General features: G+C 40.3%; 42 protein-coding genes and 1 pseudogene (2 of these 43 only partly in view). 18 read left to right on the top strand and 25 right to left on the bottom strand.

The features are described from left to right. From WKK05_RS05695 to WKK05_RS05685, 3 genes are all read right to left on the bottom strand, one after another. Nucleotides 1-210, bottom strand: partial view of a DUF3131 domain-containing protein gene (locus WKK05_RS05695; protein WP_341528800.1) — the 5' portion only. 1311 nt of this gene lie to the left of the window's left edge; 210 of the gene's 1521 nt are visible here — the first part of the coding sequence; it begins with the start codon at nucleotides 208-210; its stop codon lies beyond the left edge, outside the window. 18 nt (nucleotides 211-228) lie between these two features. Further along, on the bottom strand, nucleotides 229-1290 hold the full coding sequence (locus tag WKK05_RS05690) for a glycosyl hydrolase (protein WP_341528799.1): 1062 nt from the start codon (nucleotides 1288-1290) through the stop codon (nucleotides 229-231). Nucleotides 1291-1501: 211 nt separating this feature from the next. Next, the gene (locus WKK05_RS05685) at nucleotides 1502-4378 is read right to left on the bottom strand and encodes a DUF3131 domain-containing protein (protein ID WP_341528798.1); all 2877 of its coding nucleotides are present in this window, start codon (nucleotides 4376-4378) and stop codon (nucleotides 1502-1504) included. A 581-nt stretch (nucleotides 4379-4959) separates the two neighbouring features. Here WKK05_RS05685 and WKK05_RS05680 point away from each other — a divergent pair. The 4 genes from WKK05_RS05680 to WKK05_RS05665 all read left to right on the top strand — a co-directional run bounded on the left by WKK05_RS05680 (nucleotide 4960) and on the right by WKK05_RS05665 (nucleotide 6586). Beyond that, nucleotides 4960-5244, top strand: coding sequence for a hypothetical protein (locus tag WKK05_RS05680; protein WP_341528797.1), 285 nt, complete (start codon nucleotides 4960-4962; stop codon nucleotides 5242-5244). A 210-nt stretch (nucleotides 5245-5454) separates the two neighbouring features. Next, on the top strand, nucleotides 5455-5655 hold the full coding sequence (locus tag WKK05_RS05675) for a hypothetical protein (protein WP_341528796.1): 201 nt from the start codon (nucleotides 5455-5457) through the stop codon (nucleotides 5653-5655). Between the two features lie 164 nt (nucleotides 5656-5819). Continuing rightward, on the top strand, nucleotides 5820-6194 hold the full coding sequence (locus WKK05_RS05670) for a DUF433 domain-containing protein (protein WP_341528795.1): 375 nt from the start codon (nucleotides 5820-5822) through the stop codon (nucleotides 6192-6194). Then, nucleotides 6191-6586 carry a DUF5615 family PIN-like protein gene (locus WKK05_RS05665; RefSeq protein ID WP_341528794.1) on the top strand — a complete coding sequence of 132 codons (396 nt, stop codon included), beginning with the start codon at nucleotides 6191-6193 and terminating at the stop codon, nucleotides 6584-6586. The genes WKK05_RS05670 and WKK05_RS05665 overlap by 4 nt, the downstream gene beginning before the upstream one ends. 56 nt (nucleotides 6587-6642) lie before the next feature. On the opposite strand, the gene WKK05_RS05660 is transcribed toward WKK05_RS05665, so the two are convergent. Further along, nucleotides 6643-8094, bottom strand: coding sequence for a DUF3131 domain-containing protein (locus tag WKK05_RS05660; protein ID WP_341528793.1), 1452 nt, complete (start codon nucleotides 8092-8094; stop codon nucleotides 6643-6645). Between the two features lie 97 nt (nucleotides 8095-8191). Continuing rightward, entirely contained in the window at nucleotides 8192-9553 is a 1362-nt protein-coding gene (locus WKK05_RS05655) for a hypothetical protein (RefSeq protein ID WP_341528792.1), read from the bottom strand. Nucleotides 9554-10196: 643 nt separating this feature from the next. Between WKK05_RS05655 and WKK05_RS05650 the strand changes: the two genes are divergently transcribed. After that, nucleotides 10197-15803 carry a translocation/assembly module TamB domain-containing protein gene (locus tag WKK05_RS05650; RefSeq protein ID WP_341528791.1) on the top strand — a complete coding sequence of 1869 codons (5607 nt, stop codon included), beginning with the start codon at nucleotides 10197-10199 and terminating at the stop codon, nucleotides 15801-15803. A 41-nt stretch (nucleotides 15804-15844) separates the two neighbouring features. On the opposite strand, the gene WKK05_RS05645 is transcribed toward WKK05_RS05650, so the two are convergent. After that, entirely contained in the window at nucleotides 15845-16126 is a 282-nt protein-coding gene (locus tag WKK05_RS05645) for a hypothetical protein (RefSeq protein ID WP_341528790.1), read from the bottom strand. A 118-nt stretch (nucleotides 16127-16244) separates the two neighbouring features. Beyond that, nucleotides 16245-16421, bottom strand: a complete 177-nt coding sequence (locus WKK05_RS05640; protein WP_341528789.1) for a hypothetical protein — start codon at nucleotides 16419-16421, stop codon at nucleotides 16245-16247. Nucleotides 16422-16631: 210 nt separating this feature from the next. Between WKK05_RS05640 and WKK05_RS05635 the strand changes: the two genes are divergently transcribed. Continuing rightward, nucleotides 16632-16925 (top strand): hypothetical protein, encoded by a 294-nt coding sequence (locus tag WKK05_RS05635; RefSeq protein ID WP_341528788.1) that lies wholly within the window; start codon nucleotides 16632-16634, stop codon nucleotides 16923-16925. 1438 nt (nucleotides 16926-18363) lie between these two features. Here the strand turns inward: WKK05_RS05635 and WKK05_RS05630 are convergent. The 7 genes from WKK05_RS05630 to WKK05_RS05600 all read right to left on the bottom strand — a co-directional run bounded on the left by WKK05_RS05630 (nucleotide 18364) and on the right by WKK05_RS05600 (nucleotide 32784). Further along, complete coding sequence (locus tag WKK05_RS05630) at nucleotides 18364-18687, bottom strand: hypothetical protein (protein WP_341528787.1); 324 nt, start codon at nucleotides 18685-18687, stop codon at nucleotides 18364-18366. A 211-nt stretch (nucleotides 18688-18898) separates the two neighbouring features. After that, nucleotides 18899-24244, bottom strand: coding sequence for an AAA family ATPase (locus WKK05_RS05625; RefSeq protein WP_341528786.1), 5346 nt, complete (start codon nucleotides 24242-24244; stop codon nucleotides 18899-18901). A 197-nt stretch (nucleotides 24245-24441) separates the two neighbouring features. Then, nucleotides 24442-26751: an NAD(P)-binding protein gene (locus tag WKK05_RS05620; RefSeq protein ID WP_341528785.1), complete on the bottom strand. Its 2310-nt coding sequence runs from the start codon at nucleotides 26749-26751 to the stop codon at nucleotides 24442-24444. An 89-nt stretch (nucleotides 26752-26840) separates the two neighbouring features. After that, on the bottom strand, nucleotides 26841-28091 hold the full coding sequence (locus WKK05_RS05615) for a hypothetical protein (RefSeq protein WP_341528784.1): 1251 nt from the start codon (nucleotides 28089-28091) through the stop codon (nucleotides 26841-26843). Between the two features lie 1069 nt (nucleotides 28092-29160). Continuing rightward, nucleotides 29161-30558, bottom strand: coding sequence for an ATP-binding protein (locus WKK05_RS05610; RefSeq protein WP_341528783.1), 1398 nt, complete (start codon nucleotides 30556-30558; stop codon nucleotides 29161-29163). Nucleotides 30559-30845: 287 nt separating this feature from the next. Next, on the bottom strand, nucleotides 30846-32510 hold the full coding sequence (locus WKK05_RS05605) for an FAD-dependent oxidoreductase (RefSeq protein ID WP_341528782.1): 1665 nt from the start codon (nucleotides 32508-32510) through the stop codon (nucleotides 30846-30848). Nucleotides 32511-32574: 64 nt separating this feature from the next. Further along, a complete protein-coding gene (locus WKK05_RS05600) occupies nucleotides 32575-32784 on the bottom strand; it encodes a hypothetical protein (protein WP_341528781.1) in 210 nt (69 codons plus the stop codon). 146 nt (nucleotides 32785-32930) lie between these two features. Here WKK05_RS05600 and WKK05_RS05595 point away from each other — a divergent pair. Then, nucleotides 32931-33041, top strand: a pseudogene (locus WKK05_RS05595) (AraC family transcriptional regulator CmrA); the annotation flags it as partial. 16 nt (nucleotides 33042-33057) lie between these two features. On the opposite strand, the gene WKK05_RS05590 reads toward WKK05_RS05595, so the two are convergent. Further along, entirely contained in the window at nucleotides 33058-33207 is a 150-nt protein-coding gene (locus WKK05_RS05590; protein ID WP_341528780.1) for a hypothetical protein, read from the bottom strand. A gap of 1800 nt (nucleotides 33208-35007) precedes the next feature. Then, complete coding sequence (locus WKK05_RS05585; protein WP_341528779.1) at nucleotides 35008-35919, bottom strand: alpha/beta fold hydrolase; 912 nt, start codon at nucleotides 35917-35919, stop codon at nucleotides 35008-35010. A 1195-nt stretch (nucleotides 35920-37114) separates the two neighbouring features. Here WKK05_RS05585 and WKK05_RS05580 point away from each other — a divergent pair. The 3 genes from WKK05_RS05580 (at nucleotide 37115) to WKK05_RS05570 (ending at nucleotide 39051) form a co-directional block, all read left to right on the top strand. After that, a complete protein-coding gene (locus tag WKK05_RS05580) occupies nucleotides 37115-37801 on the top strand; it encodes an HAD family hydrolase (RefSeq protein ID WP_341528778.1) in 687 nt (228 codons plus the stop codon). 198 nt (nucleotides 37802-37999) lie between these two features. After that, a complete protein-coding gene (locus WKK05_RS05575; protein ID WP_341528777.1) occupies nucleotides 38000-38374 on the top strand; it encodes an alcohol dehydrogenase catalytic domain-containing protein in 375 nt (124 codons plus the stop codon). A 29-nt stretch (nucleotides 38375-38403) separates the two neighbouring features. Further along, complete coding sequence (locus tag WKK05_RS05570; protein WP_341528776.1) at nucleotides 38404-39051, top strand: NAD(P)-dependent alcohol dehydrogenase; 648 nt, start codon at nucleotides 38404-38406, stop codon at nucleotides 39049-39051. A gap of 432 nt (nucleotides 39052-39483) precedes the next feature. On the opposite strand, the gene WKK05_RS05565 is transcribed toward WKK05_RS05570, so the two are convergent. Beyond that, nucleotides 39484-39732: a hypothetical protein gene (locus WKK05_RS05565; protein WP_341528775.1), complete on the bottom strand. Its 249-nt coding sequence runs from the start codon at nucleotides 39730-39732 to the stop codon at nucleotides 39484-39486. A 212-nt stretch (nucleotides 39733-39944) separates the two neighbouring features. Next, nucleotides 39945-40759 (bottom strand): IS5 family transposase gene (locus WKK05_RS05560; RefSeq protein WP_341528774.1). Its coding sequence is split into 2 segments (ribosomal slippage): nucleotides 39945-40399 and nucleotides 40399-40759, totalling 816 coding nucleotides; the frame shifts between segments, so codons are not numbered across the junction. Nucleotides 40760-40828: 69 nt separating this feature from the next. Here WKK05_RS05560 and WKK05_RS05555 point away from each other — a divergent pair. Beyond that, nucleotides 40829-41599, top strand: coding sequence for an Rpn family recombination-promoting nuclease/putative transposase (locus WKK05_RS05555; RefSeq protein ID WP_341528773.1), 771 nt, complete (start codon nucleotides 40829-40831; stop codon nucleotides 41597-41599). Between the two features lie 21 nt (nucleotides 41600-41620). Here the strand turns inward: WKK05_RS05555 and WKK05_RS05550 are convergent, their stop codons facing one another. The 5 genes from WKK05_RS05550 to selD form a co-directional block, all read right to left on the bottom strand. Further along, nucleotides 41621-42412 (bottom strand): ABC transporter ATP-binding protein, encoded by a 792-nt coding sequence (locus WKK05_RS05550; protein ID WP_341528772.1) that lies wholly within the window; start codon nucleotides 42410-42412, stop codon nucleotides 41621-41623. 220 nt (nucleotides 42413-42632) lie between these two features. Further along, on the bottom strand, nucleotides 42633-43583 hold the full coding sequence (locus WKK05_RS05545; protein WP_341528771.1) for a branched-chain amino acid ABC transporter permease: 951 nt from the start codon (nucleotides 43581-43583) through the stop codon (nucleotides 42633-42635). 47 nt (nucleotides 43584-43630) lie between these two features. Next, on the bottom strand, nucleotides 43631-44581 hold the full coding sequence (locus WKK05_RS05540) for a branched-chain amino acid ABC transporter permease (protein WP_341528770.1): 951 nt from the start codon (nucleotides 44579-44581) through the stop codon (nucleotides 43631-43633). A 6-nt stretch (nucleotides 44582-44587) separates the two neighbouring features. Beyond that, entirely contained in the window at nucleotides 44588-45832 is a 1245-nt protein-coding gene (locus WKK05_RS05535; RefSeq protein WP_341528769.1) for an ABC transporter substrate-binding protein, read from the bottom strand. A gap of 318 nt (nucleotides 45833-46150) precedes the next feature. Then, on the bottom strand, nucleotides 46151-48469 hold the full coding sequence (gene selD / locus WKK05_RS05530) for a selenide, water dikinase SelD (protein WP_341528768.1): 2319 nt from the start codon (nucleotides 48467-48469) through the stop codon (nucleotides 46151-46153). Nucleotides 48470-49024: 555 nt separating this feature from the next. Here selD and WKK05_RS05525 point away from each other — a divergent pair. The 3 genes from WKK05_RS05525 to WKK05_RS05515 all read left to right on the top strand — a co-directional run bounded on the left by WKK05_RS05525 (nucleotide 49025) and on the right by WKK05_RS05515 (nucleotide 53674). After that, complete coding sequence (locus WKK05_RS05525) at nucleotides 49025-49735, top strand: pentapeptide repeat-containing protein (RefSeq protein ID WP_341528767.1); 711 nt, start codon at nucleotides 49025-49027, stop codon at nucleotides 49733-49735. Between the two features lie 293 nt (nucleotides 49736-50028). After that, complete coding sequence (locus tag WKK05_RS05520; RefSeq protein WP_341528766.1) at nucleotides 50029-51528, top strand: pentapeptide repeat-containing protein; 1500 nt, start codon at nucleotides 50029-50031, stop codon at nucleotides 51526-51528. A gap of 829 nt (nucleotides 51529-52357) precedes the next feature. Continuing rightward, nucleotides 52358-53674, top strand: a complete 1317-nt coding sequence (locus WKK05_RS05515; RefSeq protein WP_341528765.1) for a pentapeptide repeat-containing protein — start codon at nucleotides 52358-52360, stop codon at nucleotides 53672-53674. A 539-nt stretch (nucleotides 53675-54213) separates the two neighbouring features. Here the strand turns inward: WKK05_RS05515 and WKK05_RS05510 are convergent. Further along, the gene (locus WKK05_RS05510; protein WP_341528764.1) at nucleotides 54214-54438 is read right to left on the bottom strand and encodes a hypothetical protein; all 225 of its coding nucleotides are present in this window, start codon (nucleotides 54436-54438) and stop codon (nucleotides 54214-54216) included. Between the two features lie 500 nt (nucleotides 54439-54938). After that, entirely contained in the window at nucleotides 54939-55361 is a 423-nt protein-coding gene (locus WKK05_RS05505; protein WP_341528763.1) for a hypothetical protein, read from the bottom strand. A gap of 265 nt (nucleotides 55362-55626) precedes the next feature. Here WKK05_RS05505 and WKK05_RS05500 point away from each other — a divergent pair, with 265 nt between their 5' ends. The 4 genes from WKK05_RS05500 to WKK05_RS05485 all read left to right on the top strand — a co-directional run. Beyond that, the gene (locus WKK05_RS05500) at nucleotides 55627-55818 is read left to right on the top strand and encodes a hypothetical protein (RefSeq protein WP_341528762.1); all 192 of its coding nucleotides are present in this window, start codon (nucleotides 55627-55629) and stop codon (nucleotides 55816-55818) included. A 45-nt stretch (nucleotides 55819-55863) separates the two neighbouring features. Further along, nucleotides 55864-56034: a hypothetical protein gene (locus WKK05_RS05495; protein ID WP_341528761.1), complete on the top strand. Its 171-nt coding sequence runs from the start codon at nucleotides 55864-55866 to the stop codon at nucleotides 56032-56034. A 211-nt stretch (nucleotides 56035-56245) separates the two neighbouring features. Then, on the top strand, nucleotides 56246-56908 hold the full coding sequence (locus WKK05_RS05490; protein WP_341528760.1) for a DUF1003 domain-containing protein: 663 nt from the start codon (nucleotides 56246-56248) through the stop codon (nucleotides 56906-56908). A 279-nt stretch (nucleotides 56909-57187) separates the two neighbouring features. After that, nucleotides 57188-57671, top strand: the 5' portion of a protein-coding gene (locus WKK05_RS05485; RefSeq protein ID WP_341528759.1) for a cadmium resistance transporter. The gene runs 221 nt beyond the window's last position; 484 of the gene's 705 nt are visible here — the first part of the coding sequence; its start codon is at nucleotides 57188-57190; its stop codon lies off the right edge, out of view.

Genomic DNA, 57671 nt, shown 5'->3' with positions numbered 1-57671 from the left:
AGCTTTTGGTGGTGTTGGCGGTGCGGGAGTGACTGTAGGAGCAGTAGGTTCCGGCTTAGGTCTTGGTAGTGGAAACTGTGAATCAGGATTAAAGTTATCAGGGGCAGCAATAATTAAAGAGGAGGTACATTGCCAAATCTCTTTACTAGGACAAATCAGCAACTTCTGATTTGTTGTTGCATACAAGATGGATTGCACAATCAGGCTCATTATCCCTCCTGTGGCTATCTATAACTTCTTTGCCAAATCGGCAGGGGATAAGTAACCAAAAGTTGGATTAGCTACTACGTCTTTATAGCCAGCAGATTTGCCGCCGCTTTGACTGTAAACAGACCAATCGCACTCTTTATTAATGTTGAAGTAGAGAATGGCTTGTACACCCATACCAGCTAGCTGAGTGTAGGAGTCGCGGAACCATTGGTCTTTAGCAGCCTGGTCAGAACCATTTTTTGTATTACTTGTAGTGGCTGTTTGAGCAATGAAAATCGGTTTGCTGGGAGCCATTGACCGCATCCGCTTGATATAAGGCTCAAACACTTCTTGAGAGTTACTCCAGTGTTTCCAACTGGAATTGCTACAATATCCCCAGTTATATGCACTGAAAGCAACGACGTCAACCTGCTCGTTGCCAGGATAGTAGTTTTCAAAACGGTGTTCGTCGTTTTCACTCCAACCATTCGGCGCAAACACCCAACGCACTGCTTTTGGAGACACACCTGCTTCTTTAAATATTTTGTAGATGCGTTGGTATGCCAACTTGAAGTTTTTCGGGTCTTTGCTGTACCTCTCACCGGGAATATTCATCTCTTGTAATGGCGCAATAAATGCCATACGCCCCTCTCCTCGACTTGTCCATTTGGCATAAGCTTTAGCCACTTTTTGCAGAGACTTATCTAAGTCTCCTCTGGCAATCTCAGACGCTAAGTGAGAGGATTTAAGATTGATGAAGGCAGTGTATCCGTTCTGCCGTAACTGTTCTAGAGAAACTGGGATATTGTATCCTGGATTCGAGTCTTCAATATCAAAAAAGAATCCAGCGATTGAATGGCGTTTACCAGCCCATTGATCAATTTGACGCAATTGTTTGTCAATTACACCTTGAGTCCCTAGATAGTCTGAAGCATATAGACCCAGCAGTAAAGGTGCATTGGAGGACTTCACGGCTGGTTGGTTACCAACTGCCTTGAGATTTCTACCTCCGGAAGGACAAATTAGCAAAATTAGCATTATTAATGCTAGCCGTCCCTTCCACATAAATTTGAAATGATTAGCAGGGTTATGACTTTTCATGTCTGTTGCTCTTGCGGTCAGGTGGGCAATGCCTTCATTGCCTCATACAAAGTATTCCCAACTCTGGTTCCTGATTAACAACTATGGCTTCGTAATAGATAAAAAACTTAGTGTCTTTGTGGTAAAAAATCTTAAACCACAAAGACACAGAGAGCTTTCACCTATTGTGGTGTACTTGATTTCTATCGCTACTTAAAAGTTTTGAATTCACTCAAGGGGCTAATTCCTTTCTTCTGGCTTCAGTTTCATTTAATGATGCGCGACCTTTATCGTTGCTATCTGAAATCCAGTAAGTTCCGAAACTATCAGAAGTTAACCTAGTTCTTTGTTTGGCAGTACTAGGTAGACCTCGACCAGAATCGCCCTTGCTTACAGCTTGCCACCAAAGGGAGTTCATAGCGGTGGTAGTCGGACGAATCAGAGGTTGACGATTCATTAACTTGTAGAGCAAGGATTGCAAAATTATGCTGTTGGTGCTGCTGGTAAAACCAATCGCCGTTTTACCTGTGGTTTCATAGAAGCCTTCATAATAGCCAGCTAAGGGGTTATACAAATCATTTGTTCCTTGGAGTAACTCTTGGGCATACTTCGCTTCTGGAAGCAAGGCATTGTAAGCAAAAGCTACTGCTGTACTTACTACCCGTCCCTTTGGTACTGGTTGACCATCATCTCCTAATGCAACCCAAGGTTCACCTTGCCCAATAATCGTACTGTGGACAGTGTAGGGCTTACGATCAATTAAGGTGGTAGCTGAGGCTGTCAGGGTTTTAGTACGGCGGTAACGTTCAGCTTGTGCCTGGAAAATTGGCTCAAATAGCGATCGCATTTGTGGATCTAGGCCAAACTCCAGTGCATAAAGCAAGAAAGGATTGCTCACCGTGTATTGGTTAACTTTTGATTTAGTATCTGTTCGGCGGCGCTGGATTGGGACTTTTACACCCTCCACTGAGGCAGTTTGGTATTCACCCCCAACAGCAGAACGTCCCACATCAAATCCCCATAATTGAAAAGCACGGGCTGCATATTCTTCATAACCTAAGCGGGTTTCAGGGTTAACTCTGGTAAGTACTCGCTCATCATCTTTTGTGACAGCAGCACTAGAGAGAATACCCTCACGCACCACACGCAAGTATGACCAATCCAGCGCAATTTGATCGACTGCTGCCGTGTATTCTGGATGACAGGTCTTTAGGTTGTAAAGTGCTGCCAAGAGCCGTCCGATATCAAGAACTGACCAGCCATTGCCTTCTGGAACTGGATTACCGCCGTAATCTACTGGTTGGAGCGATCGCGTATCATAACCCCGGCTTGGTAATTCACCCGCAAATAATGGTAATTTTGTCAAGGCTCCTAAAAGATGGCGGGTGCGCTGGTCAAATTCTTTAGCTGAGAGAATATCGAGCGATCGGGCTGCATGGAGTGCTGAGAGATAATCTCCTAATCCCCAGAGGGTTGCACCTTTGAAATCACTGCGATCGTCTATTAGCCCACTTTTGGAATGATAATTTGCCTGAAAGTATCGCCATGCCGCGTCTGCATAACGCCGTTCAATCAGCGTCAGCGGTCGAGCCAGCTTGAGTTTAGAAGATGTTTGCGGACTACCAACTGGTGAAATAGGTGCAACGCTCACCTCAATAACTTGATCTGTGGGGGTTTGAGTAGGAGGCTGAGGGCTAGGTTCTGTTTGATTTGAGGGGGTTTCATTAGCAGACTGAGGACTGGATTCTGTTTGATTTGAGGGGGTTGTGGCAGAAGCATTGTTAGTAGCTGGTTTGGTTGCCACATTTGCAGAACCAGAGGCAATTAAAGGGCGATTTCCTCTAGCTTTGTAGTACAAAATCTCCAAAATTAGCCCATTAGTATTACCAGTCAGAGCTTTATTAGGTTGCTTTGTTTCCTCATAAATGCCAGCATAGTAACCACCGCCATCGGGACTACGAAGATCCTTGACTGCATCAAAAACTTTTTGGGCATAGGCATTGTCTGGAAAAAGATAGCGCCAGCCAAAAGCAGCTTTTGTGCTAATGCTGCGTAACTTGGGGTAAGGCTGATTGCCATCAGTGATTGTTGCCCAGGTTTGACCGTTAGCGTAGACGGTGTTGTAGAGAAAATAAGGTTCTTGATCAATATTGTCTTCTGTGACCGCAGTTAACTGACCTGTAGTATCGTAGCGCCGTTTCTGCACATCCAATACCCTGGCGGCAAAATCAGCTAACTCACCTTGCAAGCCAAATTCAATGCCATCCAAGATATAAGACTCGCTGACAACATAATTATTTGCGTTGGTGCTTTTAAAGTCACGGGTATCAACTGGAATCTTCACACCATTGACCTCTATCAACTTAAACGGTTCTAGAGCTATGGCCTTCGGTGCTGGAAAACCCCAAAGTCCATAACCTCTAGCGCTATATTCTTCGTAGCCCAGTCGTCCTTCTTGTACCAATAATGTTGTTTTGTCTGGTAGAACTGCCGCTCCAAAAAGTTGTCCATCTTTAAGCGATCGCCCTACCTGCCACTTTGTTACAATTCCTGTCAGCCACTCATTGTATTGAGGATGACAGCTACGAATAACATCAAATGCAGCCAGCATCCGGCCAAGGTCTAAAGCAGACCAACCAATACCCTTTTCAATCGGGTTATTTCCGTAATCAACTATTTGTCCAGTGGCTGCGTTGTAAACTTTATTCGGCAAAGCGTCTTCGAATAGCTTGAGGCTGCTAAGAGTCGTCAAAAACTTATTGAGGCGGGCATCAAAATCGGCTTGGTCAATGAGATTCAACCAGCGAGCCGCATTCAATGCCATAAGGTAATTCCCCATGTCCCAGAGTGTGCCGGAAGGATAGCCCCCTGTGGAATTAGTAAATCCAGTTGCAGGCTGATAGTTTTTGACAAAATACTGCCAAGCCGCAGTAGCGTAAGTTTGTTCTTCAGGGGTGAGTGGGGCTGTAATATTGTTACAAGTTGCAAGATTACTAGGATTTTGCGAAAAAACTGGTGTAGGGATGTAAAACCAAAATTGTAGAAATGTTCCAACCAAGAACAATGCAATCCATCTCAACAGCTTTTGTTGACGGAGTTTGTATATCATAATACAAAGAAGAAGTTAGCAGTTAACAGCGTAATAGCGCATCTTTACAGTTATATTCATAAATCGAGCTTTATCAATTCAGTCGAGTAGCGTCAGCGCATAACATCAAATCGCGCACACTAATTTGGTTTTGTGCGAAATCAACATCTTTAACTCTTAAACCAATTTTTCAGTTAACCGTAACTCTGTACCATAAAGTCACTTAATCAAAAGTTGATATACGCCTGTAGCATCTTGCACCTATTACATAAGCTTTTTTAAGCGTTATTCCATAGAATAATCTCCAGAAAAAATCCGTATAATGTCCTAGTTTGAATGTTATGCAGAAAATTTCTGGATATCAGCGAGGAATATACTGAAAAGACTATGCTTACGTACAAAATCAAGTAAATATACGGAACATTTTTACCTATTATCTGAAAAAGGAGAATACACAGAAAATTTCTTGATATTAGCTCCAAACAAAATAGTTATACGGAAAATTCAGTATAGTAGTCGGATATTGACGATATATAGAAAATTTATTGATATTTGGAAAGTTTCAGTCTAATAACTAGTTAGCCCCAAAGGAGATTAGCAGCATGACTTTGTTTGTGCGCGTCGAACCCATTGGAAAAAAAATGAATCGGCTGCTGATTGAAAGCAACGGCATATTCATTGGTGAATACGAGAAATCGCAGCAAGCTGATATTGACAGAAAAATAGAAGAAATAAATGCGGCAGAAACAACGCTTCTGTCAATCTATGAGAAGTATGGAGAGTTCTGCGTTCGGTGGGATGGAAAAGCGAAATCCATTCGAGTTAAAGGCATTGAGGTTGGTAGTATCCCCAAAGCAGCATGGCGGCGTGCGTCTTGGCAGAAGTAGCAAATGCTTTGTTGAATAAATTTTTTATCATTTTTGCGGTTATGAGTTGATACCCACTTTGCACATTCTCCCGCGATCGCAAAATGGTGCGATCACAAAATAAAGATAAGACCAGCACTTGGGAACTGTAGCAGGGTCAAGAAATCTGGTCATAGAAGGCGCGATCACCCATATCTAGATGGTAGACACCTTCGACTATAGGAGCCGTCTATGTTGCTACAAGAATTGAAGGAGCAAGTCTTAAAGCTACCACCGAGCGTAGGCGTAGCCCGTCGTAGACATCGCCTTGCACTGGTGAGCGCGAACATTAACATATTAGGACTTATGCAAAAACTCTCTCAAACTCTTATTCCTCCGTGTCCTCTGCGTCCTCTGTGGTTCGATTTTCCGTTACCTGTGCGTAAGTCCTGATATATATGATTTCGTTAACCACACTATTTGCCATTTTTGCGGTTATGAGTTGATGCACACCTTGAACATTGATCCCGCGATGTCTACGACAGGCTCTGCCTACGCTTAAATTTATAACTTTTTCATAGGATAGTATAAAGTTAGTTTCAGAGGAGCATTGAGATATGACTCTGGCATCAAATGGGCAAGTAGCTATTATTCGCACAGAACGTGGACTGACGATCGCAGGCACTCGCATCACTCTGTATGACGTGATGGATTATGTGACAGAACAGTATCCACCGAAGTTTATCCGTGCCATGCTTAGTCTCACAGATGAGCAAGTGAATTCTGCACTATCTTACATTAATGCACACCGTACAGAGGTTGAAGCAGAGTATCATCTTGTCCTTAAGGAAACCGAAGAACTACGGCAGTATTACGAAAAACAAAACCAAGAGCGAACTGCCCGTATTGCTGCAAAACCTCCAAAGCCAGGTACAGAGGCTATTCGAGCAAAACTTCAAGCAGAACGAGCCAAGCTTGAATCACAAGCATGAACTTTCTGGTTGATCATAATCTACGAGGACATTCCGTTGTTCTAGCAGGTAGCCTTGCTGCAAGTGGCTGGCTTGACTTAATTTCGATTCGCTTTATCTTGTTTGAAGAAGTGGGGTTAGCAGTCACGAGCGATGATCGCGTTGTTTGGCAGTATGCTCAGGCTAATCAGATGATTTTGATAACTGCTAACCGAAGTATGAAGGGCAAAGACTCGTTGGAGCAAGTGATGCGTCAGGAAAATACTCCGACATCACTACCCGTCGTCACGATAGGTAATATTGATCGGCTACTTACTGAACCAGATTATCGGGAGCGTTGCGTTAATCGATTAGTTGATATTGTGGTTGACATTGAAGATTATCTGGGCGCAAGGCGAATTTTCATTCCATGATGCGCCTGCTCTTAGAATCTTAGCTGTAACTTATGGTGTCTGATAGCTCTCTCGGTTTACTTCTGGCTTTTCACTCCTGCCCAAACAGTTAAAGGCTTACCAACTCGTTTATATAGCAAGCTTTCTAGAATCACCCCGTTATTGTTGGCTGTAAGACTTTTGTTTGGCTGACGCAGAGATTCATAAAAGCCGTTGTACCAACCATCTTTGGACTTGAGATTAGTTTGAACGAAATCAAATAATTGCCGCGTGTAAGCAGTGTTGTATAGTACGTGCCAGCCGATCGCTGCTTTGGCACTCAAAAACCGCAAATTGTTATGTTGTTGTCGAGTATCTGTGATCGTTGCCCAAGGTTCTCCGTTGACAAATAAGCTGCCGTAAACAAAGTAAGGAGGGCGATCTAAGTTGTCTTCAGTAACAGCAGTTAATTGTTTTGTCGCTTGATAACGAGCTTCTTGAGCAGCTAAAATCCGGTCTGCATAAGCTTTAGGCAAAGCTTGAAACCCGGTTTCGATCCCGTCTAATATATAGGGTTCGCTGAGAACGTAGTTGTTAGCTCCAGAATTTTTATAGTCGCGGCGATCGTAAGGAATTCCTTGCCCGTAAAGATTGACGAAGGCAGTATGGGACTGATAATCTACGGCTTGTTTGACATCTAATCCCCATAGCTTCAAACCGTAGGCAGCATAATTCTCATAACCTAAGCGTCCTTCTTGGTTGTACTGTTCTTTGCCTTCGACAACAGCAGTACCGTACATTTGTCCGTTTTTCGTGAGACGCTTGACTTGCCAATGCTTCCACACAGCTTCTGTCTGTGGTTGTAACTGTGGGTACTTAGCCCCGACAATCTTCAGCCAGATTGCTAGGCGTCCTAAGTCAATTGCTGACCAGCCAATTTCTTCTCGTTGTTCTAGTTGACCGTAGTTAACAGGGATGAGAGTTTTTGGATTGTAAACTTTGTTGGGTAGTTCCTTTTTGTATAAAGGTAAAGAAGCTAGAGTCTTCAACATTTTGGTCATTTTGGCTTCAAATTCTGCCGCAGACACGATATTGAGTTCTCTAGCACTGACTAAGGCTGCGATCGCTGCTGCTTGATCCCACATCGTTACAGAAGCAAAGCTATCGACGGAATTGACTAAGCCTGTTTCATTGTTCCAGTTGCGCTGGAAGTACGACCAAGCTTGACGAGCTGTTGCAGTTTCCTCTGGGGTGAGTGTGCCAACTCCAGGAGCAACATAGGGTGTTGTTGCTGCTGTCAGTTGGCTGAGACTAACGGGTGTCCCCTGTAAAACTACAGATTTGGCGTCTAGACTGGCAACTGTTTGAGTTTCTTTGATCGGAGAAACTGTTTGAGATGTTGAGATTTCAGGCTTTTGTCCAGAAGAAGTTCGAGAAAGTTGCTTAGACCAAAAATTTAGAATTGCGATCGCTATTACAGCAGTAACCACTCCTCCTACAGAAGCTAGTAGGGACAAGCTTTTAGATGGCGGTTGAAAATCAGAACTCATGCTGATTAAAGCCTCATTTTATAAATCACTGTTGCTTACGGAGTTTCACCAAATACATTCTTCCCAGCTTGGGGAGCTAACTAACACACAGTGAGTTTTAAAATTTAATCCGCAACTGTCCCGTCAAGGAGTTTCCTTCATAGGCACTTCCGCTTGTATCTTGATTGCGGACATTACTCAAGTTGTAACCTATGTCTGCTTCTATATTGGGCGAAACCTTGACTGTACAGCGAGTTTGATAGGTACTAGCATTATCAAATTCTCCTTTAAGTCGCTGCCTTCCAAGGTTGGCGGCGAGGCGACAGCGCAAGAAATTAGAAATGTCTCCTTCCCAAGCTAGTTCAGCGTTGTAAACCAGAAAATCACCAGGAGAGAAATAGCCACTGCTACGCTCTAAATCGCGATCGTAACTCCAAGTGAACAAGTTAGCTGCTACGGAAAACTGCCCAAACTTCCGCTCTAGCCTGCTAAAAGTCTGTACTTCGGAATTGCCATCGTTGTAGTTACCCAGGCGTAATGACGAAAATAAGCTAGTATAGCGATCAATTTGCCAGTATAAATCCGGCCCATATCGCCAAGCAGTAATTTCATTTTCTAAAGTTCGGGCATTGGATTTGTAAGGCCCCTGTTCTAAATTTACAGATACTGTTAAAAGTGACAGTAATTTACCTGAAGCAGAAACTTGCGGTTGCAAAATTGGCGTCTCTACCTTGGCATTAAGGTTAATAGCTGTGGGTAGACGGTTGAATAAATCAACACCAGCTGCTGTTTGTAATGTTACTTCCCCAATTTTTCCCTGCCATCCAATTTGGAAGGGAATGTTAGTAACTGATTCCACACCCCGTTGCTCAAAATAGTCAAAACCTGTCTTGACCAGTATTTTATTCCCATTACTCAACCGAAACTGGGCTGTTGGTTCAATGAATAAATTGTTTTGACCAAAGTTATCCGAATCATAGCGATAGTCTGTTTGGATATTTTCCAAAACTGCAAATGGTTTAACTGGTTCGGTAGAAGTTGGTGAAGGATTGGAATTCTCTGGTGGTTGGGGGGGTTCTGGTGCTAGTGGTTTGGGTGGCGGTACTCGCAGACTAGGATTGAAGTTTTCGGGTGCTGCAATTAAAACAGGTGTTGGCTTGAATTGCTCAGGGGCTGGTTTCGAGAATGCTGACTCACCAAAATTTAAAGCGGTAGGAGTCGCCGCTTTGACTTCTGCCTGAGTCAGGAGTTCTGAGTTAACAGACAAATACTCAGGACTACTTTTGATAATTCGTTCGGTAGATTCTGTTGGTGAGTACCAGTTATTATGCGGTTCAGCAGCCTGTAACATAGTTCCCGATAAAGTCCAAATACCCACACTCCCGATTACTCCCCATTGGAGCTTTAGGTATCTTAAAATCAGGTCAGCGTACAAACTATCTCCAAAGACAGAGAGATAATCTTTAAAACTATCCGTCATCGGCTAATACTACGGTTATGTATGGGATAACAATCTGCCAAAGAACTTTCTGGCTGTAGCCCGATTTCTTTGACTTGGCATTATGATGCCCAATTTATCCGCATTAAAAGCTGTCGTAGAGTTTTTGATCTCTGAGTTCGACAATATAGATCAGTATAGATCAGTCGGCGCTTATCTTCCATGCTCTTGCGTAAGCTGAATTCTGGCTTCTTAAAGTAAGATTCTCAGAGGTTGAACTTCTAACTCTGGTTACATATACAGGCTGTCCGCCGAATGCTTTGGTAAGAAGAATAGCTAAATTAATGAGAAAATATACTTAGTTTTAATAATATCTATCTAAAGATATCAACTATATTTACAAAAGATAGTTGCAAGCAATATATATGCTGTGAGACAAGTCATATGATCATGCAATTTGCTTAATCTATTTAATAGATACAATTACCGTTGAGATTGAATAACTCTTAATTAAGTACAATACTCTAAGCGAAATTTCCCAAGTGAAAGACAAGAAACACTAATGTCGGGTAGAAAGTTATTACTCGAAAGAACTATATTGTGAAACTGTAGCTTGTGGCTTACTGATACAACTGCAAAGAGTCTGTCTTTCAGCTCACTCCATACAACAGTACTGATAACGACAATGACGCAATCTTCAAATTCAGGAAATGATCAGGAACCATCTAAACGTCGTTTGTGGCTCCTTTTAAGACGCACTAGTATAGGTGTAGGTATCGTTTTACTGGCTGGAATTGCAGTTGGTGCTTGGTGGGCTAAAAACTATGTATATAAAGATTTAGCACCGTTAGTAGAAACAAATCTTGAGCAATTACTAGGACGTCCGATAAAAATAGGGAAAGTTGAACGTTTTTCGCTGACTAGTCTGAGATTTGGCTCTCTATCGATACCAGCAACTCCAACAGACCCAGACCAAGTGACAGTAAAAGCTGTAGAGGTGCAATTCTCGCCCTTACAGCTCCTCTTTACTCGAACACTGGGATTAAATGTGACATTAGTTCAGCCTAATGTCTATATCCAGCAAGATAAGGATGGGCGCTGGGTTACGGCTGAAGTTAAGAGTGGTGAGGGAAAAGGGGCTATTAAAACTGAGTTGCAGTCACTTCGACTTGAAGATGGGGATGTGGAATTATCGCCAGCCCCCACACCAACGAAACCGAAAGGCTCAGTAGTATTAGATCAAGTTGGTGGTGTAGCCCGATTTTTAGATCAAAATCAAAGAGTTAGTTATGACATAAATGGTCAACTCACTAGAGGAGGCGCAATTAAAATTGCTGGCGAGACACAACTAAAAACTCAGCAAACTAGTCTGAAGCTGCAAACACAAAATTTACAAGCATCTGATATTAGTCGATTAATTCAGTTACCAATTGCCTTGGAAGCAGGTGGTTTAGATGCTGATTTAGGAGTTCAGATTCCACAAAATCTGTCAGAAACAGCGATTACGGGAACAGCTACTGCAAATCAAGTCACTGTTAAAATTCCAAATATTCCTCAGCAGGTTTCTAATTTTAATGGCAGATTTGCATTTGAGGGTCAGACAGTTGCTTTACAAAATCTCAGTACGAATGTTGGCAAAGTTCCCATTCTGGCAAATGGAACAATTAGTACCCAAACAGGTTTTAATGTCTCGGCTCAAATAAAACCAGTTAGTGCAAAAAATATTTTAGACACGTTGAAAGTAAATTCGCCAGTCCCAACTGCTGGCGAAGTGCGTGCAGATATTAAAGTTCAGGGTTCTCTTCAACAACCAGTTCTCAGTGGGACATTGAGCAACACTAAACCCATCCAAGTTGACCGTGTTCAATTTAAAGCTGTGAATAGTGACTTTCGTTTGAATGTATTAAAAAATGCATCGCAAGTTGCTGTTTCTAATCTGAAATTAGTCCCAGCTACAGGCGGTGAAATCACCGGAGGCGGTCAAGCTACACTAGGTGGTAATGTCAAATTTAACGTTGTAGCTGAAAACATCGCAGCAGATGTACTGGCACGTAATTACGGCTTGAGTTTACCAATTAACGCTGGGAATGTCTCCGCAAAAGCAGATGTTTCTGGCTCACTTGGCAAACAGCCTTTACAACTTAACATTGCTAGTGTACAAGTGACGCCGCCAGCCGGTGGGCAAATTGTGGCAAGTGGTAAAGTTCAACTAGCACCCCAAGGTCGGGTAGCGGTAGATATTAAAGCTCAAGGTTTACCAGGAAATGCGATCGCTCAAGGTTACAATGTTTCAACTCCAATTAATCTCGGCGGCATCAATGCCAATGCCAAAGTTACAGGTGCGGTTGGTTCACCATTAAACGTCAATGTTTCTAGCAGAGTAACTCCAGAAGTCGGCGGGCAAATCACAGCTAACGGTCAACTTCAGCTAGCACCCCAAGGCAGGGTATCATTTAACGTTAAAGCTCAAAATTTACCAGGAGATGCGATCGCTCAAGCGTACAACTCCTCACCGTCGCTTACGATTGGTAATGTCTCGGCAAATTCTCAGATTTCTGGCACTCTTGGTAACTTGCGGGCAGTTACACAGGTGAAAGCACCCGGTGCTAGCTATCCAATTACGGGTCAAGCTGTTGTTACTCAACAAGGGCAGAATATCCTCTTACCAAGTGCTGTCTTGAATGTAGCAGGCGGTACAATCAGGGCTAGGGGTCAGGTTGTACAACAACGCTGGCTAGCTTTTGTCAACGCCCAAAAACTGCAATTGAGCCGTTTTGGACAGATACCACCGCAGTTCCAAGGAGTGTTAAGCAATGCGGCGTTGAATTTGTCAGGAAGCACGGCTTCTTTTCAACCTGCAAACATTCGTGCCACAGGACAAGCAAGGCTAAATCTGGCTGGCGGTACAGTTAATTTAAGAAATGTTAGCTTTGATGCTGGACGCTGGCAAGTACTTGCTAATACATCTCAAGTTCAGGTCAACCGTTTCTCACCACAACTCCAAGGACGGCTTAATAGTAATATCCAATTTGCAGGTACAGCACCATCTTTCCAACTTGCAGATATTCGAGCCGCTGGCAGAATTCGTGTTTCCGAAGGGTTAGCGCTGCTCAAACAACCGCTGACAGCTCAACTTCAGTGGAATGGACAGCAAATTATAGTTAATAGTGCATCTACCGCAGGGTTGAGAGCTAATGGTGCGATCGCAGTTCAGTTACCTGACAGTGGCACACCGCAAATCGCTGGATTTAACTTGAATGTGCGAGCGCAAGATTTCAACCTCAAAAATACTGGCTTGAATATTCCAAGTACCCAAGCAATAGCGGGACTACTTGATTTTAATGGGCAAGTTACAGGTACTCCAGCTGTTCCTAAAGCTAACGGCAATATCCGACTGCGGAATTTTAATGTTAGTGGCTTGGCATTTGACCCACTTTTAACTGGAAACGTGAATTTTCAAGGCGGACAAGGTGCAAGTCTGCAACTTGCAGGGAGACAAGATAGGATAGCGCTGAATCTAGGTGCAAATTATCGCCCAACCTCATTTTTATTCCGGCGCGGCGAAACAGTTAGCACGGGCAGAACAGAGGGAGATAACTTAATTATCAACGCCCAACAGTTTCCCATCGCTCTGGTTAGCGGATTTGTACCTAACAATACGTTGAAACCTTTGGGAGGACAGTTATCTGGTAATTTAGTTGTTAATCTTAACAACTATGGGGTTGCAGGAGATGTTGCGATCGCTCAGCCTCGTGTAGCTAGAATCGCAGCCGATGAGTTTCGCGGTAGCATCAGTTATGCCAATGGTGCTGCCAGTTTGACTAATGGACAATTGCAGATAGCAGACAGCAATATCGCCCTCAGCGGTAATGTGCAAACTGGAAACGATCCTAAATTTCAAGTCCAAGCGAATTTTGAGCAAACCAGAATTGAGAGACTTTTACAAGCCTTCAATATATTCGACTATAAAGACCTGAGTACAGGATTAAAACCTCCAGATTTAGCTGGAGCAGAGGTACTCAATACTACACCTGTGAGTTTGCCCGATACAGATTTGCAAACACAATTAAAGTATTTCTCAAACATTCAAGCATCGGTAGCAAAACAACAGCAGCAACAAACAAAACAAACCCCATCTTTGCCCACCCTTGCCGAATTAACGGGTGCTTTGAGCGGAACAATTACAGCAAATGGCTCGTTGCGAACTGGGTTAAATGCTGGCTTTAATGTCCAAGGTGCTAACTTGCAGTGGGGTAACTATTCTATTAATCAAGTGATTGCTAAAGGCAATTTTGCAGATGGTGTCGTCACACTCTCGCCATTGAGTGTAGGTATTAATCAAGGACTAGTGGCGTTTTCAGGAGAGTTAGGAACTGAACAACTTTCTGGTCAGTTGCAGGTGGCGAGTTTACCTCTATCACTGCTAGAGCCTTTTATCGAAAAATACCCTATCGATATCACTGGAAACATAAATGCTAACGCCTCCTTAGCAGGTAGTTTCAAAGACCCGAAAGTTACAGGACAAGTGGCGCTAGCGAATGCGACTTTAAACAAGCAACCTGTGCAAACAGGACAGTTGAATTTTAATTACAACGATGCTCGTTTAAATTTTGATAGTACTTTATTGGTAACGGGAACACAGCCAGTTGCAGTTACAGGTAGTGTACCTGCTCCTTTACCTTTTGTCGCAGTCAAACCCGATAATAATCAAATCAGTATCAATGCCAATGTGAAAAATGAAGGATTGGCACTGTTAAATCTGCTTACCAACAATCAAGTCAGTTGGGTAGACGGTCAAGGGCAAGTGGATGTCAACGTTCAGGGTACTTTAAACCAGCCAATTATCAATGGTAATGCTACCCTCAACAATGCTACTTTTCGCGCTCAAGCTCTATCAGATCCGCTGACAAATGTCACAGGTACAGCGCAATTTAATGGCAATACCGTGAACGTTCGAGGTATTCAAGGTAATTATAATGAAGGGCTAGTAACTGCATCAGGAATCCTGCCAATTTTTGCCAGTCAGCAAGGACAACAGCAAGCCGCATCGAATCCTCTGACAGTATCAATAACAAAAAAACTGGATTTTACGGTTCCAGGGTTGTATGAAGGCGGTGTTAGCGGTGATGCAATAATTCGTGGCACAGCCCTAAAACCTCAAATTGGTGGAGAGATTGAACTAACTGATGGGAGGGTGATCATTGGCAAAACCAATACTGCTAGCTCAAAATCAGCAACTACAGCAAATGCTAGTACTCCAACAACAATAGAACTTAACCCTAACACCCCAGGGACAACACAAACTAGCAATAACGGCGCAGCGACAACAACAGAATCTAACACTAGCGCCGCCGCAGTGACAACACAGACTAACACTAATGCGGCAACTACACCTAAATTACCTGTAGAGTTTAATGATTTACGGCTAGCTCTCGGCAACGGTGTGAGTGTTACTACTCAGTCTCTACTTGACTCTGTGCCAGGAGGAGCCTTATTCAGTCAACCGATAGTGAGCTTTCAGGCAAAAGGTGGGCTGACCATCAATGGTACATTAGCCAAACCCCTTCCTGAAGGAGTCATTCGGTTGACAGGAGGACGAGTTAGCTTATTTTCAACTGAGTTTACTTTGGCGCGTGGCTACGAACAAACGGCGCGGTTTACTCCCAGCCAAGGACTTGACCCTACCCTAGATGTCCGGCTGGTGGCAATTGTACCTGAAGCATCGGGGACGAGCAGTCGAATTTTGGAATCACCTTTGTCTAGCGAAGTGAGCGATATTTCTGCTAGCAACTTTGGGACTTTACGTACCGTTGAAGTCCAAGCAACTGCCAACGGCCCGGCTAGCGAATTGAACAACAATCTGGAACTGACGAGTCAACCTAGTCGTAGTAGAGCAGAAATCGTGGCGTTGCTGGGTGGCTCAATTCTCGGTAATTTCGGTCAAGCAGACGCCACACAAGGGTTGACTAATTTCGCTAGCTCAACTATTTTAGGTGGTTTGCAAGGAACCATTACTGCGATTGGAAAGACTATTGGTTTCAGCGAATTTCGGATATTTCCTACGCCTACTACTTCCAATGAAACATCAAGACCTTCAGTTCTCAATTTGTCAGCAGAAGGTGTATTTGATATCAATAGAAACATATCTCTTTCTTTATCACGCCCTCTGACTAGTGATGAATCTTTCCGTTACAATTTGCTCTATCGAGTCAATGACGAAGTTCTGATGCGAGGTTCAACTAATTTAGGTGATGAAAGTCAGCTACAAGTTGAGTATGAAACCCGATTTTAGTGGAGCTATTTAACAGCTGACAGTTGACAGTTACCTTTCTCTTAAAGTGCTACGGTGTAAACATATCTCTGGAACAAAACCAAAATCGTCGTACATCCTCCTAAAATCCCCCTTTTTAAATTTAACTTGAGTTCGTCTAAGTTGAGGCGATCGCAGAGTCCATAAAAATCATTTGTTGCCCAACGCGGGATATCGGTAAAAAGCTCGAACTCTAGGCGGTGAGTGACTAAATTCTCGTACCAATCTACACTCGCCAAAATCTCATCTTGATACTCTGATAAGCCATGCTCATGAATCAGCGTTGTAAATTGCTCCAAATCCACGCTTTCCCTGCCTGTCTTTACTTTAGTTCATGACTTAGCAAAATAACATTAATTAGACAAGCAATCTCTGAGCTAAAAATCAAATCTGACTCCTGAATTCTGACTTATGACTTCTTCTTCAAGGCTCTTTAGGATTGGTATCACCACCAATAATTGCTTGAAATAGGTTTCCTATTAAAAAGAAAAACGCCGCAACTAACATCACAACCATTAAACTAGCAAGACCAGCAAAGGGAGAAAGGACGAACAAGAGTAAGAGCGCAAGAATCAAAGTTGTTAGTAGTGTCCTATTCATACTTTTTACCTTTAACAGTTACTAGTTTAACAGCTAACCAGCTAAGCCATGAATTAGACTACAGTCAACAGAAAGAATTAGTGATAGTTCTCTAGTAGGATTTTGCTAATGTAAAGATATTGTATGTATCATGCTAGTAATAGTGAAATAAACTTATTTTCTAATCAATTAAAAATTTTATATAATAAATTTATATGAATCTCAAGACTTATGAAACTCTTCCGAATTGCTTTAGTAGTATTAGTACTTTTAGTCAATTTATTAGTTGCTTTTCCATCTTGGGCAAAAACACCAAATTCCTCAATTACTAATTCTGACTACTTTGAAGTAGGACAAAAGGTTATTTGGCATTACAAAGCTCGCGCTGATTCTGACCATGTTTCTAGAATTCCTGGAGAAGTATCTAAATTAGGCTCTAGGCAAGTGCAAATCAAGGTGCATAAACACAACCAAGAATTTGTTTATCGTTGGGTAAATCGAGACAAGCTTGAAAATTCCCATTAGGTTAGACCGAAATCTATCTAAGATACATCAAATACGGACGCAGCCAAAAATATAAATAACAAGAATTACGCAAAAATTCCCAAAAAACTAGAACTTACGCACCGTGACTAAATTACATTCTTGCGTTGGCATAAGCCTCCCCGCAGGATATGCAGCGATAGCAAAGCGAAACAATCTCAAACCTTGATTTTACATTTTCAGTATGTAAGTCCTGAAAACATAACTTATCCAACCGCCAAAGCCTAGCTAAGAACGCCAATAATTTGTAGGATGTGCGTAAGTCCTAAATAATTGGCTGATTGAAAAATAGATTGTTTCGCTAATATATTAGTCACAAAAAATACTCTTCTCTAAGATATTGACATCAAGTATTTTTGCAACAGAATAATCTTCTACCATTTCTTGATGAAGATACGCCTAATTAACCTGCCTCCACAAGTTTTGTTGATGTAGCCGAGGCAGTGCGTTGCGGGGGTTGTTATAGCAGTTCCTACGCTAGGGGAAGCCTTTTGGGTTTGGGGGTAACTCCTTGTCCTGTGGGAGACTAAGGCGAACGGAGACGCTGCGCGTTAAGTGTTCGCGAAGCGTGTCGCTCTGCGACTCAGCCATGCCCAAAAGGCTTTACGCAATCGACGAGAACCGCCTTCTTTGCAAGAGGCTTCTGCCAACGTGTAGCGGACGCACTAGAAGACTGCGATCCCTTCACCGCTTTGCATCTACAAGTTAGCAAAGCTGCCTCCCCATCATCACAACTGCTGTCCAGGCATTAGCCTGAAGGTAAATAAAGCGTAGCTTCATATAAAATTGGTATCAGTGTAAGCAGAAATCTTTTAGCCAAAACCTGCCACTGCCGCGACCTTCATTATCTATACTCACACAATGCTCTCCAATAATACTTTGCGTTTCCCAATCCCATCTACAAGGATTAGAGAGTTAAAACAGGACATTCATCCAAAAAAAATAGTAAAAATATTAGTGGAAGGCGATGGTGCAGCGGACTCAGATTTGAGAATAAGCCTAAGATAGTTAATAAATTGTGTAAGTCGAAGTCAGTACAAATTTGCTTAAGCCGAAAAAGTAGTAATTGAGAGAGATTTGTAGAGAATTGAGGCTGCTATGTTTAATCTAGAAGATTCTTTAGGAGCAGCTAAAAAACATTAGTGTAATGTTTGGAATTTGGAAGGCGATCGCCTTTAGCGCTGGGTGTAGCGTGCCTGCCCCTTGGGCGATCGCGTTCGTGTAAAGCCTTTCGGACAACTGTAACTGTGACTGATCTTACGGTAAAAAAATGATAATTAAGTTAATTTATATCTAAACTCTTCTTTTGAAGAGATGGAGAATTAAGAGCCAGAATTGAGAACATTTTTTATTTTTTACTATCAAAATATTTAAATTCTGGCTTCTATCTGAAGATATAACTTTAATGCTGATTAGCTTTTTAGTTGGATAAGTCTTCAGAGCGATTGCTGGGTAAGGGGCCTTTTTTTACCCGCGGGATTAAATCAATCTTAAGAACAGGTTCAGTCGAGGAAAGTTTCCTCTGTCTGAGAATTTGAATTTCTCTTTCAATCAAATCGTTACCTTGCTTGAAAAAGTCTTGGGAGCTAGATGGAAACAAATCATGGGATAAACGTTGAGTTTGTGCTGGAGTAAGATTAGTAAACTGTTGCTGAGCATTAGCAGAAGTCTGCCCAGACAGTAAAAAAGCTGCGGATAGTATCAAGCTATTTACTGTTAAGAAGCGGGTAAATATTAGTTTCAAAATGAATACTACCTCTCTTGTATGAGCGCGGCTTCAAACCATTTTGTATTGGTTTGACTAGAACTAAAGTACACTTATTGACTTACTAACCACCTCCTGCGAATGGGTTAATTAATCAAGTTAAAATAGAATAATATTTCTGTAACAGAATCCCATCTGTAATTCAATAAATCTTGTTTAGCTACTTGGGTTAATTTACATAATGTAGCGCTCATTTCTGCCGGATGGGAATTTCAATCACAAACTCTGCCCCTTTTCCTAGTTCAGAAATACACTCAATCTTACCGTGATGTTGCTCTACAATAATTTGATAACTGATTGATAATCCTAAACCAGTACCTTGTCCCACTGGTTTAGTTGTAAAAAAGGGATCGAATAGTCTTTGTTTAACACTATTGCTTATCCCTACCCCATTATCTTTAATGGATATAGCTACCCAATCAGAATTCACTAATTTAGTGCAAATTGTAACTGTGCTTTGATAGTTGTTGCTTATTGTGATGGTTTCTTTGTTGAAATTGTTTAGGGCATCAATACCATTAATTAAGATATTCATAAATACCTGATTTAATAGTCCTGCGTAACATTCTACTTTTGGCAACTCGCCGTAATCTTTAATAATTTTAATTGCAGGTAGCCCAGACTTAGCTTGGAAATGATTCTGCAAAATTAAGAGAGTGCTATCAATTCCCTCATGAATATTGACAAGTTTTATATCAGCTTCATCTAGACGAGAGAAGTTACGTAGTGTCAGCACAATCTCACGAATACGCTGTGTACCAATTTTCATAGAAGATAAAGTTTTAGGTATGTCTTCTTTTAAAAAATTAAAGTCAATATCTGCTAAAAATTTATCAACCTCTGGCGTTGTATTAGGATAACTTTTTTGGTAAATATTAATTAAATTTAGTAACAATTTAGTGTAATCATCAATGTGAGAAAGGTTACCGTGAATAAAGTTAACAGGGTTATTAATCTCATGAGCAACACCAGCAACCATTTGCCCCAAACTAGACATTTTTTCTGTTTGAATAAGTTGTGACTGTGTAAGTTTTAGTTCATGGAGTGTTTGTTCTAACCGGAAGTTTTTCTCGTTTAATTCTTTAGTTCTTTCTGTAATTTTTTCTTCTAAATGCGTGTAAAGTCTGGCATTCTCTAGGGAAATAGCTGCTTGGGAAGACAGAATTTTTAATATTTGCAACCTATAAGGAGTGAACGCTCCTAAAATAAGATTATTTTCTAAGTAAAGTATACCAATGAGCTGGCCTTGATGAATAATAGACGTACATAACATTGACTTAAGTTGACTTTTAGCAATATAAGGATCTGTTGCAAACCTGACATCAGAAGTTGCATTTTCTAGAACTACATCTTCTCTAGTTCTTTCCACATAATTGATGACGGATATAGGCAACTGCTGACTAGTTTCAACTAGTATTGATTGACCTACTATCAACTCATCTCTATCTACAACTGCTTTAGCTTCGATGAACAGCTTACCTTCCTTTACTAGGATTAGAAAACCAGATTGAGCGCCAGCATTCTCAATCACAATTTTCATGAGTTTTTCTAATAAATTGCCAAGTAATATTTCTTCAGACAAAGCTTGTGATGCTTTAGTAACTGTGATCAAATCCAGTCCACTAACTTTAGCGCTAGTAGTAGAAGCTATATTAGTTTTTGTAAATTCTACTTGCTCTTTTGTTGATACTTTTACAATTAACTCTGGATATCTCAATTCTAAATCTTGAACCTTGGCGATCGCTCCCCAGCGAACATAACCGCCGTGCGCCTTTGTCATGTATAATGAAGCAAATTCATTTCTTCCCAAACTCAAATAAAATTCTGCTGCTCGTTCATAAGCTAGTGCCTCTTCTTGAATATAACCAGAATTAGCTGCGCCCTGAATTGCCCTATCGTAATATTCCATCGCAACTACAGTTTGCCCCAAAAACTGCGCTTTTTCTGCTTCTACAAGGTCATATTTATGCTGATAATTGACTGGAGCATGAAAAGCCCATTTCTTCAATTTTGTCTGATTTATTTCTACTTGTTCTAGCACTTCTTTGAATTCACTCTGAGTATTTGTAATTGGCTCAGAAACCCGATTTAGATAAAGTGCAAGCAGAGCCAGAGATTCATAAAAAATATATTGAGCTAAATGAACAGTTCCGGCTACTGCGGCTTCATATTTTTGAGCTGACTTAGCATTTTCAACAGATTGAATATAATTTTTTAAAAAATAGTGAACAATAGCTTTTGCTCCATATGCGAAAAAAGTTGCTGTATTATTTCCAGCAATTTTTTGCATCATTAATCCATTGAAACTTTCGCTTTCTAGATAACCATAATTTTTTAGTTCTGAACCTAGATCCAAAATCAATTGGTGCAAGATTTGCATACTGAAAATAAAATGGTCTTGTTTAATTTTATATGCTAAGTTTATGTAGGGTTGTATTCTATTCTCAAGAAGTTCTATATTTTCTCCAGCAAAGAAAGAATGCCAACAAGCTAATATCCCATTGTACCCTGCATACTCAATATCTCCGACCTCTAGAGCGTGTTGAAGACCATCTTGGAGAGGTTCTATCGTTTCTTGAATATGCTCTTTCCAGTGCCGAACAAAGATATTAAATAGCCCGTAAACTTTACACTTTAGCTCTTTAACATCGAACTGATCTAATACTTTTAAAGACAACTTACCAAATTGATATCCTGATTCAATATCCTGAAGATAACCACATAAGACTAATCCGTAAGAAGCATAAGCATGGGATGACAAAGATGAATTTCCGTATTGGAGACAAAGATTGACTAATGTAAAAGAAATTAATGGGACGAGTGTAGGTTCAGCAAAATAAGCAGGAGGTAACGCTGTTCTCAACATCTTCATGGCAGCAAGCTTATTAGCATCAGTCATTTCTGGCAAATAGGCTAACTCTTCAATTATCAAATTATCTGGTGGAGCTGTTGATAAAGACACTCCCAGCATATCGATAACTTGTAAATTCATATCTAATGCTTCTCGCATCCTATTCTGAGAAATATAAAACTGAATTTTCTTCTCGTATATTTTCAGTCTATCTAGAACATTTTTGCTGTGTAGGATAACACTATCAAAAAGTTCTTCAGCCTGCTCAAAATTTGTATTTAAATATTCCGCTTCTATTGTTTCTACATGAAGAGAAAGGGTCAATTCATAATCCTTATGCCAGCTATCATATGCCAGCATATCTAAACCAATCCTAAAAAATTTTACGGCAGATTCATAAGCAGCTGAATCCTTAGCTTTACGTCCCATCATGAGATTTAATTGTGCCAGGCTATATCTTTCTTCTTGTGAGACAACTAATTCCGCACCGATATTTAACTGATTAACAACATCAAATATTTTTTCTTCTAGTAAACTTTGGTCTAGATTTTTTAAAAGTAGCCTACCAATTTTTAAATGAACTTGCTTTTTTTGCTCGTCAGGAATCAAAGCATAAGCTGCTTGCTGTACTCTGTCATGCAGAAATTTATAATCAACTACAAAATGATTTACCTCATCTAAAAGCTGTGGTAGTTTATAAGCATCATCTAAAGGTAAAATCAAACCATTTTTAAGTGCTTCCCAAAGTTCAAATGCTGTAGTTTTCGGAGATTTTTCGTTAATTACAGAGAGGATATCTAAATTAAAACGATTACCAATGCAAGCAGCTAACTTTAAAACATTTTGAGTATTATGTTGTAACTTTTGGATTTTACCAATCATTAATTCAACAACATTATCGGTAATTCCTATATCAATAATTTCTTCGATTTCCCACTGCCAACGACCTATACTAAAGTTAAATGACAGCAGATTTTCCTGATAAATAAAGTTGATAAGCTGAGTTATAAAAAATGGATTACCACCAGTTTTATTAAAAATGAGCCTTGATAAAGGCTTAGCTCTTTCCACATCACATTTAAAAGTATCAATAATTAATTGATCTACATCGGTAATTTTAAGAGGTTGGCATATAATTTTATTGAGAGTTACCTGATTTTTCTCCATCTCTTGTAAAATCAATATTAATGGATGCTTGATATTAACCTCGTTATCTCGGTATGCTCCAATTATTAATAGATATTGACTGTCGGGATCTGTAGCTAATAGCTGAATCAGTTTGAGCGAAGCTAAATCTGCCCATTGCAAATCATCTAAAAAAAGAACCAATGGGCATTCTTTTTGAGCGAAAACATTTATGAATTTTTGAAAAACTAAATTAAATCGATTTTGAGATTCTGTTGTTTCTAATTGTGGGACTGCTAGTTGCTTACCAATAATCAGTTCCACTTCAGGAATGACATCAATAATGATTTGAGCATTAGGAGCCAAAGACACTAGTATTTTTTCTCTCCAAGTAGCTAGCTGTGCTTCGCTTTCTGTCAGTAATTGCCGTGTCAATTCTTGAAGAGCTTGAATTAGAGAAGCATAAGGAATATTCCGCTTAAACTGTTCGAATTTACCTGTAATGAAATAGCCTTTTTTTTGGATAACAGACTTATGAATTTCATTCACCAATGCCGACTTACCAATGCCTGAATAACCAGCAACCAATACTAACTCTTTTTTACCCTGATTGATTTTTTCAAAAGCATTTAGTAAAATTTCTGTTTCTACCTCTCGACCATAGAGTTTCTCTGGAATTTGCAATTGGCTTGATTGATCCTGCTGACCAATCTGAAAGCTAGATACTTGAGTATTTTCCTCTAACTGATTGAGACATTTTTCTAGGTCAGCTTTAAGCCCAAAAGCACTTTGGTATCTATCTTCAGCAGTCTTGCTGAGTAACTTCATGACAATTGCAGAAATTACTTCAGGAATTTCTGGCATTAAATAATCTACTGAGACTGGCTGTTTGGCAATATGACAATGCACTAATTCCATCGGATCAGTGACATTAAAAGGCAGGCTTCCTGTGAGCATTTCATAAAAGGTGGCTCCCAGAGAATAGAAGTCTGTGCGATAGTCAAGTGAGCGATTCATCCGTCCTGTTTGCTCTGGGGACATATAGGCTATAGTTCCCTCAAGTAAATCAGGATTACTGAGTTTAGGTTTCTCTTTGGAAAGAAGAGACGAAATAGAAAAATCAATAATTTTAACTTGATGAGTTTCTAAGTTAGCTAGAATATTTTGTGGTTTAATATCTTTATGAATAATGTGATTTTGATGCAACTCACCTAAAGCTTGGGTAATTTCAATTCCTACTTTTAGAAAATCTATTAAGTTAATTTTTTGAGATTTAATAATATTGGAAAGCGGTAAGCCATTAAAATTTTCTAAAATTAAAGCCAAACTATTGTTAGTTTTTTCTAGGCTGTAAGCCTTAACAACTCCTTTAATCTCTAGATTTTTAATTAGCTCATACTCATTCTTTAATCTGGCAGCATTTTTAACTTCATAATATTCTCTCTTTAAAAACTTAACAACTACTAACTTACCATCCTGATTTCTGATGGCACGATAAACAGCAGTAGTTGTTTCATCATAAATTAGTTCTATAATCTGGTAGTTAGATAAGCTAATCATAACTTATGTTAGTATTGTATGAATTTTTTATATATTTAAAAAGTTGACGATGTAAGCCTTAGCATCATCGATACATTTTCAAAGTCGAACTTCAAGCTAGTTTTGAAAATGTATCGATTGTAGAGTTAGTCTATATTTTGACCACCCAATGATTGCTCAAGTTTGGTGAAATTATCAGGATTAAATAAACAATATCATTAGATCCAAGAATCCCATTCACCAATAATTTCTTTTGTATACTTGATGCGAAAGCATTGCTGTAAAATTGCTCGCGCCGTTTGCATCGCTGACATTACAGTTGCTTCAACGCAGCCAGAATTGTAACCGTTGTTAATCCAATCACCTGTTAAGTAAAGATTATTAAACCCAGATTCATCAGTCTTGAGACGATACTTAGTACTTCCAGGTACAGAAAGCACATAGCGCTCTGAAGGGTCGATATTAACGCGCCAGTATTGAGCATCAAAACGTTCGGCTCCTTGACGGTTTTTCAAATCTACTAGTAACTCCCAATTCAAGCCTTGGGGGTTTTCTTGGAGAGTTGCATTAGGCCAAAGATGTCCAATCTGAGTTTTAAGGAAAGCGATCGCTTCTGACTCTATTTTTTTCTGTTGTTGCGCTGGAAAAGTATACTCACTACTAGGAGGAATCCCTGGGTCTGCAATCACTCCAGTAAAATAGGCAACGTTATAAGGATAATGTTCAGCAGGCCAGTTTTCTCGCTGAAGCAACTCGCTCATATCTGCATAGACATCAAGCGGCTCAACATAAGCTCCTAATACTGGACTAGACAGTTTCCATCCCAGTTGTGACAGAGTAGGCTTGAGCCATATCTGTCCGCCTTGAGTGGTTACTGTCTTGACGTTAGTCACCATATTTTGCCATTGTTGATGAGCCGGATTTTTCTCGGCATGGATTAGTTGATCACAGATAGAAGGTAAACCAGCTATGGGTATGCCAAGCACTACGATATCAAAATCGTCATTTTTGGCGCTTAGAGTAATTTCTTCTACATCCTGCCACGGTGTCCAATGTGACTCTAGGTCAATATTTTGTTCTTGAAGAGTTTTAGCCTCTTCGTCCACAATTTGGTCGTAGAGAGGCTGGTTTGGCCAACAAAGCAAGCCTTTAACGTTGATTAACGGTTGATATTCCTGCGCTGGATTTTTTAAATTAACTTGGCGAGCTATTGTAATACTGGCAATGGATTTCTGATCTTCGTCCAGGTGTAACTGCTTAACGACATGAAAGAATTTAAATTTAACACCTCGCTCCTTCAGCACTTGATATAACGGAGTGATCACAGTCTCACCCATTCCAGCTTGCATTTTCCACATAATCGCACCGTTGTACTGGAAAAGGATGGTCATGAGAATGCGGATAGCTGTTCCTGCCGCTAATCGAGGCTTGTTAATATTGCCGTCTAAAAACCCATAAACGAGATCGTACAAAACTCGAATAAACGCTGAATCGACGCTTTTTTTCCGCGCACCATGTTTCAGTAGCCAGTCCCTATAGTCATACTCATCTAAAATATCCAAGGAACGATATTGAATTACATCATCCACAAATAGACCCCGGATGTTTGCTAGTGCAAGGTCGATTAATGTCAAGCGCCAACCAGTATAAGCATTTTGCTCATCGCTAGGTTCTCGTTGTTGGTTCAAGCGCTCTGTAAATCGGTCTATAAGCTTGAGAATGAGTTGGTGATGTTCACGTCTGTGAGTTTTGGTATTTTGGGGAAGTAATTGAGCTAGGTTACAAGCAAAATTCAGAAACACTGCATCAGAAGTAAAATCAAGATTTTCCAAGGCTGTTTTGATGTCCTGATTTATGTTCTTGAACCATGTTTCCCAACGGCTAGGTTCTTTCAGCAATAACTGAATCAATTGGTCAGGAAACTGTAAGATGCTCCCCTCTAAAAGGAATTCTATAACCTCTTTACCAAGTGCTATCTGTTGACTAATAACTTCTACGAAGTTTGCAGGTTTCTGTAATTGGCCATAGCCGATTTCTGTATAAATTTGAATAACAAATTTAAGAGTTGTGTAGATGTTCTCCCAGAGTGAAGAAATACCACCGCCTTGCCACGGCACTAGGGTATTAGCCGGAAAATCAAAGGGCAAATTTATCCAATTCTGATTGATGTATTCTTCCAGAACAATCAGATTATGGGGCTTAAAAGCATCTTCTATAGTGCTGAATGGCCCGTTTCCTCCCGATTCGTCATAGCATTCTTTAAGCAAACGGAAGGCATTTTCGTAGAATCCAAAAAAAATGTGCAACCCATGTTCTTCAATTCGGTAGTCAGGCTCATGATCAGGTTTATGGAGTTTAACATTACGTCCCGTTGCACACTTTCCGCCTAAACGCCAACCTGTCTGATAAATAGTGATTTCATCAAGACTATTCCATCCTGGCTGGTTTGTTAATTCATAAGCTGTAGTCAAAGATGCTATTCCTCCTCCCAAAATAGCAATTTTTTTCGGCTTCAATGTTTCAAACACGGCTATTTGTCCTTATTTGATAAAAATGAAATAGGCAACAGAAAACAATCAGGAATCGGATGTCAAACTCAAAAGAATAACAGTTACGCTCATTTTTTTGGTGCTTGCCAAACGGGAACGCCATTCTGAAGAGTGAAATCGAAATTAAGTAAGAAAGAGAGTTTAATAGGGATGCTTACTGATTCGCTTCCTGGGGGAAATCCTTTATGTAAACCTAAATCTTGGACAAGAGGCTGGTTAGCAAAATTATTTATTGTTAGCTCAAATTTATCTCCGAAATTATTGAAACCCAAAAGCCGTCCACTGTGAAAGGTTTGTAGCTGTGTCGGAGACTCGATTATTGCTTGGTAACACGCTTTTTTGCTATCTTCCACATCGCGGATTTGCTTAAGATTAACGATAGGCACAATTTTTTGAATAACGTAGTCAAGCAAATTTAATGGTAATTGCAAACCAGGAATAACTATCTCGTTAGCGCTATCAAAGAGTAAGCTAGTTATAGCTGCGATCGCTTCTTCAAAACTGTCCCAAGTCTTAATTGCTGGGTGTTGCTCTCCTGGTGTAATTCGACGAACTTCTAGAAGGCGAGCATTTTTAGCCCTCGTTTCTGGAGTAAATTCTTTAAATAGCAAGGTGTCTACAGACAGCAAATCTGGTTTTTGCTCAATACTTGGAATTTGCAACTCCCCAAGTTGTTTAAAGAAACCGTATACTTCTCGTCCTGAGACTAAGGCGGGTGAATTATTCACATAAATATAAGGCATGAACCAAGCAAGACGCTCTGCAACAAAAAAAGGCCCAATTTTTTTGCCGACTACTGTCAACATCCAAAAAGCTGCTTCCTGCTCAGAATTAATCCCTTTGTCATGATCGGGCGAATAGATGGAAGTTAAAGAATCTATATCGTTAAAAGTAAGGATGAGATAGTTTGTAGCTGGGCGATATTCAATCTCGCTATTGCTGGGATTGTTGAGATATTTGTCGCACACCTCTTGCAGCTTTGTCATTGAACCTTCAACAACAAAGCCATACATTTTTGTCCCTTTAATCTCATAAGGTTGATTAAAAGCCTGTCCATCTGCCCGTTCTATATATTGAGGGTATGATGATTGTTGAACGCCTCCGCCAAAATAAGTTTTGACAAAGCTGGCAATGTCTTGCTCCATGTTTTTGCCTTTCGCCACTACATCTTGGAGCAGTTGATCCGGTTTTTGCTGGATTTCGGTAAGGTAATTGGTTACATTTTGCGGGTTGTGAAGTAGTTCGGTAAATGTACTAATCGCACCTAGGGCTGTATGAAAACTACTCTGGATTGCTTGAAAGGGGCTATTGGAGTTCATAGGTTTTCGGGTAATTTGCAAGCTACGTCTCTATCAGTCAAAGACTTAAGCACTTGGTTGTTTGTACGGTGACATATCTGGATTTTTCACCATACTATTTCTCTAACTGGACTGCATAGGCAGTATATACTCGGTAGCAGCAACCCCTGATTGATAAATTTTAAAGGACATATCTATAGAATTCCCAGAAATTTCAGCCAAGTAACACTTACAATCCGCTCATTTTTCGGGTAATTCTTCATATACGGGGCAAAACTGTATAAAAATTAACAAATAACTTAGTGTCTTTTTGGCTCTGTGGTGATAAAAATTCATTTATCAACTATCAACCACTAAGGCACAGCGAAAAGTCTGAGCATTCCAGCAATCAGAACTTTTTAAGGCAAAGGTTTTCGCCTTAAACTGACACATATAGCAGTCACAAAGCTGTTAGAACAAGTCTATTGAAACGTAAAAGGCAGAGCATCCGCTCAGACTTCTCTTTGCAACAGATCGGCTCCCCATAAGCCAATACGGTTCAGTCAAGGACAGGGCTTACCCCAAATTAAGAAAAAAGTAGACGCGCAGCACTGAAACAGTCCTGTAGGCGGATTTCCGAGCCAGTGCGCTGCCGAGTTTCCCCGGTTGTTCGCGGTAGGGAACTGTTCGTCTCCGTTAGTAGAAGGGTAGGACACGAATGTCACTAAGAAAACGTGAAACCTCGCGCTTGGCAGGGTGTTGGGGGTAGGGTGTAGGGTGTAGTGTTTAAGAAAATTAAACTTTAGTTGCGTCAAGGAGTTCAACATTTTCTTGATTTCCCACACCCTACACCCCACACTCCACACCCAAAAGCCAGTTATATCAAGGGTTTACGCTTAACTTAGTGCCATTCGGGTAGGACACAACGAAATAAGAGTTTCAGAGAGTTTTTGCGTAAGTCATGAAAGGTTTTTCGCGCTAACTGAACCGTATTTCCCCATGAGCGATTGCCAACGCAGAGTTGATTTTGGTTTATTCGCTACGAATTAATGAAATACTGTACTAAGCTTCTATTTCCTTTTACCACGCATCTAAGACTTTGGCAAGACTTCTATTGAGTTGTCAAGGGCAAGCAGATGCTGAAACAAGTTCTGCCTGGCTGCGACTCAAATGAGAGCGTACCGTGATGGCGATTTTCTACAATCCGGCGAACGGTTTCCAAACCAAGTCCTGAACCACGCCCCACTGATTTAGTGGTGAAGAAGGGTTCAAAAATGCGCGTTTGAATTTCAGGTGGAATTCCACTGCCAGAGTCGATGATATCAATGTGGGCAAAGCGATCGCAATGCCCAGTTGTAATTTCCAGCAGTCCCTTACCATCCATTGCATCAATGGCGTTGTCAATTAAGTTTGTCCACACCTGATTTAGTTCACTGCCATAGGCAAGGATTTTAGGAAGATGCTGATCATAATTGCGTTGCACTTGAATACCGCACTTGAGTTTATGAGCAAACAATCGCAAGGTATCTTCTAAACCTTGATGCAGATTTACTTCTTGCTGAACACCTTGATCGAGGTAAGAGTATGACTTCATCGCTTGCACAAGTTCGGAAATTCTTTCGGCTCCTCGCAAACCATGTTGAATCATCGACATGACTTCAAATGAGAGCGATAGCCAGTGCAAACCGATTTCTCGCAATTCAGTCTCATCGTTACGCCAGCGTTCCATGATTTGATCTAAGCTTTCGGTCTCAATGCCGCCTTCCGCTAAAGGTTCCGCTAATTTCCATGCCTGCTTCACACCATAATCTTCTAACCACTCTAGCAATACGGTTTCGCGATCGCTTAGTGTCACCGGATCAAGGCGATTATTCAAAATCGCATCATAGCCCTGATCACGCAGTTTCAACCAGTCTTGAGTATGTGCTTCCTCAACATTGCGTTGCCCATAAACTAAATTCATTCGTTGTAACTCTAGGATGGCGGCTGGCATTTCCTCTAAAGTCCGAACAAGGGCTGAAGCTGGGTTATTGAGTTCATGAGCTAGACCGGCGGCAAGTGTCCCTAAAGCTGCCATCTTTTCTCGCCCACGAATAAAAGACTCTAGTCCGCGAAGCCGACGTTCCATAATGCGGAAGACCATCCGCTCAAAATCGCGACATTCATGCAGCAGTTTACGGAAGTCCTCTGCCTTAATTTCGTAGAGGTTGCAATCTGTCAATGCCCGCATTGTCACAGGTACAGGTTCGTCTGTGAGTACTGGAATTTCACCAAAAAAGGATGGGGCTTCGTGTTGCCCGATAGGAATTTCAACTCCTTCAGTGCGGCGGGTAAGATTCATTTTACCTTTGACTAAGATAAATAAGCCGCGTCCAGGGTCTCCCTCATGCACCAACACTTCTCCGGCACGGAGTTCAACTGTTTGGGCGCGATCGCAAACCCACTCCAATTGCTCTTTAGGAAGCCGTTGAAACGGGTCTAAGTTGATCAATTCTTCAATACACAACATGAATTAACCTCCTTATAATAATTCGTAATTCGTAATTCGTAATTCGTAATTAAGATACATTCAAAAAATTTTATGTAGCTACATTATATAAATTTATCTAATTTACAAATAATCCTTCCTATCCCAATTTACTATTAGACTAATTCTCCAAAAGCACACTACGAAAAGCTAGATTACATCTAACTTTTTCAATTACGAATTACGAACTTGTACTGAGCGTAGCCGTAAAGCCTGCGGCATAGCTACGCTTAGGGCGCAGCCTCTCGTAGAGAAGTATTACGAATTAGCTAAACATTGCTCAGGTAGCGGTGAACGAATTGAATGGCGATTGAACCTTCACCCACACCAGATGCCACGCGCTTAATTGACCCAGAGCGCACATCTCCGGCTGCAAAGATACCAGGAACGCTGGCTTCTAGTAAGAAAGGAGAGCGTTCCAAACGCCAACCTGGAGGGGATTTGCCATTGTACATTAAGTCCGGCCCCGTGATGATAAACCCTTGAGTATCGCGTCGAATAACACCATCTAGCCAATCAGTTTTGGGGGTAGCACCGATGAAGATAAAAAGCGATCGCGCTGGCACGGTTTCGATTTGTCCAGTCTTGGCATGGGCAATCACAATTGCTTCTAAATGTTCATCTCCCTTGACTTCCACGACGCTGCAACCTGTGCAAACTTGGATATTTTCAGTAGCTGCAATCTGGTCAATCAAGTATTGGGACATACTTGATGAAAGTGACTCACCGCGCACCAGCATGATCACCTTGCTGGCATACTTAGAAAAGTGCATTGCGGCCTGTCCGGCAGAATTTGCCCCGCCTACCAAGTAAACCTCTTCATTGCTACAGGCGATCGCCTCAGTCATGGCAGCGCCGTAATAAATTCCTGCCCCTGTCAGCTTCTCGGCTCCTGGGATATTTAGCCAACGGTAGGAAACGCCGGTGGCAACTAAGAGTGTATGGCAACTAATCTCGCTGCCATCTGCCAATTGTAGAACCCGATAAGGATCTTGCAGCTTTACTCCGGTTACTACTTGAGGGGTGAGAATTTCTACCCCAAATCGCCGCGCCTGAGTGACCCCCCGCCTGGCCAAATCGCTGCCGCTCAAGCCAACAGGAAACCCCAGATAGTTTTCAATGCGTGAACTCGTGCCTGCTTGTCCGCCGGGAGCTTCACGCTCAATTAAGACAGTACTCAATCCCTCAGAAGCACCATAGACGGCGGCTGCCAGTCCAGCAGGGCCAGCACCCACGATCGCCAAATCATAGAAGGGGCGCTCTGCCTGGGTTTGCAGTCCAATTTTAGCGGCAATCTCTAAATTAGATGGTTGGATTAATCGAGAACCATCGGGAAACAGCACCAGGGGCAATTGCTGTCTACCATCAGCTTCTGCGTATTCTACTAATTTTTCTGCATCCGGCTCCAGTTCAATATCTAACCACTTGTATGGAATCTGGTTACGCGCCAGGAAGTCTTTTACCTGATGGGAGAAAGGCGACCAGCGATTACCAATGACTCGAATACCTTCAAAGGGTGGGCGGAATCCAGCTAGCCAGTCATCTAGCAAATCATCTAAAACCGGATATAGTCGCTCCTCTGGTGGGTTCCAGGGTTTGAGTAAGTAATAATCAAGTTTGGCACTATTAATTGACTTGATGGCAGCATCCGTATCTGCATACGCCGTCAGCAAAGCCCGTTTCGCATCAGGAAAGATGCCTTTTGCTTGTTCAAGAAACTCCACACCTCCCATTTGGGGCATTCTTTGATCAACCAAGAAGAGAGCAACTGCTTCATTGCGTAATTTGAGTTGCTGCACCGCCTCCAGAGCGGTAATACCGGAATCTGCCCGGACAATGCGGAAGCGATCGCCATACTGATGCCGCAAGTCTCGTGACACCGCTTGCAAAACTTCTGGATCATCATCGACGGTTAAAATTGCTGGTTTTGCCATAACTACTGTTACTTAACAATTGCAGTGTCTAGCCGTTGTCTTGAAAAATCTTTCGTCAAAAAATCTACTGTTTAACCAGTTGTTTTAAACGAAAGTATGCCTCTTCTGGCGTTAGCGGTTCGGATTGACTTTCATTAGGGATATAAAATACCCAGGTATCGGGAAAGTAATGAACTACAAAACTTGGAATCAAACCCAAGGTTACTGCTTGCTTTCCGAGTTTCTCAGTTTGTTCTTCTAAACTCAGTTGGTCATGAAATGGGTGTTCAGGCATACTTTTTGATTTCCCTGCATTTTATTTGACTTTGCAAGAACTTTCGGCACCAGCATTGCACAAATTACTTCAAACTATTTTTCGATATACCTAAACTCTACCTTTAAAGGTGATTCGCCATCTTCCAAAATTATTTTCTTGTTAACAGTCCGCTTCAATATCAAAAGCAATTAAGACTATTGGAAGCGCGTCGCCTGATGCTTGCCGAAAACTCCGATGTGGCCAATGCTGCTTATCAGGTGGGTTATGAAAGCCCCCCCACTGTCTAGTACCTTAATGGGTGCTACTACTCGCTTTAAATTGAGGTTGACTTGCCCGCAGCCTTGCTTGCTTGGGCTTGCCGAACGGCTGCACCAGTAGCTGTGACTTGTTTTTCGACTGTTTGCAAATCTGCGATCGCAGTTTGTAAATTATTTCTGGCAATGTCTAACTCTTGTCTGGCTAAGGCTCCTTCGTTGACTAACTGTTGAGTACGATTGAATTGTGTGTGTTGCAGATGAACATTTGCGGCAGCTTTGGTGCGTTAGGCTTCGGCTTGTTGTTGCTGTGCTTGAGCAGTTCCCAATGCTAGTTGTGCATTAGCAGAGATAATCGATGGGCAAAGAGGGATCTGATAGACCAAAGCCTATCAAAATAAATGGTTTGAAATTGCCAAAAAAGTTTTGCCTAAATTAATGCGCTCCAGTCAATGCAAAATTGACTTGTTGAAGGAGTGATGCAACTGGTTTGTGCAGCCCGGAATTTTTTAATAGCAGAACAAAAAAGGTCATTCAGCTTGAAATTAAAATGTAGCTATGTTTACAGAAAAATTTTAGTTTTTACTATTTCCAACGATAGATGTTCCATTAGAACAAAGGTAGTTACTTTGTAACTACCTTTGTTCTCGAAATTATTTATGTGTTTTAACTGTCAAGGTATGGCTTACGTTTCTCGTGAGTGTGGTGACTTGATCGCAGAGTACCATAACTTTCAAAAATACTGTATGCAAACCTCACAGTTACTTATACTAATTGAAACTTTAAGAGTGCCTAGAAATACTCAAGTCTTTGACTTGTACACACAGGCTCTAGAGGCGCACACAACTGCTATAAACTCATTCATACAGATTGTTGCATTGTATGAGATGCTTATTCAAAAATACTCTAACAGTTACTACAGTTGATATGCAGTCGCTACAAACTCTGCAATTTGAGCAAGTCTCTCTGACGAATATTAACTTTTTAGCAATCTACTTACCACTCCCAACATTAGCGATCGCGTTCAATTTTGGTTGAGTTAATTAGCCGATATTGTTAGCTAAAATTAAATAAACCCCTGCCATACATTTACCAAGATGGTAGGGGAAAGTCAAATTGCGTTTTTTTCTATATTTTTGAATATCTCTTAGGTATTAACAGTTTTACTACATTCTATAGATAGATATAACTATTAAGTTTTGGAGTGATCATAAATACATTGCCCTAAAGTTAAATAAATTCCTACAATATGTAACTCTAAAATGCTAGTAAGAGGCAATTCTGGATTTTATATTTTTGAATATTACTTATATATCAATAGTTTTTCTACACTCTGTAAGTCAATATTAAGCTACAAGTATTCATGAATATAAATACATCGCCTTAAAAGGATATTTAAAAAATCATTTGTAATACATCAAATACTAGTATATCACTATAAATCAAAACAAGGGAGAAGACCACGTTATCTTCCCTCAAAAAGCAAGGCTAGGGACGATATCGATACAATTTGTTATTTTACAAAGATTTTCTAAAGTTATACCAATTTGAAAGAATAATGCGACAAATAGACCAACTATAGAGACGCGATGAATCGCGTCTTAATCCAACGATATATTCCAATCATTCATTGAATTGTTATTAAATAAACCTCTAGAACATTAAAGTTATAAATATATGAGTAAAAACAAAAAATAATCTAGTTTCCTTATGTTTAAAAATTACTTAATATAGGCGACTTTTGTAAGCTTTGTTAGTAGATATAGTTTTTAAATTTTTGAGTAAACATAAATGTAGACAACGCCCTAAAATCTGCTTATAGCAAATTCGTGTGTCTAAAAACTGCTTTTTAAAGTTAACAAGCTACTTAGTTTTGTCAGAAAAGATGCGCTCTTTAGCAAATTTTAATTCCTGATTTATCTTGGTGTAGAAAAATTAAATGCTGAGAATCAACAGGTATTATCTCTAATTATTTAAATGTACAATATTATTGCCTATTAGTAATTGCTGGGCCTGGGTAAGCAAGTGCATCGAAGACAAATTTGAAGGCGTTAGGGTCGAAAGATATGCCTATATGGTCTACGATATTTAATGGATAGTAATCTTGTAAAGTAATATTCGTAACCCGTTCGGCTGGCCCCGCTAAAAAGCTTGATGTATAGGGAATTACGATTTTGTCGAAGCGCGTTGCAATCACAGTATAAGAGACAGGTACTGGAGTCTCGTCACCCTGATTGAGGTTTGTGAGAAATGCGGAGCCTGCCACTTGTTGGTCACAAGCAGAGCCTACAAAAGGAGGATTCACTTGAATGTATGGAATACGCAGTAGGGTATCTGCTGTAGTGCCGTGATTGGGAGGGGCAAGCGCAATCAAATCATCGACTTTATCTGCACCGCCGAGAAACTTTATGTAGTAACGAGGCATCATGCCACCCTGGCTATGACCGACGATGGAAACCTTTTTTGCCCCTGTTAGAGCTAACACGTTATCCACAAATACAGCGAGTTCTTGAGCGGAGTTTTCGATCAGACCTGTTGCACGGTTGCCGTAGTTCAAAGCGTATACACAATAGCCTTTAGCCGCCAGCACTGGAGAGAGTTCAGCCCAGTCTTGAGCCATGTCTGTGCCAGTGGCGTGTACGAGTACTACTGGCTCAGGGTGAGCGGCATCTGGTCGGCAAGCAGGGTTGTTAGCTCCCAAAGGCGGAATACCTTCCGCAGCTAAAAACTCTCCGGAGGAAGAGGAATTTGTCGTTGCCGAAGCAATACTGCTCCTGTTCACCAAGGGAACACATAGTGTGACGACTGATGCCACACTAAAGCCAATAGTAGTCAGGAATTTAGCCTTGTTCCACAACTGTTTTCCTTGCCATTTATAGGTACTAAAAAATTTTCTCATCACTATTTTTTAATTGTGTTGATGAAACGTTATGCAGGGAAAATATAAACAACTGCTTCTAGTGCATTGTCTTTCACATTCTTATCAAATAAGAAAGAAAAAATTGTGGTTTTCTCTACTACTTTTATAGCCAGAGTATCGTCATGCCCATTCAAGATTGACCAAGTGTCAGGAAATCCGATATTAGTCTTGAGGTTGATAAATTTAGCATAAATCTACTAAATTACAAGTGGCTCACTTGGTTTATTAGCATCTCCCTAATAATTAAATGAACCACTTTTAATTCAGACAAGTACAGACTTAGCTCTAACTCTTTTGACACAGCAATTGTATGTAGTTACTGCAATATTTAGGGTTCTAGTCAGAAAGTATTTTTTTGAGTGTCAACTCTGATATCTGCCATACAATCTTTTCTCAATATAGAGATGTTTTTAAACATCTCTATATTTCCAGTGTGAGAGCAAAACTGCAAGGCTTATGCGACGACTTTTCAGAATTTGGTACAGGTAGCACGGAGCTTCACCTTCATTATCAGTTTTCGGTTCCTAATAGAAGAAGGATTTTCGGCTTTGCTGAGTAAAAGTATGAATTTGTATCACGCAGAGAGAAGTCTGAGCGGCGGCTTCCGCTGTAGACGCTTTTGCGGTGAATCAGCCACACGTGCGGTGAAGCAGTCCGATCTTGGGGTTTCTCCAAATGAAGGAACTGCTGTTAGCGCAGCGTAAAGCCAACTCTTAGAGAGGCTGCGCCCTAAGCGGAGCTATGCCACAGGCTTTACGGCATAGCTTCTCTACGAGACGCTAACGCGAACGCTTAGAGCGACGCTCTTGAGCGTCACCCGGAGGGCTTGCCGTAGGCATCAGAACTTCTCCTAAAGGAGACCAAGGCGTAGCTTGCTTCCCCGTAGGGGTACGGTAGCCGCAGAGACACAGAGAATAAGAGTTTGAGGATTGAATTTTTAACCTTTCATACTGAAATTCAGCAACGCCGGATTTTCAACAAAGTTTATCCTTGTGGTAGCCCAGGCTTAAAACTGCTGAAGTTGCTGCTGTTGTATCCATCAGCCTCACTTATAGAGTGGGAGTTGGTTAGACATTTACAATAATTGTGCCATTGGAAGTAACAACCGAGGTAGAGGTTATAGCAACGACTTTTCAGTAGCGTAGAGGTAGTAAAGTAACCTAAAAATTTCTCAATGGCATATCAAGGCGTAATTTTGGATATAGATGGGACACTTGTTCTTAGTAATGATGCCCATGCTCAAGCTTGGGTAGAAGCATTTACAGAATTTGGCTATGAAGTAAAGTTCGAACAAGTCCGACCGCTGATTGGCATGGGAGGCGACCAGATTATTCCTAAGTTTGCGCCAGAACTTTCTGATCAACAAGGAAAAGGCAAGGAAATCGCCGACAAACGCAAAGAACTGATTGTCAACAAGTTTGGAACAAATCTGACTCCCGCCACTGGTGCGCGGCAACTAATATTGAAGATGCAAAATGAAGGGTTACGTTTAATCATCGCTAGTTCAGCAACGAGTCAAGAACTATCAGTGTTGCTGAAAGCTGCACAAATTGATGACCTACTAAGTCAGGATGAAGCGGCAACATCTAGCGATGCGGAAGCTTCTAAACCCGACCCAGATATTGTTGAAGCTGCTTTGAAAGAACTGAATATCCAACCATCTGACGTAGTGATGCTGGGCGATACTCCCTACGATATTGAGGCTGCAAATAAAGCTGAGGTTGACGTGATTGCTCTTCGTTGCGGTGGTTTTGATGATAGTCAATTAAAGAATGCGATCGCAATTTACAACGATCCGGCCGACTTGTTAACACACTATGACACTTCACCTCTAGTAACCAAAGCAATGACAAGGAAATAATCGTTTAAAAAATGGTCACCTAGATCCCCCCTAACCCCCATTCCCTATTTTCGCGTAGCGGTAAGTGCGGGAAGAGGAGTTATCTTCAAAGCCTCTCTCCGCCCAACAGGGTGGCTCTCTTTTTAAGGGACTGGATCTGAGTGCGTCCTGTACTGCTCATTTATTTCCGGACACAACTTAGTAAAAAGGAAATTATCTGTGATTAAGAGTATTGGATACGCAGCCAAAAGTGCAACTACACCACTGAGCTTGTTCAGTTTCGAGCGGCGAGAGCTAGGCCCAAACGATGTACAAATTGAGATCCTTTACTGTGGCGTATGTCATTCGGATCTGCATACAGTCCATAACGAGTGGAAGAACACGATTTACCCTGTTGTGCCTGGGCATGAGATCGTTGGTCGTGTAGTGAAGATTGGTGAACAGGTTTCTAAGTTCAAGGTAGGCGAGGCTGCGGGTGTTGGTTGTATGGTACCTGCTGTACCTGTCCAAACTGCCGTGAGAGCTTCGAGCAGTACTGTGATAATGAAATTATCTTCACCTACAACAGCCCAGAGAAGCAGACAGGGAAAATAACTTATGGTGGCTATTCAAACCAGATAGTCGTGGATGAAAATTACGCGCTACGCGTTTCGGAAAAGCTGGATCTCGCTGGCGTTGCACCGCTGTTGTGTGCGGGTATCACGACGTACTCGCCCTTGTGCTACTGGAAAGTTGGTAAAGGGGATAAAGTCGGTATCGTTGGGCTTGGCGGATTGGGACACATGGCGCTAAAATTTGCCCATGCTTTTGGAGCCTACACTGTGTTATTTACAACGTCTTCAGGTAAAACTGAAGACGCCAAGCGTCTCGGAGCCGATGAGGTTGTCATTTCAAAAAATAGCGATGAGATGAACAAGCACATCAACAGCTTCGACTTCATTCTCAACACGGTTTCTGTATCGCACAATCTGGACGCATATACTGGGTTACTTAAGCGTGGTGGTACGCTGTGCTTGCTTGGTATACCGGAACATCCGCACCCGTCGCCCAACATTGGTAACTTGATTTTTAAGCGCCGAGGAATTGCCGGCTCGCTGATCGGGGGGATTCAGGAGACACAAGAAATGCTCGACTTTTGCGCTGAGCAGAATATCGTCTGTGACATAGAACTCATACCGATTCAGAAGATCAACGAAGCGTACGAGCGTATGCTCAAAAGTGACGTGAAGTACCGCTTTGTGATTGATATTGCATCGCTTAAGCAAGAATGAGAGTAACAAAAGCAAAGGGTAGGGTGTAGTAAAACGAATAAAAGTAGAGACTGAGGGGGGCGATTATTAATAAACCTCTTGTTTACTCCACCCATTGGGTTTTCTACATATTGTGAGAACGTAGAAGAACCGTTGATACTAAGTAATATTCAACAATCGTTCTCTCCCCTGCCATCTTGATAATAGGTGGTAGGGGTTTATTTAACTTGAGCCAATGGTATGAGCTAATTGGCGAAACTTTCATTTAATGTGATCGCTGACGTTTAGAGTGACGTCCGCTTTAGCTCTATAGCTCGTATTACATAGATTGCAAATTTGCGAATAAGTTATACAGTTCTGAGAACAGATTAAATTTTACTACCTTCACTTGCAAGGTAAAATATCTTTCTACTCCACACTTGTTAGATGATTAAGATTTGTAGTTTCAAGAAGTTAGGCCGTTTTCAATTTTTCTCCAAATGTAATGGTTCGAGCTTGCACTGTTGGGATTAAAGTCCAACCTGACTGACGCAATTTGTGATAAGTCGCCCATCCTTTTGAACCGTGGGGGATATCATAGTCTGGTACAACCTCCGGACGATTTCTGTAAGGTTGCCACGGTTGGTTTGGTGCAGTTCTTAAGTGCAAAATCATTTCACTATTACTTCCCATTGTAGGGAGCCAACACATTTGTCCAGTCATAGTTAAAATCCTTGGAAATAGTTTTTTACTGTTTAAAACTTGTTTGCTTAATTAATATCATCAAGCAAACAGAATATTTACTAATATTAAATAGTTGTTAAAAAGCATAAAAAATGTGTGAGGTTACTAACGGATTTCAAGTAATATCTGGCGAAATACAATAATTTCACTCTTCACTTACAATATTTAGAGACCATTTATAAAGTAAATCTTTAGACAACAAGACGACGTAACATAATACGAGTCATGACAGCATATATAGCTGCTTCACTCATTTCTGGGAGACGCTCATAATCCTTACTAAGACGGCGGTACTGGTTAAACCACCCAAATGTTCTTTCTACTACCCAACGTTTGGGCAAAATCTGAAATTCTTGCTCAGTACGCCGCATTACCTCAACATGAGCTTGAATCATTAACCAAACACAAAGCGCAAATTTATCCCCGTCATAACCGGAATCAACCCACATGACTTCAACTTTTTCCAACAATTCTGGACGTTCCTCTAGCAGTTCCATCAAAGCGTAGGCAGCAAGTAATCTTTCTGGGGCATTTGCTTCACTAACCACCACTTTCAACAAGAGTCCTAGACTATCAACCAAAGTCTGGCGTTTTCGTCCTTTTACCTTTTTACCCCCATCAAAGCCATACACATCCCCCTTTTTTCAGCCGTCTTTACTGATTGGCTGTCTGCTGCGATGCCTACGGCGAGCTTTGCTAACGCAGTTGGTTGTGTTGATTTACCTAATTTCAAGCGAACCTGACCACGTAGTGTATGGTTTAATTTTTCCCAAACCCCTTTGCGCTGCCATTTCCTGTAGTAGCTGTAAACTGTTGAACTGGGAGGAAAGTCTGCTGGAAGCATATTCCATTGACATCCAGTTTTTAAGTGATAGTAGATCGCATTGCATACTGAGCGCATATCAGTTGTGCGCGGATGCCCTCCTCCTTTGGCTGGTGGAATTAAGGGTGCCAGGATTTCCCACTCCATATCATTCAAGTCTGTGGGATAAAACTTTCGTGCCATGAGCAACTATGTAAATATACTGTACATGAGGTATTTTAATCCTTGTGGTAATCCCCGCCTGGTCGCCTTTTGATTTACTTTATAAATAGCCTCTCAGAATTTCAGTGGATCAGCCGAGAAAGTGATGTTTTAATTCGCGTCACTAGTCTTGAATATGGAGAATTTCTCGTTCTCAACGAATTGCAATTACGCTATCAACCCCAAATGCCACGCTGGATGCGTGCATATTCTGCGCTTGCTGAAGAAAAATATAATTTACCCACCTACCCTGTTTTAATCAATATCCTCAAAACTGGTAACGAAGCAATACCTACAAGCTTTACATCGAATCTTGCAGGATTACAGGTAGTACAAGATTACCGTGTGATTAATCTCTGGGAAGTCGATGTCAACATTGCCTTTGAACAACCCTTACCCTCATTGCTACCGTTTGTACCAATTCTTAAAGGTGGTGAAAATGAATCTACCATTAGAGAAGCATTGCAGATTCTGCGTGCTGATGAACAACTAAACCAACTGGAAACCGTCTTAGCTTTTTTTGCTACCTTTGTTTTAGAGAGTGCCTTAGTTCAGGAAATCATGAGGTGGGATATGGCTGTTTTATATGAGTCACCCTGGTATCAGGAAATTTTACACGAAGGAGAAGCACGCGGAGAAGCACGTGGAGAACGGCGAGGAATACTTTCTAGTATTGAAATTAATTTGGAGTTGAAATTCGGCAACAACGGGTTACTGTTGATGCCACAAATCAGCGAAATTAATGATATAGAGCGTTTGAAGACGATTTTACGTAATGTTGTAACTGCAAATAATATTGAGGAATTTCAGCAAGTTTTGTAATTGAAGACAGATATTTACCTATTATTCATTTCCCAGGTAAGCTTCAATTACAGCTGGATTATTTCTGACAACAGCGGGTTCACCCAAAGCAATTAGTTGTCCAAAATCTAACACGGCAATGCGATCGCACAAACCCATAACTAAAGGTACATGATGTTCAATCAGGATAATCGTCAAATTGAAGCGATCGCGAAGACTGCGGATGAATGTACTTAGTAGCTGTTTTTCGTTAGGGTTCATACCCGCAGCAGGTTCATCGAGGAGTAAGATTTGCGGTTCTAATGCTAAAGCGCGGGCAATTTCTAAGCGACGTTGATCACCGTAGGGAAAGTTTTTGGCTTTTTCGGTGGCGCGATCGCTTAAGCCAATCATATCCAATAAATCTAAAGCTTTCTGCTTACTTTTAGATTCTTCACTTGGGGCTGGTGGTAATCCCAAAACTCCTGTAATCACACTACTTTTAGTATGCAGATGTCGGGCAATTATCACATTTTCTAACGCTGATAATTCTCCAAATAAACGAATATTTTGGAAGGTACGAGATATCCCTAAAGCAGCAATTTTGTGCGGACGCAACCGAGAAATTTCTGCACCTTGATAAAGTAATTCTCCACTAGAAGGCGGAATAAAGGCAGTAATCAAATTAAACAGTGTGGTTTTTCCTGCACCATTAGGGCCAATTAGTCCAAAAATCTCATGTTTATTTACTGAAAAAGATACATTATTTACCGCCACTAACCCCCCAAAACGGCGAGTTAATCCTTTAGCTTCTAAAATAACACTGCTGTTAACTGTTGGGATACTGTTTGACATTATTTTATTTTTGCATATTAATTAGTTAAGTAATCCCAATCCTCCATAAGCTTGCACTTAATAATTGCTCCTTTTTCCTTTGCGTCCTTCTCCCTTGGCGCTAGCCTCTCCCTTTGGGAGAAGGGGAGACGCTAACGCGTAGCTTGCTTCTCCGTAGGAATATGCGGTTCGTTTAAAAATATTAAGTGCATTATCATAGCGAATTGGTATTATAAATAATTTACTTTTGCGATACATTGCTTTGCCTATCTCTAATTTTGCGTCTTTGAAAAATATCTGGAGTTACCAATCCTTGCGGGAAAAAAATTGTACCTATTACTATTAGTAAACCAAAAATAATTAATCTCCCATCGCGCAAAAACTGTGCTAACCAAGCAGGTAATCCACCTGTGTCAGCTATGTTTCGTAAAATTTCTGGTAAGGCGGTAAACACCATACCCCCTACTACCGAACCTAAAAAAGTTCTTGAACCACCAATCAATACAAAAGTTAAATATATAATACTTGCATCAAAAGTACCTTGGCGAGCATTCCAGGTATTAAGAAAGTGAGCGCTAATTGCTCCTACTACCCCTGCAAGAATTGCTCCGAGAGTAAAAGCTAAAACTTTGTAATAAGTTGGGTCAATTCCCATCGCACCCGCAGCTAATTCATCTTCGCGAATAGCGATAAATGCTCTTCCTACACGAATACGTTCTAGGCGATAGATTAATACCATACTAATTATTAGTAAAGGTAGAGCAATCCATAAATAGCTGATTTGAATATCGAAAGGTTGGGGAATATTAGGAATCCCGATCGCACCGCCTGTAATATCTAAATTTAGGGAAACTACTCGCAAAACTTCTACAAATGCAATGGTGGCGATCGCTAAATAAATTCCGCGTAATCGTAATACAGGAACTCCTACTGCTATACCTAAAAAACCACATAAAATTCCAGCAATTAGCATTTCTAATAACAGCAGAGGAATAGGAAATAAATTAGCAGCAGGGGTAGCAAACACTGTGGTAGATAAAATTGCCGCAACATATCCACCAACAGCATAAAATCCAGGGCTAGCTAAAGATAATTGCCCAGCCATTAATGGCAAATACAAAGATAAACCGAGCAATGCCCCTAATACCATAGAGACGATAATTGCACCGTAAGTAATGAAAAAATCTGCCATTTTTAAATATTTTGATTAAGCTTAATCAAGCTATCGGTCTTGTGAATTTATACCTTTTGAATAAAGCGCCGTCCAAGTAAACCTTGAGGTCTTACTAATAGCATAATAAACAATATTCCAAAGGCTACGGCATCTTTAAAAGCAGAGTATTCACTTGGTACTAAAGCTTCTGCTAATCCAATTACCAAGCCTCCTAAGACTGCACCAGGAATACTACCTAAACCACCTAAGACAATTACTGCTAAACCCCTCAAACCGAAAGCAATACCGAAATATGGGCCAGCAATGCTAACACTAGAAGCAACTAAAGTTCCTGCCAATCCTGCCAGAAAACTACTGATGAAGAATGTTAAGATAATAAACCTGTCACTATTAATTCCTAATAAACTAGCAGTAGTTGGATCTTCTGCGATCGCCTGCATTGCCTTACCATATTTAGTACTATTAATAAAGTAGGTAAGAATTGCCACAAACACTACAGATACAGCAAAAATTACCACCTGTACGCTGCGAATAGGAATTGGGTTTTCTGGAGTCCCAAAGTTAATAGCTGGTGGTAAATTACCGTAGGTATTAGCTGGGAATGTGTAACTTTCTGCGCCTACTAAATACTGAATTAAGTTGACAATTACTACAGCCACACCCAAGCTAGAAACAACTGTCAGCAAAGGGTCAGAACCTTGACGCCGCAAAGGTTGAAAAGCAATACGTTCCATTGCTACTCCCACCAATCCTGCTAAAATACTTCCTAAAAATAAGGCGATCGCAAATGGTAATTTAATAGGTAAGGCTGCATTAGCTAACAAACCGTTAAATCCAAAGCTACCACCCATGAGTGCATAAGTAAAATATGCACCCAAGGTAAAAATCGCACCATGAGCTAAATTAATAATGCCCAAAATGGAATAAACCAGGGTATATCCTAAAGCAAAAATCGCGTAAACGCTGCCAATGGATAACCCATTTAACAATTGCTGCAAAAACAGATTTATAGTCATGAAAACCTATTTGAGAAATGTAAATTTACCCTGATTTCCATCTTTATCCATTTTGATTTGAGCAACATAAAATTCTTTTTGTACTACCTCACCTACAGGAGTAAAAGCAATTTCACCCAGGGGTGTATTATATTTTGCAGATAGTAGCTGTTTGTTCAAGTTTGTTCGTAATTGATTCAGAGGTAATTTATTAACTTTACTTTGCTTATCTAAACTTTGAAGAGCTTCTACATAAACCTGTACCGCAGCAAAAGCCTGAGCGCTAAATTGAGGTGGTTCTTTCTTGTATTGGTCAACATAAGCTTTCCGAAATGCATTGTTAACTTCACCTACTTGCTCAGGACTGTAAGCTTGAGCAATCAACACACCGTCACAAAGTGCTTTACAAACTGGCAATATATTTGAAGTATTGAGTCCATTACCACCAACAATTAAACCTTTATAACCTAGTTCTCGTAGCTGTCGGACTAAGTTACCACCATCCGCAGCTAAACCAGAAATAATTACTAAATCTGGTTTTAGGTTAATAGCATTGGTTGCTTGACTCTGAAAATCTGTGTCACTTGTTTGGAACTTCTGCACTGTTACTAATTCCAGCTTTTGATCCTTCACGGTCTGCTGGAAAATCTCCGTTTCTGACTTGCTAAATGCATCATTTTGAGCGTAGAAAACTGCAACTTTTTTAATCTGGGGATTTTGCTTTAGTGCAGCTTTCACTGAGTTAGGAGCAACAATAGAAACTGGTGCAGACACACGAGCAACATAATCACCAATTTCCGGTATGTTCTTAGCAGTATTTGAGGGGCCGATTACTGGTACTTTGGCGCGTTCGGCAACGGGGTCAGCGCTAAAGGCTTGCTGTGATAAAGTTGGGCCGACAATCCCAATAACTTTATCTTTATTAATTAGACTTTGAAAAGCATTAATTGCTCCAGCTTCATCACCGCTAGTATCTTGAAATATCAATTTAATCGGAGTGCCGTTGATACCACCTTTATCATTGAAATACTTCTCAGCAATTTTGGCTCCAGCAACTTGCTCTTGACCCAGTAATGCGACATTGCTAGTTTGTGCAACAGCAATACCAATAGGTATTGCACCAGATGTACTTGTTGTAGTTGTGGTGTTAGTCGCGGTGTTAGTTGTATTATTAGCTGAACTTGCACCTGTTTGAGTACCTCCGCCACAAGCTGTTAGAAATATAGTACAAGTAGATAATAACGCTGTTGTCCGAGCAATAGAGTCTTTCATTGATGTATGACTATGTAGTTATTAGACCAAGTGCAAAAAAGTGTTTGAATCTGTTTTAGCTTTTGCAAGGTTTTATTAAATCATTTTTATTTGACCATGCAAAGCGAAAAACGCAAAGTGTTTGTCAATACAAATTATTAGACCTCTTGGATATATAACATTTTTTTGTCTCACGCAAAGACGCAAAGAAGAGCGCAAGATAATTTTATCATTGGCAGGTTCTACGTGGGGATTGCTTTACTAAGTAAGCTAGCTAGTTTATCTGTAGAAGTAGTGTCTTAATATTGATATTCCAATACACACCCAGAAGACGCATAATTAAACAATTAAGTTAATTGGTTGTGTAAGAGTAAGTGGCGGTAAAATCTTAGCAATTATGCAGGTTTGAGAATACCCCAAGGCTTGGAGTGCAGCTATACAATGGGTAGCTTGCTCGTTTGGAATGGAGGCTAAAAGTCCGCCGGCGGTTTGTGGGTCAAATAATAGGGGATAATTAGGGTGAGACTCAGCTAATACCCTATTTTGAATGTAAGTTGATATTCGTAGGTTTTCTGGTTGAAGTGAGCTAAAAATCCCTTTTTGCAACGTTTCAATAGCACCTTTTAAAACTGGAATAGCTGCAAGTTGTAACTCAATAGCAACGTGGGAGGCTTGCACCATTTCCATTAAATGTCCCACCAAGCCAAAGCCTGTAATATCAGTACAAGCAGTTGCCCCATGTTGCAATAAACAATTGGCCCCAGCTTGATTGGATAATAGCATCGACTCAACTGCACTATCAATCCAACTACCTTTGGCTTGGCGGCGCATATCAGCAGCAAATAACGTTCCTGTTCCCAGGGCTTTGGTTAGAATTAGCACTTGTCCTGGTTGCATCCCACCTTTGCGTAGCAGTTTATCAGAATCAGCCACACCATTACAAGACAAGCCAAAAGCTAGTTCTGTGCCTTCACTGGTGTGTCCGCCAATTAACGGCGCTTGTGTTTGATTTAGTACCTTGACAGCACCAGATAATAATTGATATAGCGTTTCTTCAATTTTGCTGGGGATAGCGTAGGGAATGGTGGCGATCGCAAGTACACTATGAGGAGTAGCCCCCATTGCAAAAATATCGCTCAAGCAATGATTGGCGCTAATTTGCCCAAATATATACGGGTCATTAATTAAACTGCGAAAATAATCAATCGTTTGCACCAGCGATTTACCTGTTGGTATTTGTATCACTGCTGCATCATCCGGTGCATCTAAACCAATAACGATATCTCGTCTGTCTTTACCAATTGGTTGTTCTTGTTGAATGCGAGATAACACTCGTTCTAAAACTGTAGCGCCAACCTTAGAACCACATCCAGCACATTTAAGAGTGCTGAGTTTTGAGTTCTGAGTTATGAGTGAAGAGTTAGAAGTTAAGAGTTGAGATTTCCCCAGTCGCCAGTCCCTAGTCCCCAGTCCCGTACTAAAACGTTCCATAAAGCGGCGGTCAATCCAATCTTTCCAACGCCACAATAGTTTATGAGGTGGTAAAGTGAAAGCACCTTTTGTTGCGATCGCTCGTCCATCTCCTGTACCAATTAAACTTAAATATTGTTGCTGTGGTTTATAAGGTTTGAGCGACTTACCTAATAAAACCCGCTGTAAGTTTTCAAATAAAGGCTTACCTTGACGCACAGCAAATACCCCCGCTTTCGGACGGGGATAATTAATCATTGTGGCGACATCACCAGCAGCAAATATGTGCGGATGCGTTGAAGATTGTAATGTGTCTTCTACTAGGATAAACCCTTGCTGATCAATCTTTAGTCCAGATGCTTTTAACCAGTCTGGTGCTGATGCTTGTGTTACCCAAAAAATTTTATTACACTCTACTGCCAAACCAGATTCACATTTAATTTTAAATCTTTCTCTAGCTTCTTCGTGTGTCATTGGTTCGACATTACACACACTTTCGCCAAGATGCAGCTTAATACCTTGCTCAATTAAAATTTGCTGAATTTGATGTCGTGCCGATTGATGATAGTTCGGCATTAATTCTGTATCACGCTGGAATAAATGAATTGCTAAATTTTGAATTGGTTGTTGATTTCGATGCAAAATCTGAAGCAAATTAGATCGCATCGATAGCGCCAATTCTACACCGCCTGCACCTCCACCTACAATCCCAATACTTATTGGTTCTTGCGGGTTTTTCGCTACTGTTTCAATTAGCTGATGCCAATGTTTTAGCAGATGCGTTACTGGTTTAGCCGCAATTGCATATTCTGCTGCACCTAATACAGATATAGCAGAGGGAGTACTGCCAATATCAATGGACAGCACATCAAAATCTACAGCAGGTCGGTTAGCACAAACAACTTTATTGTTTTCTAAGTCAAGAGCAACTACTTTATCAATATACAACTGTGCTTGAGCAAAGTTTGCTAAGGGCCGCAAGTCGATATGGCATTCATCATGGCTGTAAAAGCCAGCAATATGTCCTGGTAGCATCCCAGAATAGGCTGTGTCTGAAGCGGCGGTAATTAACGTTAAACGTACTCCTGGCAAAGGTTTCATGCCAAACATTCTCAGCACAATGGCATGGCTGTGACCGCCACCAATTAGCACTAGGTCTTTGATTATCGGCTGTAAGTTTTGCTGCATCTAACATACGGTTAATTCATGTTTGGATACCCGCCTGCACGGAGAAAAGTTTTTTGGAAGGTTTTCTGGAAAATATTGCAAAATATGAATTTTCTCCTAAGATTCATTTTCTAGATTACTATCTTCACTAATTATATATTATGTAATATTTTTTACTTAGTATAAAATTTATCTTTTAAGCTAATACACCCTAGTAATCTAGTCTTTAAAAAAGGCTCTTGTGATGCATCCTAACAAAATATTTAAATTAAATAACTGACTGCTAGTTATTTAATGATTAAGCATAAATAAAATCATCAGGATGAGCATCAATTGTCAGTGAATAAAGAAGAGTAGTTAGTAAAACTGACGATTGATGACTTAGGCGATCGCGTGTGTTTATTTATATCTACTTACGGAAAAGTTATATTTTTCTTGCTTCGATCACATTAGTACTTATATTTACTACTTCACTTAATCTTGACTATACATGAAGCAATAGCACACACTACTAAAACGAAAAAATTCTATAATCGCTTTAGTTATGTTAACAGTAATTATTAATAGTTTTATGTAATGAAAAATATTTTACAAACAAACAATAGTTTTCTAGCAAAAATCTTACTTCGGGTACATCCTATCCAGGAAAAGTTTAACTTTACTCGATATCAGTCACCAAAACAACGTTTAAGAACAGCAATTGAACAATTAGCGAATAATACAATAGAAACTAGTCTGGTCGTAGTCAATGATTTAGAGCAAATCAGCCAGGAATATCCACAATACCACTGGTTAATTATGGATATTTTGACTACTTTTGTGCGGAATAATTCTCCTTATATACCCCAAAAGAAAATAATAAGCAATTCAACAGTAAAAATTCGCACAGATATTCAAGCAGCCCTTACTGTTATTGCTAGAAGAGATGCAAATAAAGACCCAGAAAATGAGCAAATTGATTTGAGTCATACCGACATGAGGGGAGTAAATCTGAAAGGGGCAAATCTAGAACAGACAAATCTCTATCAAGTTAATCTCTCTGGGGCAAACCTGAGAAAAGCCAACCTAGAAGGAGCAATCCTGAGTGCAGCTAACTTAGAAGGGGCAAATCTCACAGAAGCCAACTTAAAAGGAGCAATTCTCAGCGCCGCCAACATGGAAGGAGCAAACCTTTCTGGAGCCAATCTGCATCGGGCAAATTTATATTTAGCTAGGCTGTGTGGGACAATCCTTGATGGTGTCATACTCAACGAGGCAAATCTGAGGGAAGTGAAATTCTCGGAATAAAACATCAAAACAGTCAAGCTGGTAGATATTTATTAACAAGCCACTCTTAATGAGAGGATATCTCTTTGGGAAGCATTGCTGAGCAACTTCAGTACTTGTTACTCAGAACTTACCACTACTGTTGTGCGTCTATGCACTAAGTTGCCCAAATAAAATCAAAATTTTAGTCTATTAAAATGCCATCCTTAATTTAAATAAGTCTTTTGAGACATATCAAAAAATTAAGCAAAATGGTATACTGTTATTCCCTAACATCTAAGTAATAATTCTGGATTGTGAGGAATATTTCTACCATGTCTGCTAACAAGACAGACGCCCTGTTGAAATGGTTAATAACCATCACAGTTATATTTGCCCTCTCATTAACTGTAATTTTCTTCGCATTGTCCAGCATTAAGGAATTGTCAACTCCAGAAAAGATACAGTACAGAAACCAAGCATTAATAACTACTGCAATAGTTTTTTTAGTATCGGCAGCAATTTTTAATGCTTACTACGCGGCGAAGCGAACCCAAGCTATGCATAAAAATGCCTTAGCGGAACTCCTCCAATGGAGGCTCGCTGCTGAAAAAAACCTGGAAATTGACATTCAAAATGCCAAACTCAATCAAGATAGGTTGATTGCAGAACGTTTTATGGCAGCGATCGCACAGCTTGGGCATGATAAAATTGAAACGCGAACAGGCGCAATTTATGCATTAGAACGAGTTGCTCAAGATTTTCCTCAAGAACATTGGACAATTATCCAAATCCTCACCGCCTTTGTGCGAGAGAATGCACCAAGCCAGCAAGTGCAAGTAGAGCAACAAAAATCAGAATACTCACCAGCAGTTTACTTGGGTAGGCGGAGAGTTAGGTCACGTACTACACAACAGTTAGAGCAAAATTTATATGAAGAATCGCCTAAAATTCGCACCGATATTCAAGCAGCCTTAACAGTGATTGCACGACGCAATTCACTCGAAGATCCCTTAAATCAGAAACTTGATTTACGCAGTACCGACATCAGGCGAGCAGACTTGGTAGGAGCTAACCTACAACAGGTAGACTTGCGTGGAGCTGACTTGAGTGGGGCTGACCTACGTGGGGCTGACCTGCGTGGAGTTGACCTTGATGGCGCTAAACTGGTTGGATCTATTCTCTATGAAACCAAATTGCAAAAAGCTGGATTGAGTGGAGCTAATCTCTGCTGGGCGAACTTAAATCGCGCTAATCTGTCTGGAGCAAACCTGCGTTCAGCTAACCTTTCTGGTGCAAGTCTGCGTGCAGCTGACCTCTCTGGGGCAAACCTATATAAAGCTAACTTGCAACAAGCCACCTTGAAAGTCGCCAACCTCTGTGGAGCAAAGATGTTTCTGGCTAATCTGCAAGGAGCAAAGCTAGGTAAAGCCAACTTGCACCAGACGGGATTAATTGGAGCTAACTTAAATGGAGCTAACTTAAATGGAGCTGACCTCTCTGGAGCTAACTTGAATGCAGCCAAACTCAAGCAAACAGAAGTCTATTTTGCCAACCTCTCAGAAGCCAGCTTAACTGAAGCTGACCTGTATCAGGCAAACTTCATTGGAGCTAACCTACAGCGGGCAAACCTCTATCAAGCCAACTTGACTCGCTCGAACCTGATGGGAGCTAACCTATTTGGGACAAATCTCGTTGATGTCAAACTCGAAGGGGCAATCTTGACAGGTGTGAAAAACTTAGAATCACAACAGATTTTAGTAGCACTTGGCGATCGCACAACTCGCTTACCTGATTATATGGAAGCACCAACACATTGGCGGCAATCTGGTTAAGTAAACTGAGCATCAATTAGTTATTTGGGCGCATTCTACCAATTTTATCAAGTGCTATAGTATCTACCAAAAATCTGTCTAACAATTCTAAAAATAATAAATATTTTTATGAATTGTTAACATGATTTTATTACTATTAATTATAACTAGCCATACACATAACATTGCCTTTTCCAATGACATAAAATAGTACATTTGTGCTAATTAAAGTGCATTGTTTGCAAATATTAAAGAATTCGGAACACAAGAGACTTTGCGCTGATTGTTCGCCTCTGGCGTCTCCCTTTGGGAGAAGACCACCTTTATTGAAATTTGGCAGAGGTCTTAAGCGCGTTTATACCCCTATAGGGAAGCAACCTACATTTACCAGTAGTACATAATTCATTCTGACTACTGTACAGACGCGTAGACGCTCGAAGAGCGGCTTCTCGTAAGAGTATAATCGCGTCTCTACTCTTGGCTCCTGACTCACCTCGGCTGCACTCGGTGGTCACCGAGCGCAGTCGAGGTGCGACCACCTGAATTCTGCTTTGATAAAACCTATATAGATAATGTTTGTTGCTCAATTAGGTTTAAACACTGACACTTCCTACAGTCTTTGTTTTGCAGACTTTTTTTGTATATTTCTGTAACTTCCAGTATCCAAGGCAAAAGTGGCATCTAAACACCATTTGCGTTCATATTATTTAAATAATTTATAGGAAATAAATAGATGTTTTATTATGCAACAGATTCATAAAATTATCAATTTTATCAGTGTTTGTACGGTATTAAATATTCACCTGACCTCTTAGGATAAACCTAAATAAACTTCCTCAAGGAGTCAGTGATGAAGACTCACAACTTGTCTTTAATAAAACTAAATGAATTAACTAGTTTATTACTAGTTATTGCAGTTATATCTATTTTCCCTTTAACTTTAATATTCTCATTTTTTTCCGATATTCAAGGGCTATCAAATCTGCAAAAAGTAGAATACATCAATCAATTATTAACAGCTATTGCTATAATTTTTGGCGGATTAGCAGTTTTGAGTAATACTTACTATACATCAAGGCTCTCTGTGGATTCAGATCAGAGCTTAGTAGCAAGACAAATACGTAGGATATTAGGTTGGGATAAAGATATTAAATTGGGCGGAACTTTTCAACAACAAACTATAGAAGAATTTGCTCCAGAACGCTTTTCTAAGGCAATTGAACAGCTAGGAAATGATAAAATTGAAACGCGATTTGCCGCTATTTATGCTTTAGAACGAATTGCAAAAGATTCTCCAAAAGACCATTGGACAATTATGGAAATCCTCGCTGCTTTTGTCAGAGAGAATGCTCCAGTCAGGCAGGAAGATGAAATTGAGTTAAGGGAATTATTAAAACTTCCTACAGATATCCAAACGGCACTAACTGTCATCGGACGACGTGATTCACAAAACGATCCGGTAAATCAGAAACTAGATTTACGCAATACAAACCTCAGTGGTGCAGACTTAATGGATGCTAACCTTTTTGGGGCAATCTTAATAGGAGCCAACTTGGAATGGGTGAACCTCATCCGAGCAAACCTTTCTGAGGCAGATTTATCGGAAACCAATCTCTGTGGATCAATTCTCTATGAAGCTAACCTGCAAAAAGCCATACTTTCAGAAGCGAATCTGCAAGAGGTAATCCTCAGAAAAGCAAATCTTTCTCAGGCAATCCTTTATAATGCCGACTTGGAAGGAGCAACCCTTTATGATGCGAATTTGCAAGGAGCAATTCTTGATAATGCCAATTTAGAAGGAGCAATCCTTTGTGACGCTAATCTGTGTGAAGTAAACTTCGAGGGTAGTAACCTCCAACAAGCAAATTTAATTGGAAGTAATTTGCAAAGAGCAAGTCTGGTTGGAGCTAACCTAGAAAATGTCTTACTCAGTACAGCTAATCTGCAAGACGCTGACCTACAAGAAGCAAACCTCTATGAAGCCAAATTACAAGAAGCAAACCTGATTGGAACTAACCTACTGGAGGCATTTCTTCAAAAAGCTAATCTTTCTGGGGCAAACTTAAGCAAATCTGTACACCTAGAATTAGAGCAGATTGAATTAGCAATTGGCGATCGCACAACTATTTTGCCAGAAAATCTTGAACTACCAGTACATTGGCGCTAACAATCACTTGAAACTTAAATATATTCTTATAGAAATGGGTCATGGATAATTGTCAATATCCGTGACCCATTTCTATCAATTAGTAGAAGAAGTAATATAATTATTAATGGCTTTATATAGTAATACAGTTTAGTTAAGTATTTCTTTCTTCTCTTGGCGTCCTTCTCTGCGTTCGCGCAGCGTGTCGCAGACAGACGCTATGCGAAGGCGGTAGCCTGCGGCAAGCTGCTGCGCGTCTACGTTAAAAAAATTGACTTTGGCAAAGAATTTTAGCCTTAACTGAACTGTATTGCTTTATATAGAATAAAAAAATTTATAAATGGTTACAGAGTTAGGTGTATCTTTCAGTCGATTAGTTATTATCAATCGGTAAATAATTTTTCTATATTTGGATAAAAGCAACTCCCAAAAGTAAGATATTCTCACACGTATAATGGGGCTTGTGTATAAAATTAATTTTAAGTAAAGTTGTCATAAGAGATACTATTGAGGGAGGCTAATAACCTCCCTTTCATGATAGTTGAGGTATTAACTTTTATTTAGGAATTAGATGATTTTTCCTGCTTAGCTTTTTTGAGTAATTCTATGTAGACATTAACCTCGCTGACTTCTAAATCATGCTCAACTCTAGTTACTTTCCATTTCTCCTTTTTTAGGTAAACTTCTTCTCCTATTCTGGGAGTAAATTGTAAATCATAAAACTTTTTTACAAAATCTTTTTGATTTTCTTCCCAGAATATTACTTTTGTTACTTCTTTACTCATTGGTTCTCCCTTTTTTGTTGCTTAATGAAACTCAGTAGTTTACTAACATCGCATACCGTAAGTTTATCTTACTAATTCAGCGTAATAGCGTAGTTAAAACCACATTTTTTGCATGATATTTTTGTATAGTTGCTGATTAAAAGATGATTACCGTCTTTAGACGTCTGAAAAATCATATCTTTGAGAAGAGCGTTGCAAACGAATACTGACTAAGTTATCAAAAATAATCAAAATTTATACTGTACCAATGGGAGATGGTAAAAAGTTTAAAGTTGCAGAAACTAATAGGTAAATGTGGAAACAAACTTAGTGCAAGTCTAAAATTTTTATTAATTTGTTTATTGAAATTGTAAATTCTTGATTCTAAATTTAAGCACTGATATTTTTGTGCCTGCTATAAAAATATTTTAGATATTAAGAAAATAAATGAATGCTAATACGATCACATTATCGTTGCCGAGACTGGAACTTGCTTATTTGGAGCCTCAGTACTTCCTTTACTAAAGAGAAGTACCTTCGTTTGCAGTAATGGTGTCATTTTGATTTGTACCAATTACATTTACAAAATTCTTCACCTTGACTATTATTGGCGACAAACCGACAACTCTGATCTCTAGTCTTTCTTTAGACAAGTCAGCTACTATTGATACATTTGTGTTATCAGAAGTAGCATCAATGCTGTTAGCCTGTCCCCTAGCACCAATGACGGTTTCAAAGAAATCTTTAAACGTGTCAGTTCCAATCGCACCTTTTTGGATAACCACTGGCTGAACAATCACAGCTTGTCCTAAATCGCTGTAGTCAATAATATCGGTACCTTTTCCACCGGTAATGATATCATCACCGGGACTGCCAATAAATCTGTCATTCCCAGGAGTTCCGACCAAAGTATCGTTTCCATCAGTGCCTATAATTTTTGCCATAATCTTGCTGCCCTGCTATGAAAGTAACTGCTGTATAGTAACTTGTTATCAACCACGTCACATCTAAACTTCAAGTGTTTGTCCTGTTATCTTTGTTGTTCCTCCAAGTTCGAGCAGATAAGATGATTCGGCATAGAGTACATCTGAGACATTCGCCAATAAGTACTATTTTTGAAATAAATACATTTTTGTTAGGTGAAACTGGTAACATACTCGTTACAGTTTGCGTTTACGAGTTAAAACGTAAAGACACTCATTTATTTAGGTGATTGTTCGCTTGTGGCTAAGTAGAGCAATTACCTACTTTTTATGTATTAATAATTTTGGGATGAGGGGGCTAGCACTGCAATCGTTAAAGTATTGCAACAAATATAATTGTCAGAATCAATCCCTGTGGTTAGGGATTAGTCATGGCGATCGCTCATACGGAACTGCGATCGCTTCTCTACTGCATTAAGCCGCCATCGCTTCTATAGTTTAAACTATTGAGCATTTGATTCAGTTGCTCAAAATATTGCGTATCGCCGCAGCTATCTCTCAGGTTACTTATACAGAAAGCTCCGACTTGCTGGAAAATAACCGTCGCTTTCATAAATTATTGACTACTGGTGTTGAAGTTGAATATATTCTCAATGAAGAAATAGTTAATCTTATAGTTGGTTCTGGAGTATGAGCAACAGCCACACCTGCTGCTGTGGCTAGCAGAGATTGAGTAACTCTCGCTGATAATCAACATCTGCTACTGTGCGGTCAACTCTGATTTAACACTATAATCACTTTTATTTATCGTATTGAACAAAAAGAATATTTGTTCCTATCGTCTGGGCAGCGTACATTGTAAATGTCCGGTTAAACCAAACGCCAGCGACGCAACTAGGTACAACATGAATCCATTTAAAACATTATTTGTAAACAAAACTGATACGGTAGTTAAGATACAACAACCCAAGCCAGAACAAATTTTTATTGATAATCAACAATTAACTTCAGGGCAACGCCTTGCTGATAAATTAGCAACTCAAGTCGGTTCTTGGAAATTTTTGATTTGCCAAAGCACCGTTTTGGCAGGATGGGTCGGTATAAATTTAATGCCAGGGGTTCCTCACTGGGATGCGTCACCGTTCATGATGCTCAACTTAGTATTTTCATTTGCCTCAGCTTACACAGCACCAATTGTTTTGATGAGTCAGAATCGCCAATCTGATACTGACCGGAGGAACTCTGAAATTGACCACCAAGTGAATTTGAGAGCTGGACAAAATATTGAACTACTGCATGAAAAATTAGATACTTTGCATTCTCAACAGCTTGCCGAACTAAGCCAAATTGTCAAAGAGCAGCAGAAAATGCTCCGGGAACTAAAAGTAAATTTAGTGTCTACTTCCCAAGAGACTAAAGAAAATCGAGTCAGTATAGTCCCAGGATTCAATGTTCAAATGAATGATAAATTTTCCAATCTAGCTGCCGTTAATCAAGCTAGCAATCGTCAACTACCAATTGGAGATAATGTCAAAGTTTTTGACCAGTACATTCGTCGCCAACCATGAGTTACAGCCAGTTTTGTTATCTTCCAATAGAGTGCGAGTCTAAATTTTAATAACTTAATGTATTTCTATAGATTAAAGTCTTGACTCTTCCACTGTTAATTCAGCACAAACTTCGTAGAGTTTTAATACAAACAAATATTAGCTTGAATTTAACCTATCAGTTTAACTGGGACGTTACATATCCACACTTGGACTAGTAGCGACTTTCCAGATTATTTGCAGACATCAACTAGATAACAGTATACAGAACACCAGTGTGCTGATGAAGGAGAGATAGAAATGAACGAACTTATTAGTGCCATTGCCACTGGAATTACAGCTTTTACAGCCACAAACTTGGATGATTTAGTTATCCTCACGCTATTATTCTCGCAGGTGAACGCAACTTTCCGTCGTCGGCACATAGTCATTGGTCAGTATCTGGGCTTCTGTACTCTGGTCATTGCTAGCCTAGTTGGTTTTTTAGGAGGCTTGGTACTGCCATCCCATTGGATTGGTCTTCTAGGTTTAGTACCCATCACCCTTGGACTAAATCGTCTGCTGAATCTAGAAAGCGATTTGTCCTCCGAGACCAATTCGGAAACAGAATTTTCTCATTCCTCTAACTTTGCTAGCTTTTTGTCTCCTCAAGCTTATAGTGTAGCGGCTATTACCATCGCTAATGGTAGTGATAATGTAGGTATTTATATGCCCTTATTTGCTAATAGCACTCTCTGGGAGTTACTCGTAATAGTTGCAGTCTTTCTGTTACTAGTTGGGGTTT

The organism is Nostoc sp. UHCC 0302, from assembly GCF_038096175.1.
In the GTDB taxonomy this organism is placed as follows: domain Bacteria; phylum Cyanobacteriota; class Cyanobacteriia; order Cyanobacteriales; family Nostocaceae; genus UHCC-0302.
Note: the sequence above shows the minus strand (reverse complement) of the source record. Positions and strands in the feature narration are given on the sequence as shown.

What these genes read in the sequence shown, in the direction of transcription:
- WKK05_RS05635 (WP_341528788.1), top strand. Translation starts at nt 16,632, where the DNA reads ATGAAACTCTTCCGAATTGCTTTAGTAGTATTAGTACTTTTAGTCAAT.
- WKK05_RS05515 (WP_341528765.1), top strand. Translation starts at nt 52,358, where the DNA reads ATGAAGACTCACAACTTGTCTTTAATAAAACTAAATGAATTAACTAGT.
- WKK05_RS05535 (WP_341528769.1), bottom strand. Translation starts at nt 45,832, where the DNA reads ATGAAAGACTCTATTGCTCGGACAACAGCGTTATTATCTACTTGTACT.
- WKK05_RS05625 (WP_341528786.1), bottom strand. Translation starts at nt 24,244, where the DNA reads ATGATTAGCTTATCTAACTACCAGATTATAGAACTAATTTATGATGAA.
- WKK05_RS05610 (WP_341528783.1), bottom strand. Translation starts at nt 30,558, where the DNA reads ATGTTGTGTATTGAAGAATTGATCAACTTAGACCCGTTTCAACGGCTT.
- WKK05_RS05510 (WP_341528764.1), bottom strand. Translation starts at nt 54,438, where the DNA reads ATGAGTAAAGAAGTAACAAAAGTAATATTCTGGGAAGAAAATCAAAAA.
- WKK05_RS05580 (WP_341528778.1), top strand. Translation starts at nt 37,115, where the DNA reads ATGGCATATCAAGGCGTAATTTTGGATATAGATGGGACACTTGTTCTT.
- WKK05_RS05525 (WP_341528767.1), top strand. Translation starts at nt 49,025, where the DNA reads ATGAAAAATATTTTACAAACAAACAATAGTTTTCTAGCAAAAATCTTA.
- WKK05_RS05540 (WP_341528770.1), bottom strand. Translation starts at nt 44,581, where the DNA reads ATGACTATAAATCTGTTTTTGCAGCAATTGTTAAATGGGTTATCCATT.
- WKK05_RS05585 (WP_341528779.1), bottom strand. Translation starts at nt 35,919, where the DNA reads ATGAGAAAATTTTTTAGTACCTATAAATGGCAAGGAAAACAGTTGTGG.
- WKK05_RS05640 (WP_341528789.1), bottom strand. Translation starts at nt 16,421, where the DNA reads ATGAATAGGACACTACTAACAACTTTGATTCTTGCGCTCTTACTCTTG.
- WKK05_RS05520 (WP_341528766.1), top strand. Translation starts at nt 50,029, where the DNA reads ATGTCTGCTAACAAGACAGACGCCCTGTTGAAATGGTTAATAACCATC.
- WKK05_RS05665 (WP_341528794.1), top strand. Translation starts at nt 6,191, where the DNA reads ATGAACTTTCTGGTTGATCATAATCTACGAGGACATTCCGTTGTTCTA.
- WKK05_RS05550 (WP_341528772.1), bottom strand. Translation starts at nt 42,412, where the DNA reads ATGTCAAACAGTATCCCAACAGTTAACAGCAGTGTTATTTTAGAAGCT.
- selD (WP_341528768.1), bottom strand. Translation starts at nt 48,469, where the DNA reads ATGCAGCAAAACTTACAGCCGATAATCAAAGACCTAGTGCTAATTGGT.
- WKK05_RS05685 (WP_341528798.1), bottom strand. Translation starts at nt 4,378, where the DNA reads ATGATATACAAACTCCGTCAACAAAAGCTGTTGAGATGGATTGCATTG.
- WKK05_RS05490 (WP_341528760.1), top strand. Translation starts at nt 56,246, where the DNA reads ATGAATCCATTTAAAACATTATTTGTAAACAAAACTGATACGGTAGTT.
- WKK05_RS05545 (WP_341528771.1), bottom strand. Translation starts at nt 43,583, where the DNA reads ATGGCAGATTTTTTCATTACTTACGGTGCAATTATCGTCTCTATGGTA.
- WKK05_RS05615 (WP_341528784.1), bottom strand. Translation starts at nt 28,091, where the DNA reads ATGAACTCCAATAGCCCCTTTCAAGCAATCCAGAGTAGTTTTCATACA.
- WKK05_RS05565 (WP_341528775.1), bottom strand. Translation starts at nt 39,732, where the DNA reads ATGACTGGACAAATGTGTTGGCTCCCTACAATGGGAAGTAATAGTGAA.
- WKK05_RS05605 (WP_341528782.1), bottom strand. Translation starts at nt 32,510, where the DNA reads ATGGCAAAACCAGCAATTTTAACCGTCGATGATGATCCAGAAGTTTTG.
- WKK05_RS05660 (WP_341528793.1), bottom strand. Translation starts at nt 8,094, where the DNA reads ATGAGTTCTGATTTTCAACCGCCATCTAAAAGCTTGTCCCTACTAGCT.
- WKK05_RS05650 (WP_341528791.1), top strand. Translation starts at nt 10,197, where the DNA reads ATGACGCAATCTTCAAATTCAGGAAATGATCAGGAACCATCTAAACGT.
- WKK05_RS05505 (WP_341528763.1), bottom strand. Translation starts at nt 55,361, where the DNA reads ATGGCAAAAATTATAGGCACTGATGGAAACGATACTTTGGTCGGAACT.
- WKK05_RS05600 (WP_341528781.1), bottom strand. Translation starts at nt 32,784, where the DNA reads ATGCCTGAACACCCATTTCATGACCAACTGAGTTTAGAAGAACAAACT.
- WKK05_RS05690 (WP_341528799.1), bottom strand. Translation starts at nt 1,290, where the DNA reads ATGAAAAGTCATAACCCTGCTAATCATTTCAAATTTATGTGGAAGGGA.
- WKK05_RS05680 (WP_341528797.1), top strand. Translation starts at nt 4,960, where the DNA reads ATGACTTTGTTTGTGCGCGTCGAACCCATTGGAAAAAAAATGAATCGG.
- WKK05_RS05655 (WP_341528792.1), bottom strand. Translation starts at nt 9,553, where the DNA reads ATGACGGATAGTTTTAAAGATTATCTCTCTGTCTTTGGAGATAGTTTG.
- WKK05_RS05670 (WP_341528795.1), top strand. Translation starts at nt 5,820, where the DNA reads ATGACTCTGGCATCAAATGGGCAAGTAGCTATTATTCGCACAGAACGT.
- WKK05_RS05675 (WP_341528796.1), top strand. Translation starts at nt 5,455, where the DNA reads ATGTTGCTACAAGAATTGAAGGAGCAAGTCTTAAAGCTACCACCGAGC.